This window comes from Amycolatopsis sp. NPDC051903 (assembly GCF_044452505.1).
In the GTDB taxonomy this organism is placed as follows: domain Bacteria; phylum Actinomycetota; class Actinomycetes; order Mycobacteriales; family Pseudonocardiaceae; genus Amycolatopsis.
Genome location: NZ_JBITBT010000028.1, coordinates 1 through 56,187, shown reverse-complemented (window position 1 = coordinate 56,187; position 56,187 = coordinate 1). Strand labels below are relative to the sequence as shown.

Sequence of the window (56,187 nt, the reverse complement as noted above, 5' to 3'; positions counted from 1 at the left end):
TTCCCCTCACGGTCAGGCCATGCCGCGCCCGCAAAGGCTCGGCTGGTCCCCTCGCGCCGGCCACGCCACTCTCGTAAGGCGCGGCCAGTCCCCTCGCGGCCAGCTACGGCGCAACCCCACCGCGCGAACGGTCCCCTCGGGGCAGGCCATGCCGCGCGCGGAAGGCTCGAATGGTCCCTGGGTCCAGAAGCGAGCGCTGGCGCGCGGGCGGGCGGCCCCATCCCTCCCGCGGCCGGCACCGCGCTCCGCCTCGCCACCGAGACCCCGTCCGGACCACCGCGCCACCCGTCATCCCCGTCATCCCGCCCCCGCGAGGGGACCGTTCGGCTACCCCCGGCAACGCCCCATCGGCGCGAACGGTCCCCTCACCCCCAGTCCGCCGCCCCTCGACGAGCGACAAGGGCGGCGCCGGACACCCGGGTGCGGCGGCGCAACCCCGATCAGGCGTACTCGAGCAGCTTCGCCTTCAGATCCGGGCGGTCGGTGAGGACGTCGCCCAGTGAGTACTCCAGCAGGGGCTTCAGGTCGGCGTGCGGGGCCGCCGTCCAGTCCAGGGCGCCGAGGGGTGGTTCGGGGTCGTATTCGATGCCGAATTGGACGCGGCGGGCGAGCTCGGGGCCGGCGAGGCGGTCGACGAGGTGCAGGGCCAGGTCGATGCCCGCCGAGACGCCCGCGGCGGTGATGACAGGGCCGTCCTCGACCCAGCGCTTCGCGACGGGCGTGGCGCCGAACGCGCGCAGCAGGTCGCGGAACATCCAGTGCGTGGTGGCGTTGCGGCCGGTCAAGAGGCCGGCCTCGCCGAGCAGCAGGGCGCCGGTGCAAACCGACGTCATGAGGGTGGCCGTGCGGGCGGCCGAGGCCAGGTAGTCGATGAGCGGGCGGTTCGCGAGTGCCTGCAGCGTCGGGGCGGAACCGCCCGGGACGAGGACGCCGAAGGGTTCCGGAACTTGCTCGAACGTGTGGCTCGGCGCGATCCGCAGCGGCGTGTCGGTGCCGCCGGCGTCGAGGGACTCGCCGACCACCACGACGCGGAACTCCGGCTCCATCAGCGCGTAGGCACTCAGGACCTGCAGCGGCCCGACCAGGTCGAGCACCGTCAGCCCGGGATACACGACAAAGGCGAACGTCTTTTCGGTCATGGGAACCAGCGTGCCCGTGAAACGCCGGGCCGGGGCGGCCCATGTCCGTAATCCTGCGAACCACGTCGATCGGCCTGCTGACCTGCTAACGTTCGATCATGGTGGGACCGGAACGGCAGGTCGTGATCGTCGCGTACGACGGTGCCGAACTGCTCGACATCGCGTGCGTCTCCGACGCGCTCGACGCCGCCAACCGGCTCGGCGCCCGGCCGCCGTACGGCATCCGGCTGGCCACTGTGGACGGTCATCCGTTCCGCTGCCAGTCGGGGATCACGCTCACGCCCCACGTCCGCCTCGACCAGGTCGTGGGTGATCTCCACACGGTGATCGTCTCCGGCGGCGTCGGCCACAAGACGGCCGCGGCCGACGAGCGCCTGCTCGAACACGTCCGCCGCCTCTCGCGAACCAGCGCCCGCACGGCGTCGGTGTGCACCGGCTCAACCGTGCTCGCCGCCGCCGGCCTGCTCAGCGGCCGCCGCGCGACCACGCACTGGGCGTACGCGGCGCAGCTCGCGGCCCGGTACCCGGCGGTGACCGTGGACCCGGTGCCGCTGTTCATCCGCCACGGCGACGTCTACACCTCCGCCGGCGTCACCAGCGGACTGGACCTCGCGCTGGCGTTCGTCGAAGCGGACCACGGCCCGACGCTCGCCCGCGAAGCCGCCCGCGCGCTCGTGACGTACCTGCAGCGGCCCGGCAACCAGGCGCAGGTGAGCATGTTCCTGTCCGGCCCGCCGCCGGAGCACCGGCAGGTCCGCGACCTCACGGCGTTCGTGGCCGAGCACCTCGCCGAGGACCTCGGCACGCCCGTGCTGGCCCGCCAGGCCGGCATCAGCACGCGGCAGCTGACGCGCCTGTTCGACGCTCACCTCGGCACCACGCCCGGCAAGTACGTGCGGACCGTCCGGGCCGAGCACGCCGCCCGCCTGCTCGCCGGCACCGACCTCCCGCTCGCCGCCATCGCGCGCCGCTGCGGTTTCGGCTCGACCGAAACGCTGCGGCAAGCCTTCCTCGACCACTTCGACACCCCGCCGTCGGCCTACCGCCGCGTGCACCTGCGCCAGGCCCTCGGCTGAGCGAAACGCCGGAAACGACCGGGTCCTCCCCCACCCGGTACGGGTGAGGGCGGCACGCGGAGTGCACTATGTCCGCCGTGGCCCCGCCCGACTACCCCGACTTCGCCGACGACGACGCCGACGACACCGGCCCCATCCGCCGGGTCACCGACGGCACCCCCCGCCGCCTCCGCACCGGCGACGAGCCCTCGTGGCCCGCCGCCGACGAACCCCCGCGCCGCGGGCGTGGCACGGGCGAAACCCCGCTGCCGCCGCGCCGTTCCGGCGAGACGCCACCACCGGGCTCGCGCCGCGCCGCGCCGAACCGCGAGCCCGGCGACGCACCGGCGACCGCACGCCGCAACCGCAACGGCGGTCCGGGTGACACCCCGCCACCCCGCTCCCGCCGCACGGGCGACACGCCACCACCCGCGGCCCGCCGCACCCGCACGGGAGACACCCCGCCACCCGGCTCGCGCCGCGGCAGCAGTTCCTCCCTCTCGGCCCGCCTCGACGGCGACGACCCCGGCGCCCAGCGCACCGCCGAACCCGGCGCACCCGCTGACCGCCGCGCCGCACGCCGCACCGGGGAAAACCCCGTGCCGGCGCGCACGGGCGAAACTCCCCCGCCCGCCGGACGCCGCCGCGCCGCCGACCCCCGCCGCGCCCGCGCCGAAGGCACCCGGACCGCACCTCCCGCCGGTGACCCCACCGCCGGCCCGGAAGCCGACTTCGCGACGGAAGGGCCCTCCCGCAGCGGCCGCCGCGCAGGCCCAGCCGGGCAGGCCCAGGGCGCAGGCGGTCCGGAAGCCGACCTCGGGGCGGAATCCCCGGCCCGCAGGAGCCGCCGTGCTGCCCACGCCGGGCAACCCCGCGGCGCCGCCGAGCCGGAAGATGAGTTCGCGGCCGAAGCCCGCGCCCGCAGGGGCCGCCGAACCAGCCCCGCCGGACCGGAAGACGAGTTCGCGGCCGAAGCGTCCACCCACGCCGGGCACGCCCACGGCGCCGACCCGGACCCCGGCCTCCCGGTGGAAGCCGCACCGGGCAAAGGCCTCCGCGCAGCCCTCGCCGGGACGGGCCACGGTCACGGGCACGGCCACGGACACGGCCCCGCGGCCCCCGCGTCGGCGCGGGTGCGGAAGTTGCTCATCTGGCTGCTGGCCCCGTTGGCCCTCGCGACGGTCGTCGGGATGATCGTGCTGTACCCGTGGGGCAAGCCGGCGCCGACGAGTGCGGTGCCGCAGGGCACGCCGGTGCAGGCGTCGATCACGTCGACCGCCACGGGGCCGTGCCTCGCGCAGGGCCAGGTGCAGGTGGGCTCGCAGCCCGACCCCGACCAGAAGCCGTGCCTGACCGTGAACCTGACGATGACCGACGGGCCCGCGAACGGGAAACCGCTGCAGCTCATCGTGCCGATCGAGCCGAGCACGCCGCGCTTCTCGGCCGGCGACGCCGTCGTGCTCGCCTACAACGGCGGCAACGCCACCGACCCGGCGTCGTTCCAGCTCGTCGACTTCCAGCGCGGCACGCCACTCCTGCTGCTGGCCGGGCTGTTCGCCATCGCGGTGCTCGTGCTGGGCCGCTGGCAGGGGCTCGCCGCGCTCGTCGCGCTGGTGCTGAGCTTCGTGGTGATCGCGTTGTTCGTGCTGCCCTCGATCCTGTCCGGCGAGAACCCGCTGCTGGTCGCGATCGCGGGCGCCGGCGCGATCATGTTCGTCGCCCTCTACCTGACCCACGGCCTGTCGGCGAGAACGTCGGTGGCGGTGCTGGGCACGCTCGTGAGCCTCGCGCTGATCGGAATCCTGTCGGCGATCTTCTCGATCGGCGCGTCGCTGACCGGGCTCGACGACAGCACGTCCACCCTGATCGGCTCGCTCGGCCACGGCATCGACGCGCGCGGCCTGCTGCTCGCCGGTGTGGTGATCGGCGCGCTCGGTGTGCTCGACGACGTCACGGTCACCCAGACCAGCGCCGTGTGGGAGCTGCGGCGCGCGAACCCGTCGCTGGGCTGGCGCGAGCTGTACCGCTCGGGCCTGCGCATCGGACGCGACCACGTCGGCTCGGCCGTGAACACCCTCGTGATGGCCTACGCCGGTGCCGCACTGCCGGTGCTGCTGTACTCGTCGATCTCCGGCGTCGGGCTCGGCGCGCTGCTCGGCAGCGAGGACATCGCGTCGGAGATCATCCGCACGCTCGCGGGCTCCGTCGGCATCGTCGCGGCCGTGCCGGTGACGACGATCCTCGCGGCCCTCATCGCGGCGCGCGAGCCCGTCAGCCACCTCGTGAGCACCACGAATACGCTCCCGTCACACCAGTAACACGAACGAACCCCGCTCCGAACCCGCCGCGGCGGCTGCGGTACGAAGTGCGCGACGAGGCGAGCACATCCGTACCCGAGGAGGGGCCGTGTTCTCAGCCGTGCTGGCGGGACCGCGGGTCACCGCGCACCTGGTCCGGCGGTTGTTCGCAGCCCTGCTCGAAGCGGCCGAAGCCGTGCCGCGGCTCGCGACCGCCGTCGAAGACGTGCGCAAGACGCTGCGCCAGCTCGAGCGGTTGCTCGCCTACGTCGCCGAGGAGCTGCCGGAGCTCGCGCACCAGGTCGAGCAGATCCGCGCCAGGGTCGACGGCATGGAGGACCGCGCCGCCGGAGAAGCGCGCGTCACTCCAGCGTCGCGACGAAGCGGCTGACGGCTTCCATCGGGAAGCGCTGCAGGTAGCGCCCGGCCGGGGCCGCCGACGCGAGGCGGTACAGCGGGCGCTCGGCCACGCCGCCCCCGCGGGCCTCGGCGCGCAGTTCGGCCACCAGCAGCTCGGAGAACACCAGGCCGTTGGCTTCGGTGTTGTTCAGCAGCGCGTCGGCAAGACGGCGCAGCTGCAGCGCGCCCAGCTCACGCCCGCCGGTGCCGGCGAACACGGCGAGGTCGAGCTTCACCGCGCGGCGCCGTTTGCCCGCGTTCACGAGCAGGCTCACCGTCCGCGTACCGCGCACGTCGGCGATCACGATGTCGAGCCGTTCCGCGGTGACGAGGTCGATGCGCCGCACGCCCCACGTGCGCACGATCAGCTCCGTGCCTTCGAGCCAGATGCGGCGGCGCAGCGTGTACAGCACGACGTAGACCAGCGGCAGCATGATCACCACCGCGACGATCAGCCCCACGAGCTGCCCGCCGAAGAGCCCTGAGATCCCGCCGCACGCCGCGGCGACGATCAACGCGCCGATGACCCCGGACCACGCCCGGCGGCGCCGCAGCTTGGCGTCCTCGGCGAACAGCGGCAACCGCTCCGGGGGAACCGCCGAGTCCTTCGCGCCACCCTGCTCGGTCATGCCCGGCACGCCTCCGCCCCGGTGAGCGCGGGGTTGCTCGCGCGTTCGCGGCCGATGGTCGTGGCGGGTCCGTGGCCCGGCAGGACCACGGTGTCGTCGGGCAACCCCAGAAGCTTCGTGCGCAACGATCTCTCCAGGTCGGGGCCGTCGGAACGCCCGATCGACCCGGCGAACAGCGTGTCCCCCGTGAGCAGCAGCCTGCCACCTTCGCTCGCCGTCGCGGCGAACGCCACGGACCCCGGCGTGTGCCCGGGTACGGAGAGCACTTCGAGCGCGAGCCCGGCGAGCTCCAGCGGGCCTTCGGCGAGCGGCACCGACGGGCCGTCGTACCACTCGCGGTCGGCCGGGTGCAGGTGCAGCGGCAGGTCGTGGCCCGCCGCGCCGGCGACGTGGTCGGGGTGGCCGTGGGTGGCGAGCAGCGCGACGGGCGTGAGGCGGTGCTCGGCGAGCGCGGCGGCCAGCGGTTCGCCGGAGTCCTGCCCGGGATCCACCACCACGCACTCGCCGCCCGCGGCCGGGGCGAGGAGGTAGCAGTTGGCGCGCAGCGGGCCGGCCGCGAATCCGACGACGAGCACCAAACCCTCCTCTCCCGGCTCCCGCCGAGCGGCGCCGATCACGATCGGGTCGAGACTAGCGGCCCCTGTACAGAGTCCTCACAGGCTGTGCCCATACACTGCCGCTACCTCAGACGTGTGACACCGAGCGGGAACTGGAGGGCGGGTGGCGACCAACCAGCAGCGCCGTGAAGCCGCTAAGCGCAAACTCGAGCGGCAGCTCGTGCGCAGGCAGGAGCGGGCCAAGCGACGCAAGATCGTGGGAGCTGGTGTGGTCGGCGGTGTCGTCCTCATCGTCGCGGGAGTCGTGGTCTGGGTCGTGAACAGCGGCGGCAGCGGCGACTCCACGGCCGCCGCGAGCCCGCCGCCGTCGAGTTCCGCGCCGCCGGTGCCGACGGTCGGCAACATCCCGACGCAGCGCACGGCTCTGCCGACGCGGCCGAAGGCGCTCCCGAACCCGACCACGTGCTCGTACCCGGCCGACACGCAGAGCGCGCCGCCGAAGAAGACCACGGCGCCGGACGGCAAGAACGTGCCGTCGCAGGGCAAGGTCGAGATCACGTTCAAGAGCACCGCGGGCGACATCCCGATCACGCTCGACCGGGCGCTCGCGCCGTGCACCGTGCAGGCCTTCGTGAGCCTGGCCAAGCAGGGCTTCTACACCGACACGATCTGCCACCGCCTCGGTGTCACCGACCTGCAGATGCTGCAGTGCGGCGACCCGAACGCCAAGGGCGACGTGAACAGCGACGGCACCGGCGGCCCCGGCTTCACCATCCCCGACGAGTTCATCGACGGAGCGAAGTACGGCCGCGGCATCCTCGCCATGGCCAACACCGGCCAGCCCAACTCGGGCGGCAGCCAGTTCTTCATGGTCTACGGCACCGCCGAGCTGCCCCCGCAGTACACGATCTTCGGCAGCATCTCCGACGAAGGCCTCAGGGTCCTCGACCAGATCGCGAAGACCGGCATCGGCACCGTCGGCCAGGACGGTGCGACGGGTGAGCCGAAGAAGCAGGTCAAGTTCACGGCCGTGAACGTCGCCGCCTGATCGTTGTCCTTCGCACTCGAGCTGAACGGCGCTGAACCCAGCGCCGTTCAGCTCGCTGCTGCCGCGGGCAGCTACGGCCACTTCACGGCGATGCAGGTCCGCGACGGCCGGGTCCGCGGCCTCGAGCACCACCTCACCCGCCTCGTCACGAGCACGAAGCTGCTGTTCGGCAGCGACCTCGACACCGATCTCGTGCGCGGTTACCTGCGCCGGCTCGTCGTCGGCCGGGGCGCGCTTTCCATGCGGGTGCTCGTCTTCTCGCGGTCCAGCGAGGAAGACCCCGTGATGGCGCCGGAGGTCCTCGTGCGCACCGGTCCCCCGCACGAGCACGTCGCCGACCCGATCCGGCTGAGGTTCGTCCGCTACGAACGCGACCTGCCCGAGGTGAAGCACACCGGCACGTTCGGGTTGATCCACCACTCGCGCCAAGCCGTGCTCGCGGGGTACGAGGACGCGCTGTTCCTCGACCACAGTGGACACATCAGCGAAGCGTCCATCTGGAACGTCGGGTTCCTGGCAGGCGACACGGTGGTGTGGCCCGACGCCGCCGTCCTGCCCGGCATCACCCACCTCGTGCTGCGTGATCGCCTGGCCGCCGCCGGCGTCGCGCAGGTGACCCGCAAGGTGCACCCGCGCGACCTGCCCGGCTTCGACGCCGTGTTCCTCACCAACTCCGAAACGATCGGCCGCCCGGTGGCGTCCGTCGACGACGTGGTGCTGCGCAACGATCCCGCGGCCGCGCGGCTGCTCACCGACGCGTACGAAACCGCGCACTGGGACGAAATCTGACGCGTCCCGTTCAGCGGTGCGTGAACTTCGGGGCGCGGCGGTTCAGGAAAGCGGCCACGCCCTCCGCGTAGTCCTCGCCGTGCAACGCCGCCAGGCGGATGTCGTCCACCTCCTCATCCGGAGTCTCCTGGCCGGCCACGATCTTCTCGATGATGCGGTTCATACCGCGGATCGAGGCCTGCGAACGGGAGCACAAGGTCGCCACGAAGGCCGCGGTGGCCGCGGTGAGGCCTTCGGGCGCGTGGACGTCGTTGACGAGACCCATCTCGCGGGCGCGAAGCGCGTCGACGAGTTCGCCGGACAGCAGGAAGTAGCGGGCGTTCGCGGGGCCGACCAGCGAGACGAGCAGGCGCGTCGAGTCGAAGTGGTAGACGATGCCGAGCTTCGCGGGCGTGATGCCGAAACGCGCGTCTTCCGCGGCGAAGCGGAAGTCGCACGCGACCGAGAGCTGGCAGCCGCCGCCGATGCAGTTGCCGTGGATCATGGCGACGGACGGTTTGCGCATCGAGGTCAGGGCGGCGACCGCGCCGTCGACGGCCTTGTCGTAGGTGGCCGCACCGTCGGCGGTGGAGCGCAGTTCGCCGAACTCGCTGATGTCCGCACCGGCCGAGAAATGCTTGCCTGCGCCCGTCAGCAGCAGCACCTTGAGCGCCGGATCGGCCTCGACCTCCGCCACGACGTCCGGGATCGCCGACCACATGCCGTAGGTGATGGCGTTCATCTTCTCCGGCCGGGCGAACGTCAGCCGCGCCACTTCGCCGTCGCGCGTGAACTCGAATCCGTCGGTCATGCCAGCACCCTACTGCGCGGTTCGTCACCCATCCGACCACAGCCGCGACGGAACCCGTCGGCGCGCGGTTGCCGGGGTCCGCCTGCTCTTGGCCGGATCGGTAACGGGATCGCCCTGCGCGAAACCCGCTGCTGCGACCAGCTCGCCACGCTAGCGTGGCCGCCATGGGGACGATCGAGGTCGACGGCGTGCGGTTCGGGTACGACGAAGCAGGCGAGGGACCACCGGTGATCCTTCTGCACGCCGGGCTCGCCGACCGGCGCATGTGGGACCACCAGTTCACGGCGCTCGCGCGCGAGCACCGCGTGATCCGCTACGACCGGCGCGGTCACGGCGGTTCGGCCGACCCCGAGGGCACCGTCTCGCACCACCGGGATCTGCTGGCGCTCATGAGCAAGCTCGGCGTCGGCCAGGCAGACCTCGTCGGCTCGTCGATGGGCGGCGCGTACTCCCTCGACGCCGCACTCGCCGCGCCGGAGCGCGTCCGCAGCATCGCGCTCGTCGGCGCCGGGCTGTCCGGCCACGATTGGCCCGAACCGATGGCCGCCGAGATCCGCGAAGCCATGTTCAAGGCGGTCCCGCCGGAGAAACTCGAGCGCTACCGCAGCCGCACCGCCGAGCGGATCGACCCCGCCGACGTGACGGCCATGGCGAAGGCCAACGTCGACCACCTCGTCGTCGGTCCACACCGGACCCCCGACGCCCTCGACGAAACCGTGTACGCCCGGGCGCTGGACATGTGCGAGAACCTGTACCGGCGCGAGTGGAGCGGTCCTCAGTGGACGGAGGACGTCCCGGACACCCGCCACCGCCTCGGCGAGATCACGGCGCCCACGCTCGTGCTCATCGGCCTCGAAGACGGGTCCGGGCTCCTCGAACTGGCCGACCTGTTCGCCACGGAGATCCCCGGCGCACAGCGCATCGACTACCTCGACACGGGTCACCTGCCGCCGGTGGAGCGCCCGGCCGAGGTGACCGAGGCGCTCCTGACCTGGCTCAGGAAGCCGACGTGACCCGGTAGACGTCGTAGACGCCCTCGACGCCGCGCACCACCTTCAGCACGTGGCCGAGGTGCTTCGGATCGCCCATCTCGAACGAGAACCGGCTCACCGCCACGCGGTCGCGCGAGGTCGTGACCGACGCCGACAGGATGTTGACCTTCTCGTCGGCCAGCACCTTCGTGATGTCCGAGAGCAGGCGGTGCCGGTCGAGCGCCTCGACCTGGATGGCCACGAGGAACACCGACGACGAGGAGGGCGCCCACTCGACCTCGACGAGCCGCTCGGGCTGGGTGCGCAGGTCCTCGGCGTTGGTGCAGTCCGTGCGGTGCACGCTGACGCCGCCGCCGCGCGTGACGAAGCCGAGGATCTCGTCGCCTGGAACCGGAGTGCAGCAGCGGGCGAGTTTGGTCCACACGTCGCTGGTGCCCTTGACGATCACGCCGACGTCGTTGGACCCGCGCCGCCGCGTGACGGTGGACGGGGTGGCCCGCTCGGCGAGCTCCTCCTCCGCCTCGTCGACGCCGCCGATGAGCGCGACCAGCCGCTGCACCACGTGCTTCGCGCTGGTGTGGCCCTCCCCCACGGCCGCGTACAGCGACGAGATGTCGCTGTGGCGCAGCTCCTTGGCGACCGAGCCCATGGACTCCGCCGACACGAGCCGCTGGATCGGCAGCCCGACCTTGCGGATCTCCTTGGTGATCGCTTCCTTGCCCGCGTCGATCGCCTCGTCGCGGCGTTCCTTCGCGAACCACTGCCGGATCTTCGCGCGCGCCTTCGGCGAACCGGCGAACTGCAGCCAGTCGCGGCTAGGGCCGGCGCTCTCCGCCTTCGACGTGAAGATCTCGACGACTTCGCCGTTCTCCAGCTTGCGCTCGAGCGCGACGAGCCGGCCGTTCACGCGGGCGCCGATGCAGCGGTGCCCGACCTCGGTGTGCACGGCGTAGGCGAAGTCGACCGGTGTCGAATCGGCGGGCAGCGTGATCACGTCGCCCTTCGGCGTGAAGACGAAGATCTCGCGCGCGGCCAGCTCGTAGCGCAGCGACTCGAGGAAGTCGCCCGGATCCGCGGCCTCCCGTTGCCAGTCGAGCAGCTGCCGCATCCACGCGATCTCGTCGATGTCCATCGCGTTGCCGGTGTGCGTGCCCTTGGTTTCCTTGTAGCGCCAGTGGGCCGCGATGCCGTACTCCGCGGTGCGGTGCATCTCGTAGGTGCGGATCTGCACCTCGAGCGGCTTGCCGTCCGGGCCGATCACCGTGGTGTGCAGCGACTGGTACACGCCGAAGCGCGGCTGGGCGATGTAGTCCTTGAAGCGACCGGGCACCGGCTGCCACAGCGCGTGGACGACACCCATGGCGGCGTAGCAGTCGCGCACGTCCTCCACGAGGATGCGCACGCCGACCAGGTCGTGGATGTCGTCGAGGTCGCGCCCGCGGACGATCATCTTCTGGTGGATCGAGTAGTAGTGCTTCGGCCGGCCCTCGACCTTCGCGGTGATCCGCGACGACACGAGGTTGCCGGTGAGGTCCGCGATCACCTTGCGCAGGTAGGTGTCGCGAGAGGGCGCGCGGTCGGCGACCAGGCGCACGATCTCGTCGTACTTCTTCGGCTGCAGGATCGCGAACGCGAGGTCTTCGAGCTCCCACTTCACCGTCGCCATGCCGAGGCGGTGGGCCAGCGGGGCCAGCACTTCGAGCGTTTCGCGTGCTTTGCGGGCCTGCTTCTCCGGCGGGAGGAAGCGCATGGTGCGCATGTTGTGCAGCCGGTCGGCCAGCTTGATCACGAGCACCCGCGGGTCCTTCGCCATCGCGATGACCATCTTGCGGATCGTCTCGGCCTCGGCCGACATGCCGAGCTTGACCTTGTCCAGCTTGGTGACGCCGTCGACGAGCTCGCCGACCTTGTCGCCGAAGTCGGCCTTGAGCTGGTCCAGCGAGTAGCCGGTGTCCTCGACGGTGTCGTGCAGCAGCGCCGCCACGAGCGTCGTGGTGTCCATGCCCAGCTCGGCGAGGATCGTGGCCACCGCGAGCGGGTGCGTGATGTACGGGTCGCCCGACTTGCGCCGCTGCTCGCGGTGCAGTTCCTCGGCGACGTCGTAGGCGCGCTGCAGCAGCGCCAGGTCCGCGTTCGGGTGCAGTTCCCGGTGGATGACGGCGAGGGGCTCGAGCACCTGCTTCACGGGTGCGGCGCGCTGTGCGGTGATGCGGCGCGCCAGCCGCGCCCGCACCCGCCGCGTCGCCGACGGGTTCGGCGCGGCTCCGTTCGCCTTCGGCGGCGGAACCGCCTGCGCACCCCGTGCTCCGGCGCTGTCCTTCGCGGGCCCCGGCTTCGCGGGCACCGCGGCGTCGAGCTCCTGGCTCACCCGCACCTCCTGCTCTCGTGCGGCCTTCGAACCCCCAGGGTAGCCGTTCGACCGCGTGGCCTCGTCGCCCACGTCCGATCGGCAGTCGGCGCGCCGCGGGCCACACCGGTTTCAACACCGCGTGACCAGCGCAGCTTCCCCCGGCGACGGGGCGTACCGATCAGGCCACGGCCCGCAGCCATCCCCGCCACGGGCGAGGCGAGGCCGGCGCTCAGACGACCCGCAGCGCCTCGATCCGCCGGCCCGCCAGGACGGCCCGGCCGCCGAGCGCCGCCAGCTCCAGCACCACCGACACGCTGTCCAGGACAGCCCCGGCGCTCTCCAGCAGCTTCGCGGTCGCGGCGACCGTGCCACCGGTGGCGAGGACGTCGTCGATGACCGTGACGCGGGTGCCGGGGCGCACGACGCCCGCGGGCAGCTCCACGCTCGCCGTGCCGTACTCGAGCGCGTAGTCGACGCGGCCGGCGACCGACGGCAGCTTGCCGGGCTTGCGGACGAGCACCACGCCGAGGCCGCGGGAGTACCCGACGGCCGCGGCGAGGAGGAAACCACGGGCCTCGACGCCGGCCAGCAGCTCGACCCCGGGGTCGAGCGTGCCGGCCAGTGCGTCGACGACCGCGGCGAAGCCGGCGGCGTCCGCGAAGAGCGGGCTCAGGTCGCGGAACAGCACGCCGGGCTCGGGGAAATCCGGCACCTCGGCGATGAGGCCGAGGGCTTTTTCCAGGTCCACCGGACTCAGCGCTTCCGCTTCGCCGACGACACGCCACCGCTGCGGCGCGGCTTGTTCTGCGGCCGCGCCTTCGGCGTGCGGGCCGGCACCCCGGCGGCCGCCGCCATCGCCTTCTCCTTGCGGAGCTCGGCCGCCAGCGCGTCCTCGTCGGTCGCGTCGAAGTCGTCGCCCTCGGCGTCGCGAGCGGCGGCCTTCGCACGGCGGGCCGCGACGCGCTGCGCCTGCTGCTGGTACTTCGGCTCACGCATCTTGAAGTCGACCAGCAGCGGCGTTGCGAGCGCGACCGACGACAGCACGCCGACCAGGGTGCCGGTGAGCTGCACCAGCGCCAGGTCCTGCAGCGTGCCCGAGCCGAGCAGGACGTACCCGACGATCAGCAGGCCGAGGATCGGCAGCAAGGCGATGAACGCCGTGTTGAACGACCGCATCAGCGTCTGGTTCAGCGCCAGGTTCGCCGCCTCGGCGTAAGTGCGGCGGGTCAGCCCGAGCAGGCCGCGCGTGTTCTCGCGGACCTTGTCGAACACCACCACCGTGTCGTACAGCGAGAACCCGAGGATGGTCAGCAGGCCGATCACCGTCGCCGGCGTGACCTCGAAGCCGACGAGCGAGTACACACCGGCGGTGACCACGATGTCGTGGATCAGCGACACCAGCGCGGCCGCCGCCATCCGGGTGTCGAAGTAGATCGCCAGGAAGATCACCACGGCCACGAGGAAGACCGCGAGCGCGATCAGCGCCTGCCGCGAGATCTCCCCGCCCCACGACGCGCTCACGGCGCTGTCGCTGATGGCCTGCGCACTCGGCTGGTTGTTCGCGCCGATCGGCGCCCAGTCGGTGAACAGCTGCTGCTTCACCTTCGCAACCTGGTCCGCCGGCAGTGCCTCCGAGCGGATCTGGATGGTGGCCGCGTTGCCGGTGCCGACGCGCTGGGTCTCCGACGGCTGCTCGCCCAGCGCCTTGGTGAACGACTCGGTCACCTGCGACGTGGTGATCTCGCCGCGCGCACCGTGGGCGGGCAGCTGGATCTGCGTGCCGCCCTCGAACTCGATGCCGAAGTTGAAGCCGCGGATCGCCATCGAACCGATGGACACGAGCACCAGCACGGCGAAGAAGATGTACCACCGCTTGCGCGCGCCGACGATGTCGAACGCACCGGTGCCGACGTAGAGCCGGTGGAAGACGCTTTCCTTCTTCTTCGCCTGACCGGCCGGAGCCGACGAGCCGCCTGAGCGCGGTTCCTTGGCTTCGGCATCCGTGCCGAGGTCTTCGACGCCCACGTCAGGCCTCCTTCACGTTCGTACGGCCGACCGACGGACGCGCGGACTTGCGCGACGAGGCCAGCTGCTGCACGGCACCGAGGCCGAGGTTCCGGGGATTGGACAGGAACGGGGACTTCGAGGTGGACACCATCGCCACGAGCGGGTGCGTGACCAGGTAGACCACCACGAGGTCGAGCACCGTCGACATGCCGAGGGTGAACGCGAAGCCCTGGACGTCGCCGACGGCGATCACGTACAGGATCGCTGCGGCGAGGAAGCTCACCGCGTCGGACGCCAGGATGGTCCGCCTCGCGCGGGCCCAGCCACGCGGCACCGCCGACCGGAACGTGCGCCCTTCCCGGATCTCGTCCTTGAGCCGTTCGAAGTAGATGACGAACGAGTCCGCCGTGATGCCGATGGCGATGATCAGGCCGGCGATGCCGGCGAGGTCGAGCGTGTACCCGATCCACCGGCCGAGCAGCACCAGCACCGCGTAGACCAGCAGGCCGGACAGCGCCAGCGAGAGGATCGTGAGGATCCCGAGCAGGCGGTAGTAGATCAGGCAGTAGATGAACACCACGACGAGGCCGATCGCGCCGGCCAGCAGGCCGGCCTGCAGCGACGCGGAGCCCAGCGTCGCCGACACGGTGGTCGCGTCGGACGAGTCGAACGACAGCGGCAGCGAACCGTACTTCAGCACGTTCGCCAGGTCCTTCGCCTCACCCTGCGTGAACTGCCCGGTGATCTGGGTGTTGCCGCCGAGGATGGCCGACTGGATCGTCGGCGCCGAGACGACGTTCGTGTCGAGCACGAACGCGGCCTGCGAGTTGACGTTGGCCGAGGTGAAGTCGCCCCAGGTCTTGCTGCCCGCGCCCTTGAAGGTCAGGTCGACGACCCACTGGCCGCGCTGCTGGTCGTAGCCCGAGGTCGCGTCGGCGATCTCCGTGCCCGGCAGGAACTCCGGTCCCAGCACGTACTTCGTCGCGTCCTTGTCACCGCACGCGACGAGCGGCTTGTTCGCGATGTCGTTGCCCTCGAGCGGGTCGGCCACGTTCGGCGCGCACGTCAGGGAAGCCAGGGCGGCCTGCTGAGCGGCCTGCGCCTTCGCCTGGTCCGTGGAGGCCAGGTCCGGGTTCTGCCGGATCGCCTGCGCCTGCTCGATCGGCGTCTTCGCCTTGTCGCCGGCCGCCGGGGCGCCGGACGAAGCCGGGGGCGCCGACGGCGTGGTGCTCGGCGGCTGCTGCGCCGGGGCGCCGGCCGCACCGCCACCGCCGTTCGGGGCGCTCGACGGCGCACCGGTCGCGGACGGCGGGGCCGCGGGGGCGCCCGAAGCCGGCGGCGGCGCCTGGCCGCCCGAGGGAGGTGCCTGCGTGCCCGCACCGGGCGGGGCCGCCGGGGTGTTGGGCTGCGAGGTGATGACCTTGCGGAAGCCGAGCTTCGCCGTGCGGCCCAGGCTCTTGGCCTCGTCGCCCTGCGCACCCGGAACCGTGATGACAACGTTGTTGCCGTCGAGCACGACTTCCGTGCCGGCGACGCCGATGCCGTTCACGCGCGTCTCGATGATCTGGCGCGCCTGGTTGAGCGAATCGCGCGTGGGCTGTCCGCCGTCCGGGGTCCGCGCGGTGAGCGTGACCCGGGTGCCGCCCTGCAGGTCGATGCCCAGCTTCGGCGTCGGCTTGCCGCCGCCGGTGAAGAACACCAGCGCGTACAGCACGATCACGATCAGGGCGAAGAAAGCGAGATAGCGTCCCGGGCGGAGATGCCCGGCCGATGGTGCCACGGTGCTTCGGTCTCCTCGGACTGGGTGGACCCCAACTGGTTCGGTGAGCGAGCCGGGAAGGTTCTCCCGGAACGCTGCTGGGCATGACTATGGCGGCGGACACGCACGCAGCACCGAGACAGTACTCGGTGCTGCGTGAGCCCTGCGTTCGCCCGTACCGACTTTCGTCGGCTACGGAAGCGTCACTGCCCGGGGAAGAGCGAGGTCACTTCTTCCCGTGCTCCAGCGGGGGCGCGATCTGCGCACCGGACTTCTCGCCCTCGTCCGAGATGGACTCCTGGACTGGCGCCTCGGAAGCCGACGAGGTCGACGCGACACCGCCGACGGTCTCGTCCGAGTCGGTCTCGGTCTCGGTCTCGTCGGTCTCGACAGCCGGCGCGATCTTCTCGCGGACCGCGATCCGCAGCCAGGTCGTGACGACCCCGGGGGCGATCTCGATGTCGATCGTGTCGTCACCCGACGCGTCGGCGACGGTCCCGTAGAGGCCCGAAGTGGTCATGACGCGGTCACCGGGGGCGATGCTCTTTTGCAGGTCCTGCTGGGCTGCCTGCTGCTTCTTCTGCTTGCGGGTACCGAGGACGAGCGGCACGGCCACCACGACCAGCAGCAGCAACGGCAGCAGTAAGTTGTTCATGACTCTCCATTCGACGGGCGCCGCGTGGTCGCCGCTCGCGCCCGGTTTTGACGGATGTGCTGTCTTCGAGTGTGCCAGGTGCTCGCGAAATCGCCAGCACCCACCGTCTGTTGCGCCCCCGCCGACGGTGCCCGGCGCCCCGCGTCAGCCCTGGTCGAACAACGTGGGACCGCCCTGGTCCGACCGCCCGGTCTCGGGCGGCGGCACCAGGCCGAGGTGCTCCCACGCGGCCGCGGTCGCGACCCGGCCACGCGGAGTCCGGGCGAGCATACCCGCGCGGACCAGGTACGGTTCACACACCTCTTCCACCGTGGTCGCCTCTTCACCGACGGCGACCGCGAGCGTCGAGATGCCGACCGGTCCCCCGCCGAACGAGCGGGTCAGCGCCGTCAGCACGGCGCGGTCGAGCCGGTCGAGCCCGAGTTCGTCCACGTCGTAGACCTGCAGCGCGGCGCGCGCGACGTCCCTGGTCACGGTGCCGTCGCCGCGCACCTCGGCGTAGTCACGGACCCGGCGCAGCAGCCGATTCGCGATGCGGGGTGTCCCCCGCGACCGGCGGGCGATCTCGGCGCAGCCGTCGCGGTCGATGGTGATGCCGAGGATCGTCGCGGCGCGGCGCACGACGAGCTCCAGGTCGGCGTCGGTGTAGAACTCCATCTGGCCGGTGAAGCCGAAGCGGTCGCGCAGCGGCCCGGTCAGCGACCCCGACCGCGTGGTGGCCCCGACCAGGGTGAACGGTGCGATATCGAGCGGGATGCTCGTGGCGCCCGGCCCCTTGCCGACCACCACGTCGACGCGGAAGTCCTCCATCGCGAGGTACAGCATCTCCTCGGCGGGCCGGGCGATGCGGTGGATCTCGTCGATGAACAGCACGTCGCCGGGCGCGAGGTTCGACAGCATCGCGGCGAGGTCGCCCGCGCGCTCCAGCGCCGGGCCGGACGTGATGCGGATGGCCGCGCCGAGCTCGGCGGCCACGATCATCGCGAGGCTGGTCTTGCCCAGGCCGGGCGGACCGGACAACAGCACGTGGTCGGGCGGCACCCCGCGGCGCCGCGCGCTCTCGAGCACCAGCTCGAGCTGCTCGCGCACGCGGTGCTGGCCGACGAACTCGTCGAGCCGGCGCGGCCGCAGCGTCGTCTCGACCTCGCGTTCGCCGTTCTGCGACAACGCCGACATGGTCTCGTCGGTGTCGCCGCCGGCGTCGAACTCCGTCACCTCGTTCTCCACCGGTTACCGCTTCCGCCCGAGCATCGCCAGCGCCGCGCGCAGCACCGACGCCGTGGTGTGCCCGTCGCCCTCGGCGAGCACGCGGTCCACGGCCTGCTCGGCCTGCTTCGCCGGGAAACCCAGGCCCGCCAGCGCTTCCACGACCTCGGCGCGCAGGGCGCCGGGCGCGGACACCACCGGCGCCTCACCCGTCGCACCGAGCGCGGTGACCTTGTCGCGCAGCTCGAGGCTGAGGCGCTCGGCGCCCTTGCGGCCGATGCCGGGCACCTGCGTGAGAACGGTGATGTTGCCTTCCACCAGCGCCGCACGCAGTTTGTCGGGCTCGAGCACGGCCAGTGTCGCGAGCGCGAGCCGCGGGCCGATGCCCGACACGGTCTGCAGGAGGCCGAACAGCTCGCGCGCGTCTTCGTCGGCGAAGCCGAACAACGTCAGCGAGTCCTCGCGCACGACCAGCGCGGTGTGCAAGCGCACCTGCTCACCGCGGCGCAGCGTGGCGAGCGTCGCCGGCGTGGCCTGCACGGCGAAACCCACCCCGCCGACCTCGACCACCACGTGGTCCAGGCCGACGGACAGCACTTCACCGCGTACGGAGGAGATCATCGTGGGGCTCCCGTGTCGTCCAGCTTGCTCGGGGTCCGGCCGGCCGCGCGCCGCACCGGGGTGCGGGCGCCGACGCCGGCCTGTTTCGCGGCGGCCGCGAGCCGCGCCTTGTGCGCGCGGGCGAGCTCGGCCGCGCGCGCTTCCGCCTCGGCGAGGCGGACCCGCATGGGCTCGCGCCAGAGGTGGCAGATGGCCAGCGCCAGTGCGTCGGCCGCGTCGGCGGGGTGCGGTTTCACCTCGAGGCTGAGCAGACGCATCACCATGCCGGTGACCTGCGCTTTGTCGGCACGGCCCGAGCCGGTGACGGCGGCCTTGACCTCACTCGGGGTGTGGAACACGACCGGCAGCCCGCGCCGGGCCGCGGCCAGCGCGACGACGCCACCGGCCTGCGCCGTGCCCATGGCCGTGCGGACGTTGTGCTGCGCGAACACGCGCTCGACGGCGACGGCTTCGGGTTTGTACCGGTCCAGCCAGGTCTCGACCTCGTCGGCGATGCCGAGCAGCCGCTGCGCGAGGTCGGAGTCCGCCGGGGTGCGCACGACGCCCACGGCCACCGCGCGGACGGCCCGGCCCCTGCCACCGTCGACCACGCCGAGACCGCACCTGGTCAGACCGGGGTCGACCCCGAGCACCCGCACACCTTCTCCTTCACCCGCGCGAACATCCGTTCGAGGTGCAGGCTACTGGGCGGCGGCGCGGCAGGATGGCCGCCATGCCGGAGCCGATCGAATTCATCCGCCACCTGGGTCTTCAGCCGCTGCCGGTCGAAGGCGGCCGGTTCGCGCAGAGCTGGCGCTCGGCCGAGGGGTCGGCCATCTACTACCTGCTGGTCGCGCCGGAGTTCTCGGCACCGCACCGGCTCGACCGCGTCGAGGTGTTCGTGCACCACGCGGGCGCGCCGGCGCGGATGCTGCTGCTGCACCCCGGCGGTTCGGTGACGCGGCCGGTGCTCGGCACCGACGTCGCCGCGGGTGAGCGGCCGCAGGTCGTGGTACCTGCCGGGACCTGGCAGGCGACGGTGCCGCTCAGTCCGTGGAGCCTGCTGGGCACGGTGGTCGTACCGCCCTACACCGACGACTGTGTGGAGTTCGCCGACGCGGCGACGCTCGCCGCCCGGTTTCCCGCCGCGGCCGGGGACCTGCGCGCGCTGCCCGGTTCGTGAGTGTTCAGGGCCCGTCGACGCCCGGGGTCCAGCTCTCCGGCGCACCGCTTTCGGTGAGCACCGGCTGCCACTCGGCGAAGCCCTCGGGAGCCGTGTCGTGCCAGGGGAACTGCCCGTCGGGCGTCGCGACGATCACCTGCAGCGCCGGGAAATCCCCGTCCGGGTAGACGAGGAACGCCGAGCCGAAGTACTCGGGGTAGTGGCCCTTCGCGACGCGCTCGAAGACGACGGGCGCGCCGTCGAAGAAGTCGTCGTAGCGCTTGCCGACCTCGAAGATCTCGCCGTTGGCCGCGCGGTCGACGTACGCGTCGAGCAGGATCGGGCCCACGTCGCCGGGCAGGCCGACGACCACGACCTCCGGCACGTTGTGCAGCGCCCACGCGCACGCGGTGAAGCTGTAGCCCGCGCCCTGCTCGTCGTCCGGGACGGCGATCACCGCGTTGCCGCGCTCCTTGGCCTGGGACTCGATCCAGTCGATGAGGCGCTGCTCTTCGGCGGTGAGGGCTGAGGTCGTCACGGCGGTCATTGTGCCGCACCCGCGCGGCTGAGCCCAGTACCGGCGCGGGGCAATTTCCGGGGCGCAGCAAGGAATCGGGCTACGCTCCGTTCATCGGGACGGAAACGGCCCCGGCCGGGCACGGATTCCTCCGTTGCCCGACCGGGGCCGGCCGGCGCCGGTCGCGGTGTTCGCCGCGGCGCCGGAATTCCTTGCTGCGAGCGGAAAACACCGCTCTGGACCACCGTCAGCCGATCGAAACCACGACTTCGTCGGGGAGGTGGCCCCCGTCAGTCGACCGAAGCCATGACCTCGTCGGAGACGTCGAAATTGGCGTAGACGTTCTGCACGTCGTCGCAGTCCTCGAGCGCGTCGATCAGCTTGAAGACCTTCTTCGCACCGTCCACGTCGAGCGGGACGCTGACGGTCGGCAGGAAGGTCAGTTCCGCCGACTCGTACTCGAACCCGGCTTCCTGCAGCGCCTTGCGCACCGGCACGAGGTCGCCGCCCTCGGAGACGATCTCGAAGCTCTCGTCGAGGTCGTTGACCTCCTCGGCGCCCGCGTCGAGCACGGCCATGAGCACGTCGTCCTCGGCCGCCGAGGCCTTCGGCATGATCACGACGCCCTTGCGGTTGAACATGTAGGCGACCGAACCGGGGTCGGCGAGCGAACCGCCGTTGCGCGTGAGCGCGGTCCGCACCTCCATCGCGGCGCGGTTCTTGTTGTCCGTGAGGCACTCGATCAGCACCGCGACGCCGTTGGGGCCGTAACCCTCGTACGTGATGTTCTGCCAGTCGGCGCCACCGGCCTCTTCACCGGCGCCGCGCTTGCGCGCGCGCTCGATGTTGTCCTGCGGGACCGAGTTCTTCTTCGCCTTCTGGATGGCGTCGTAGAGCGTGGGGTTGCCCTCGGGGTCACCACCACCGGTGCCGGTCCGGGCCGCCACCTCGATGTTCTTGATCAGCCGGGCGAAGAGCTTGCCCCGTTTCGCGTCGAGGTTGGCCTTCTTGTGCTTCGTCGTGGCCCACTTGGAGTGGCCGCTCATCTTTCCTCCATCTGTTCCGCGGCCGCGCGACCATTCGTCGCGCGGCCGCCGCAATCCCTGCTCAGGCTTCTCGCACGAGCTCGACGAACAACCGGTGCACCCGCTCGTCCCCGGTGATCTCGGGGTGGAACGCCGTGGCCAGCACCGCCCCCTGCCGGACGGCGACGATCCTAGCCTCGGGCTCGCCCATCTCGTGATCTTCGGGCACGGCTGCGGGCGGGACCGTAGCCAGTACCTCGACCCCCGCGCCCGCCTTCTCGACCCACGGGGCCCGGATGAACACCGCGTGCACGGGCCCGTCACCGACGCCGGCGAAGTCGAGGTCCACCTCGAACGAATCCACCTGCCGGCCGAACGCGTTGCGCCGGACGACCACGTCGAGCCCGCCGAGCTGCTGCTGGTCCGGGCGCCCGTCGAGCACCTGGCGGGCCAGCAGGATCATCCCGGCGCACGAGCCGAAGGCCGGCATCCCGCCGGCGATCCGCGCGCGCACCGGCTCAAGCAGCTCGAAGCTCTCCAGCAGCCGCGACATGGTGGTCGACTCGCCGCCGGGGAGCACCAGGCCGTCCACTTCGGACAGTTCCGCCTCGCGCCGCACCGGCACCGCGTGGGCCCCCGCGCGCTCCAGCATCGCGACGTGCTCGCGCACGGCGCCCTGCAGGGCGAGCACGCCGACCGTCGGCCGCGCTCCCGAAGCTGTCACCACCGACCTCCCGAAAGACGTTCGCTTCAGCTTAGGGGGACGCCTCGCGGGCCTTCCGGCCAGGTCAGCGGGCGGTCGACCGGCCGTCACCCGCTCGAGCGACCGCGCCGTCCGCCGTCGCCCGGCGAGGAGAAGTGGCCTTCCCGAATCGCCACCGAGTGGCCACCAGAAGGGGGATCTCGCCACCCGACCGAACACCCGGGAACGGGAACGCACTGCTGCGGCGCCCACCCGTACCTCCAGGATACCCCGCTGCCAGCCGCGCAGGTCAGGACCGCTTCGCGCGGGCGTGACGCGGTCGACAGGGGTGACCGGACGCCGGATCCGCAGGTCGAGGCCACTCGCGAAGTGGACTGCCGAATTACCCGGCCACTGGCCTGGTTCACCGGTCCACCACGGACCTACGCTCGGAAGCGCAGGAGCAAGCCCCCGAGAAAGGCCCCGAGGTGTCCGAGCAGCAGACCGCCCCCGAATCCCCCTCCGTGACCGGTACCGCCAAGGTCAAGCGCGGCATGGCCGAGATGCTCAAGGGCGGGGTGATCATGGACGTGGTCACCGCCGAGCAGGCGAAGATCGCCGAGGACGCCGGCGCGGTCGCGGTGATGGCGCTCGAGCGGGTGCCCGCCGACATCCGCGCGCAGGGCGGCGTGGCGCGCATGAGCGACCCCGACCTGATCGACGGCATCATCGAGGCCGTCTCGATCCCGGTGATGGCGAAGGCCCGCATCGGCCACTTCGTCGAGGCGCAGGTGCTGCAGGCGCTCGGCGTCGACTACATCGACGAGTCCGAGGTGCTGACCCCGGCCGACTACGCCAACCACATCGACAAGTGGGCGTTCACCGTGCCGTTCGTGTGCGGTGCGACCAACCTGGGCGAGGCGCTGCGCCGCATCACCGAGGGCGCGGCGATGATCCGCTCCAAGGGCGAGGCCGGCACCGGCGACGTCTCCAACGCCACCACCCACATGCGCAAGATCCGCGGCGAGATCCGCCGGCTGCAGTCACTGCCCGAGGACGAGCTGTTCGTCGCCGCGAAGGAGCTGCAGGCGCCGTACGAGCTGGTCAAGGAGGTCGCCGAGGCCGGCAAGCTGCCGGTGGTGCTGTTCACCGCGGGCGGTATCGCGACCCCGGCCGACGCGGCGATGATGATGCAGCTGGGCGCCGAGGGCGTGTTCGTCGGCTCGGGCATCTTCAAGTCCGGCAACCCCGCGCAGCGCGCCGAGGCCATCGTCAAGGCGACGACCTTCTACGACGACCCGGACGTGCTGGCCAAGGTGTCGCGCGGCCTGGGCGAGGCCATGGTCGGCATCAACGTCGAGGAGCTGCCGGAGCCGCACCGCCTCGCCGAGCGCGGCTGGTGAGCCCTCAGGAGTATTCGGAGATCTCCACCCCGAACGTGCCGGGTTCCAGCGCCTCGAAGAGGTGCGGCACGTCCCCGGGGTAGGAGATGTAGTCGCCGGGCAGCAGCTCGACCGGGTCGTCGGTCACGCCGACGCGGGCCCGTCCGGCGCAGATCACGATGTGCTCGACCACGCCGTTCATGTGCGGGTCCGACCGCCGCGGAGTGCCCGGCTCCGCGCGGATCACGTACATGTCCCGGCGCGCCGAAGGCGGACACGCGGACAGCAGCGTGCACGCGTAGTCGGCGTGCTCGGCGAACACCGTCGGCCCCTTGCCCGCGCGGATCACGCGGACCTGGGGCCGATCGGGCTCCACGAGCCGGGAGAACGGCACGTCGAGCGCGACGCCGAGGGCCCAGAGCGTCTCCACGCTCGGGTTGCCCGAACCGGATTCCAGCTGCGACAACGTGGACTTCGCCAGGCCGGCCCGCCGGGCGACCTCCGTGAGCGACAGACCCGCCCGCGCGCGTTCGCGGCGCAGCGACGAGGCGATGATCTCCAGCGGCGCGCCGCCGTTGTCCTGCGACATGTGTGTTCGCTCCATCAGTCTGCTCGTTCGTCTTGACGAACACCCGGTGCTGTGTTCAGCATAAGGCACTATGCGTTCGATTTGGCGAACACTCGACCGGGACCTCGCCCGGGACATCGGACTCGTCTGCCTGGCCGACGGCCTCGTCGGCGTGTCGTACGGCGCCATCGCCGTGAGCTCGGGCTTCCCGCTGTGGGCCCCGATGCTGCTGTCGCTGCTGGTCTTCGCCGGCGCGTCGCAGTTCATGCTGGTCGGCATCATCGCCGGCGGCGGCAACCCGCTGGCCGCCGTCGTGGCCGGCCTGCTGGTGAACGCGCGGCACCTGCCGTTCGGCTTCGCGGTCGGCGACGTGTTCGGCTCGCGGTGGGCGGCCCGGATCGCCGGCAGCCACGTGATGATCGACGAGTCCGTCGCGTTCGCCCTGGCCCAGCGCGACACCGACCGCCGCCGAGCCGCGTACTGGGGCTGCGGGATCGGCCTGTTCGTGTGCTGGAACGCCGGCGTCGTGCTCGGCGCGTTCGCCGGCACCGCGATCAGCGACACCGCCGCGTTCGGCCTGGACGCGGCGTTCCCGGCCGTGCTGCTGGCCCTCGTGCTGCCCGCGCTGCGTGACCGCGCGTCGCGGCTGCCGGTGCTGGTGGGGGTGGTGATCGCGCTCGTGGCGACGCCGTTCCTGCCCGCCGGGCTGCCGGTGCTGCTCGCCCTGGCCGGGGTGCTGATCGGGGTGGCGGCGAAGGAACCGAAGCACCTCGAGGGAGCGCACTGATGGACGGCGTCGAACTGCTGGTGGCCACCGTCGTCCTGGGGGCGGGCACGTTCGCGTTCCGCTTCGCGGGCCCGGTCCTGCGCAAGCGCGTGCGGCTGTCGCCGCGGGCGCAGCGGCTGATGGCGCTCGCCGCGGTCGTGCTGCTCGCCGCGCTCGTCGCGACCAGCGCGTTCACCGAGGGCCACGCGTTCGCCGGCTTCGCCCGGCCCGCCGGGGTGCTGGTCGGGGGCGTGCTGGCGTGGCGGAAGGCGCCGTTCGTCGTGGTCGTCGTGGCCGCGGCGGCGACGGCCGCGCTGCTGCGCCTCGCGGGCGTCCCCTGAGCTTCAGTCGGCCCCCGCAGTGACCAGAGCTTCGGCGGCGAGGGTGCGTGAGCAGACACCGTCGTCGGCGACGGTGACGAGGCCCGCGGCCTGCAGCAGCTGCAGGTGCTTCACGACAACGCACGGCTTCAGCCCCGTTCGGCGCGCCAGGTCGCCGGCGTCGGCGGGCGTGGCGAGCGAGGTCAGCAGCGCGCTGCGGCTGCGGCCCAGCACTCCGCGCAGGGCCGGTGAAGACGTGGTGCCGCCCGTTTCCCACAGGCCGGCGATGCCGCGGGCCGGGTAGCGCAGGACGGGCTGCCAGCCGGCGTGGGTGCGCGAAACGACCCGCGGCCAGACGAACACCGAGGGCACCAGCACGAGCCCGCGTCCGTGCGGGGCGCCCGTCGCGGGGATCCGGCGCTGGGCCACCGTGAGAGCGCCTTCGGCCCAGTGCACGGCGGGCCCGAGGTCGTGGAACAGGTCCTCGACCGCGCCGGCCGCGAGCAGCCGCGAGCGGTGCAGCACGTCGCCCTCGAGCAGGGCGCGCATGCGCGGCCACGCGGGGGCCAGCGCCACGGCCCAGTACCGCTCCATGAGGCCGGCGAGCCGGTCGAGCCCGGCTTCCGGGTCGCGGTGCAGGCGCGTGAGTGAGACCGGACGCGTCGGATCCATCGATTCGATCTCCCGGCGCACCGTGCGCGGCGAGACGTCACGCAGGTCGGCGAGCTCGTCCGCCAGCTGCGGCACCGGGGAACTCGGCGCGGGCGCGAGGAAGCGCGGCACGGACCGGCCGGCGACGAGATCGGCGAGCGGGGCCACGTCGATCCCCGCGTCGGCCAGGGCCGCCGAGGCCTGGCGCACCCACGGCAGGTGCAACGCGTGCTCCCCCGGCCGCGCCAGCACGCGCACGCTCGCGACGATTTCCCACAACGGCGAAAACGCGAGCCTCGTTCGCGCGAGTTCGTCCACCGACCACGCCAGATCCAGCACTTTCCTCCCTCAAGGAAACGGAGATCGGGGCAGTGTAGAAGGATCCGTTGTGGACATTCAGGTGGGGGTGACGCGCTGCGGGAAACCGAGTTCGTGCTGCACCGGCGACGATTCGGGGGCGGGAAGGGCGCACGCCGTGATTTGCTCGGTCGCGATCCGGCATTTCCGGATCGAGGTGGTTCACGTCGGCCGTACTGCCGAATTCGAACCCGGGTCCGGCCGGATTCGGGCGTTCCCGCACCGCGCGCAGTTTCGCCCGATGGGGCGACACCGGAAGCTCGCCGCATGATCGAGCGCCGAACTCGGGCCGGCCCGAGTCCACGATCGATTGATCACTGCGGCGGCCACGGGGCGGTGCTTCGGCCATCGGCGACCCGCGCCCGGAACGCGGAGCAAACGCGTGGTAACCCCGCCCCGCCTTGCCCTGGCCAGGGTAGCGGGTGTGTGATCGTGGACACATCGCGTACACCAGCCGTTCGCCGAGGAGTCGCCATGGCCGACAAGCAGAGCAGGAGTACCGACACCGGGGCCGCCGTCGCTGTGGACGACCCCGCCAAGGTTCGCAACGTCGTGCTCGTGGGGCCCTCCGGGTCCGGGAAGACCACTCTCACCGAAGCGCTGCTCGCCGCGTCCGGCACCGTCCCGCGCGCCGGCTCGGTCGTCGAGGGCACCACGGTGTGCGACCACGACCCCGCCGCGGTCCGCCAGCAGCGCTCCGTCGGGCTGTCCGTGGCGCCGGTGATGCACCAGGGGCACAAGATCAACCTCATCGACACTCCCGGGTACGCCGACTTCGTGGGCGAGCTGCGCGCCGGGCTGCGGGCGGCCGACGCCGCCCTGTTCGTGGTCTGCGCCGCCGAAGGTGTCGACGCCGCGACCGTGGCCGTGTGGGAGGAGTGCGCCTCCGTCGGGATGCCCCGGGCCGTGGTCGTCTCGCGGCTCGACCACCACCGCGCCGACGCGCTCGCCGAGATCGCCGCGTGCCAGGCCGCGTTCGGCGCCGGTGTGCTGCCGCTGTACCTGCCCGCTCGCGACGGGCTCGTCGGGCTCATCACCCAGCGCTACTTCGACTACTCGGCCGGCTACCCACCGCGCGTCGGCGCCCCGGACGCGGCCGACCTCGACGGGCTCACCGAGGCCCGCAACGAGCTCATCGAGGGGATCATCGCCGAGAGCGAGGACGAGACCCTGATGGAGCGCTACCTCGGCGGCGAGGAGATCTCCGAGGACACGCTCATCTCCGACCTCGAGACGGCGGTGGCGCGCGGGTCGTTCCACCCCGTGATCCCGGTGTGCGCCACGAGCGGGATCGGGCTGGCGGAGGTGCTCGACGGGATCGTCCGCGCGTTCCCGTCGCCGCTCGAGCACACCCCGCCCGGGGTCACCACGCCCGAAGGCGGTGAGCACGGCGCGCTGACGGCCGATCCGGGCGGGCCGCTCGCCGCGGAGGTCGTGCGCACGGCGGTCGACTCCTACGTCGGCCGCGTGTCGCTGGTCCGGGTGTTCTCGGGGACGCTGCGGCCGGAGCACGCGGTGCACGTGTCGGGCCACGGCCTGGCCGAGCGCGGCCACGAGGACCACGACGCCGACGAGCGCGTCGCGCACCTCTACTCCCCGCTCGGCTCCTCGCTGCGCGAGGTGCCGTACTGCGTCGCGGGCGACCTGTGCGCGCTGACGAAGATCGGTTCGGCCGAGACGGGCGACACCGTCTCCTCCCCCGACGACCCGCTGGTGATGAAACCGTGGCGGATGCCCGAACCGCTGCTGCCGGTCGCCATCGTCGCGAAGACCCGCAGCGACGAGGACACGTTGTCGCGCAACCTCTCCCGCCTCGTCGCGGGCGACCCGACGCTGCGGCTCGACCGCAACGCCGAGACGGGTCAGCTCGTGCTGTGGTGCATGGGCGAAGCGCACGCCGACGTGGTGCTCTCGCGCCTGCGCGCCGGCGGCGCGGACGTCGACACCGAACCCGTGCGGATCAGCCTGCGCTCCACGTTCGCCAAGCCCGCCCGCGGGCACGGCCGCCACGTGAAGCAGTCCGGCGGCCACGGCCAGTTCGCCGTCTGCGACATCGAAGTCGAGCCCCTGCCCCGCGGCGGCGGGTTCGAGTTCGTCGACAAGGTCGTCGGCGGCTCGGTGCCGCACCAGTTCATCCCGAGCGTGGAAAAGGGCGTCCGCGCGCAGCTGAAGCGGGGACTGCTCGACGGCCACCCGGTCGTCGACGTCCGCGTGACCCTGGTGGACGGCAAGGCGCACAGCGTCGATTCCTCCGACGCCGCGTTCCAGACCGCCGGCGCACTCGCCCTGCGCGAAGCCGCGGCCGCCAGCCGCATCACCCTGCTGGAACCCCTGGACTCCGTCGACATCACCCTGCCGGACGACCACCTCGGCACCGTCCTCGGCGACCTGTCCTCCCGCCGCGGCCGCGTCCTCGGCACCGAATCCGGCGAAGGCGGCCGCACGGTCATCCACACCGAAGTCCCCGCCGCGGAACTGCTCCGCTACGCCATCGACCTCCGCTCGCTGACCTCCGGCACCGCCACCTTCACCAGGCACCACGCCCGCTTCGAACCCCTACCGGAAGGCGCCGCCGTCCCCACGTAAAAGCCCACGCACAACCACCCCACCACGAAAACCGCACCACCAACCGCAACCCGACAACGCACCTCACCAGTGCACCCAGCCCCACCCCTGCACCACGATCCCCGCGCCCTTCACGGTTCTGGGCCGGTTGTCAAGGCACGCATTCCAGCCTTGACAACCGGCCCAGAACCGTAGAAACAATCAAAAATCGGGGTGCCCCCGCCCCTTCGTGCGCAACGTCGCGCGCCAGCGCGACGAGCCACCCGCGACCCACTAGCCGCAACGTCTCCCGCGCGACGAGCCGCCCCCGACCCTCAGAACTCAAACCCCCCAGGCTTCCCATTCCGATCAGCCAGCAACCCGGCCAGCACCGCGATCGCGATCTCCGCCGGTTTCCTCGACCCGATGTTCAACCCCACCGGCCGATGCACCCGCGCGATCTCCCCGGGCGCCACCCCGAGCCCCGTCAACGCCGCCACATGAGGCCCTTCGTGCCGAGGATTCCCCAGCACCCCCACCCACCGCGGCTCCCCCGCCAGCGCATCCCGCAGCACGACACCGAGCTCCGCCCGGTGGTGGTCCGTCACGACCACGTCCGCGGTCTTGTCGAGCCCCGGCAGCACGGTCCGGATGTCGCACGCGGTCTGCACGTCGGTCGCCCGCGCGGCGTCGGGCTCGAACAGCACGGTCCGGTAGCCCAGGTCGGCGGCGTAGCTCAGCAGGTACCGCGCCACCGGCGAGGCGAACACGGCGACCAGCGTCCGCTCGTCGGCGTCCGGGTCGGGAGCTCCATGGGCGACGGCACAGGCATCGGGTTCGACGGTCATGCGCCTCAGTCTGCCACCGTCACAGGTCGGGTTCAGCGAACTCGAAGTACTCCGGCAGCGGTGCGGTGCCGGCGAGGCGGAAGTACCGGACCTTCCGCCGCCGCCGCAACGCGAGCGTGTCGCGCACGGCGTCGTTGTGCACGCGGCGCGCTATGACCACCCGGTGCTCGGCGTCGGTGAGCTCTTCGGCGAGCGCGGCCGGCAACCCGGTCCGGCTCACGCGCGCGAGGACGAGCGTCAGCTCGTTCTCCTCCACTTCGCGCTCGGCCCGTGACGCGCCCTCGGCCCGTTCGGCGGCCACCCGCAGCCCGGTCCCGTCCCCGTCCAGCACCGCGGCCACGGCGCGGGCGACCACCGCGCGCCGCGCGAGGGCGGCGTCGAGGGCGGCCCAGCCGGCGTCCATGCGGACGTGCAGGCGGTCGAGCCGGTTGGCCGTCGCCACGAGGAAAAGCCCACCGAGCACGACGATCGCGGCCAGCACCGGGATCAGCCACCCCAGCCAGGTCACTGCGCGAGCTCCCGCTCCCCCGCGACGACCAGCCGCGGATCGGCCGCGATCGCGGTTTCGTACACGCGCAGCACCTGCGTGACGACGACCGACCAGTCGTACGCCGTGACCCGCTCCCCCGCCGCCGCGGCCAGCGACGCGCGCTGAGCCGGATCGCCGAGGAGCTCCCGCAGGCCGTCGGCGAGCGAGCCCGCGTCACCGGTCGTGGTGAGCATCCCGGCCTTGCCGTCGTCGAGCACGCGGCGGAACGAGTCGAGGCCGCTCGCCAGCACGGGCGTGCCGGCGGCCATCGCCTCGGTCAGGATCATGCCGAAGCTCTCGCCCCCGGTGTTGGGCGCGCAGTACACGTCGACGCTGCGCAGCGCCCGGGCTTTCGTCGCGTCGTCGACCTGGCCGAGCAGCTCCACGTGCGGCCACAGCTCGGGTCCCGCCATGCGGCGCAGCTGGTCCGGATCACCGCGGCCGACGACGAGCAGCCGCAGCTCCTCGAACTCCGGCAGCAGCCGCCGCGCCGCCTCCAGCAGCACGTCCATGCCCTTGCGGGGTTCGGTGAACCGGCCGACGAACCCGACCGTGCCGCCGGCGCGCGGGTAGCCCTCCAGCGGTGTCGCGCGGGCGAAGAACTCCGAGTCGACGCCGTTGGGGATCTCCACCGCGTCGCCACCCGCGTGCTCCACCTGCACGCGCCGGGCGAGCACCGACACCGCGATGCGCGCGGTGATCTTCTCCAGCAGGGGCCGCAGCACCGGCTGGAACGCCGCCAGCGTGCGCGAGCGCGTGGTGGCCGTGTGGAACGTCGCGACGATCGGGCCGTCCGCGACCTTCAACGCGAGCAGCGACAGGCTCGGCGCGGTGGGTTCGTGCAGGTGCAGCACGTCGAAGCCGTTGTCGCGGATCCAGCGCCGCACCCGCGCGTAGGACACGGGGCCGAACTGGAGCCGGGCGACCGAGCCGTTGTACGGGATGCCGAGCGCGCGGCCGGCGGGGTGCACGAAGTCCGGCAACTGCGCGTCTTCGTCGGCCGGCGCCAGCACCGAGACGCGGTGGCCACGCTCGATGAGCGCCCGCGCGAGGTCGATCACGTGCCCCTGAACCCCGCCGGGTACGTCGAAGGAGTAAGGGCACACGATCCCGATCTTCAGCCCGCCCGCCACCGGGTCAGCTCGCTTCTTCGAGACCGGCGAGCTCCGCCGCCTCGAGGTCGGCGAGCCAGAACTTCTGCAGCATGTGCCAGTCGGCCGGGTGCGCGGCGATGTCGCCGGCGAACACGTCGGCCAGCGCCTGCGTGGCCGCGGGCACCTCGGCGCGCGCGGTGACGCGGATGCGCGGGTGCACCCGCAGCTCCCAGCCGTCGCCGCTGTACCAGGACCCCACCGGCAGCAGCGCCGCGCCGGTGGTCGCCGCCAGCCGGGCCGGGCCCGCGGGCATCCGCGTCCGCTCGCCGAAGAACTTCACCTCGAGGCCGCTCGTGGTGAGGTCGCGGTCGCCGACGAGGCAGACGACTTTGTTCTCGCGCAACCGCTTCAGCAGCACGCGCATCGCCGCGCTGTCCCCGGTGAGCGGCACGATCTCGAACCCGAGCGACTCGCGGTAGGCCACGAACCGGCGGAACAGCGACTCGGGTTTGAGCCGCTCCACGACCGTCGTGAAGCCGCCGAGGTACCTCGCCAGCCACACCCCCGCGACGTCCCAGTTGCCGCTGTGCGGGAGCGCGATCACCGCACCGTTGCCCTCGGCCAGGGCGGCGTCGATGTTCTCGACCCCGGTGATCGTGAAGTTCGCGAGCAGCTTGTCCTTGTCGGTCGAGGGAAGCCGGAACGACTCGTACCAGTAGCGGGCGTACGAGCGCATGGCCCGGCGCACGAGCTCGTCGAGCTCCTGCTCGTCGGCCTGCGGCACGACCCGCGTGAGGTTCGCGCGCAGCTGCCGCACGCCACCGCCGCCGCGGCGCGTGGCAACGTCGGCGCCGAGCGCGAACACCGCCGTCCCCACCGGCCTGGGGAGCCGGCGCGCGAGCCGCCAGCCCGTCGCGTAGCCGAACTCACCGAGCCGCTGGGACAGCGCGCTCACGGCTTCGCCCCGCCTGGCTGCACGTCGCCGGCCGGCTGTTCGGCGGGTGCCGAGGTGGTCGGCTCGCTGTCCGCGGACGCGGCTCGCTCCGCATCCGTGGTCTGAGCGGGTGGCGTGGCCTGCGGTGACTGCGGTGACTGCGGTGACTGCGGTGACTGCGCTGACTGTGCGGCTGTCGCGGCCCGGGCGGCGCTCGCGACGGCGGCGGCGCGCTGCACGAGCGTGACCGCGGACAGCACCGCGAGCAGCCACAGCGTGATCTCGACCGTGTAAGGCAGGCCGAATCCGTGCAGGCCGGTGCCGACGAGCGCGATGATGAGCCGCTCGGCGCGCTCGATGAGCCCGCCGTCGGCTTCGAGGCCCGACGCCTCGGCGCGGGCCTTCACGTAGGAGATCACCTGGGCGAGCACCAGGCAGATGAGGGCGGCGGCACCGGCGCGGTTGTTGTCGTCGACGGCGAAGCACCACCAGGCGATCGCGGCGAACAGCGCGCCGTCGACGAGCCGGTCGCAGGTCGCGTCGAGGACCGCGCCGAACGGCGTGCCGTAGCCGCGGGCCCTGGCCATCGCGCCGTCGAGGAGGTCCAGCATCGCGAACCCCCACACGGTGAACGTCCCCCACAGCAGGAGCCCCTGCGGGAAGAAGGCGAGCGCGCACGCCACGGCACCCGCGGTGCCGATCACGGTCATCGCGTTCGGCGTCAGTCCGACGCGGACCAGCGTCCGGCCGATCGGGTCGGTGACGCGGGAGACTGAAGCACGGGCGAAAATGTTGAGCATCTCGTCGTCTGGTGCACCTGACTAGGGGGTGGGTGGGCCACGAAAGCCTATCGACCCCGGCGCGCGGGCCCCACGTCCCCGCCCCGCGACCCGCCGGGCGATCAGCCGGATTTCGGCAGTTCGACGACCGGGGCCACGAATTCGCCCGCCTCGGCGGCCTCCGCCGCGGCCGCGCAGCGCGGCGACAGGCGGGCCAGCACCGCCTTGCTGATCTCCCCCAGCTGCCGCACCTGGTGCGGCGTCAGCGGGTCGAACAGGCTTTCGCGCACGGCTTCGACGTGCCCGGGCGCGGCTTCCTGCAGCGCCGCGAAGCCGGCGTCGGTGAGCACGGCCCACGCGCCGCGTTTGTCGGTGGGGCACGACTCGCGCCGCACCCAGCCCTTCGCCTCCAGGCGCGCCACCGCGTGCGAGAGACGGCTGCGCGACGACCGGCGGGCGTCGGCGAGCTCGCTCATGCGCAGCCGGCGGTCTTCGGCCTCCGACAGCGAGACGAGGACCTCGTAGTACGTGTGCGGCATGCCCGATTCGTGCTGCAGCTGACCCTCGAGGTGCGCCTGCAGCATCGCGGCCGCCTGGGAGAAATCACGCCAGACTTGCTGCTCTTCGTCGGTGAGCCATCGAGGTTCGGACATACCACCATGCTACCCCTGATTGAGGGCTCAATTACCGCGTCCGTACACTCCCGCGTCGCCCGTTCTTCACCAGGCGTCCGCCAGGAGTTTCCGCGTTTCGCCGAGCAGCTGCGGCAGCACCTTCGTCTGGCCGATCACCGGCATGAAGTTCGCGTCGCCGCCCCAGCGCGGCACCAGGTGCTGGTGCAGGTGCGCCGCGATGCCCGCGCCGGCGATCACGCCCTGGTTCATCCCGATGTTGAACCCGTGGGCCGCCGAGACCTCCCGCACCACGCGCATGGCGTGCTGCGTGAACTCGGCCAGCTCGCGCGTCTCGTCGACGGTGAGGTCGGTGTAGTCGGCCACGTGGCGGTAGGGCACCACCATGAGGTGCCCCGGGTTGTACGGGTACAGGTTCAGCACCGCGTACACCGTTTCGCCGCGCGCCAGGATCAGCGCCGTCTCGTCGTCGAGGCTGGGGATCCGGCAGAAGGGACAGCCGTCCGGCTCGTCGCCATCCGGCTTCTCCTGCCCCTTGATGTAGGCCATCCGGTGCGGGGTCCACAGCCGCTGCAGCGCGTCCGGGACCCCCACGCCGTCCTGCTCGACGATCTCGGGACCGTCCAGGTCGCTCACCGCAGGATCTTCTCCACGGCCTCGACGCTCGGCGAGTCGTTCTCGCGGCGGGCGATCCACTCGGCGATGGCTTCGACGGCCGCGTCCACGGACACGCCGTTGATCTGGCCGCCGTCGCGGAACCGGAACGACACCGCGCCCGCCTCCGCGTCCTTCGCGCCGGCCAGGAGCAGGAACGGCACCTTCTGCGTGGTGTGCGTGCGGATCTTCTTCTGCATCCGGTCGTCGCTCGCGTCGACCTCGACGCGGATCCCCTTGTCGCGCAACGCCTTCTCCACCCCGTGGAGGTACTCGACCTGGTCGCCGGTGATCGGGATGCCCACGACCTGCACCGGCGAGAGCCACGCCGGGAACGCGCCCGCGTAGTGCTCGGTGAGCACGCCGAAGAACCGTTCGATCGAACCGAACAGCGCGCGGTGGATCATCACCGGGCGCTGGCGCGAGCCGTCCGGTGCGGTGTACTCGAGGCCGAAGCGCTTGTTCTGGTTGAAGTCCAGCTGGATCGTGGACATCTGCCAGGTGCGGCCGATGGCGTCCTTGGCCTGCACGGAGATCTTCGGGCCGTAGAACGCGGCGCCGCCCGGGTCGGGCACGAGCTCGAGGCCGGAGTCCATCGCCGCCTGCCGCAGCGTTTCCGTGGCCTCCTCCCACTCCCACTCCTCGCCGATGAACTTGTCGGAGTCACCGCGGGTGGACAGCTCGAGGTAGAAGTCGGAGAGGCCGTAGTCGGCCAGCAGGTCGAGCACGAACTTGAGCAGCGACCGCAGCTCGCCCGGCATCTGCTCCTTGGTGCAGTAGATGTGCGAGTCGTCCATCGTGAGGCCGCGCACGCGGGTGAGGCCGTGGACCACACCCGACTTCTCGTAGCGGTACACCGTGCCGAATTCGAACAGCCGCAGCGGCAGCTCCCGGTACGACCGCCCGCGCGAGCGGTAGATCAGGTTGTGCATCGGGCAGTTCATGGCCTTGAGGTAGTAGTCCTCGTCCTCGAACTTGACCGGCGGGAACATCGTGTCGGCGTAGTAGGGCAGGTGGCCCGAGGTGTGGAACAGCTCGCCCTTGGAGATGTGCGGCGTGTTCACGAACTCGTAGCCGGCCTCCTCGTGGCGGCGGCGCGAGTAATTCTCGAGCTCGCGGCGGATGATGCCGCCCTTCGGGTGGAACACCGGCAGGCCGGAGCCGATCTCCTCGGGGAAGGAGAACAGGTCCAGCTCGGCACCGAGCCGGCGGTGGTCGCGCCGCTCGGCCTCGGCGATGCGCTCCAGGTACGCGTCCTGCGCCTCGGCCGATTCCCACGCCGTGCCGTAGATCCGCTGCAGCTGCGGGTTCTTCTCGCTGCCGCGCCAGTAGGCGGCGGCCACGCGGGTCAGCTTGAACGCGGGGATGAACTTCGTGGTGGGCACGTGCGGGCCGCGGCAGAGGTCGCTCCACACGCGCTCCTTCGTGCGCGGGTCGAGGTTGTCGTAGATGGTGAGCTCACCACCGCCGACCTCCATCACCTCGGAGGTGTCCACTTCGGACTTGAGGTCGACGAGCTCGAGCTTGAACGGCTCGTCCGCCAGCTCCTCCTTGGCCTCCTCGACGGAGTCGAAGACGCGGCGGGAGAACTGCTGCGCGCCCTTCACGATCTGCTTCATGCGCTTCTCGAGCGCCTGCAGGTCCTCGGGCGTGAACGGCTTGTCGACCGCGAAGTCGTAGTAGAAACCGTCCTTCACCGGCGGGCCGATGCCCAGCTTCGCCTCGGGGAACTCCTGCTGCACAGCTTGGGCGAGCACGTGCGCGGCCGAGTGGCGGATCACGCTGCGGCCGTCCTCGGTGCTCGCCGCGACGGGCTCCACCTCGGTGTCGGCCTCGGGCGCCCACGCCAGGTCGCGCAGCTTGCCCTCGGCGTCGCGCACGACGACGACCGTGTCCGGACCCTTGGTCGGCAACCCGGCTTCGCGGACCGCGGCGCCCGCCGTAGTGCCCGCCGCGACCACCACGCGCTCGGCGGGGACGGCGGCGGCTGACGGCGGATGCGACACGATCGGCTCCTTCTGGGGCAAGTGACGAGGATGACTCCCGTCGATGCTAGTCGGCGGCCCGTGGGCGCCTGACGCCTGGCGGCGCTAACGCCGCGCACCCCGCCCCGGTGGCACCGGGCGGCCCGGATCGGCTCCCCCGTGACGGTGCCGGGCCACCGTCACGAGGTCCCGCACCCGCCGCGCCCACCGCGCAGTGCCGGTCGCGGACGCGAAGCGGCCGCCGGCCCCCACGGGGTCGGCGGCCGCCGGACGGGCCGTTCGCGGCGCGGCTCAGTAGGCGCCCTGGCCGGCGACGACGGCGCGGAAGGTCTTCCACAGGATGACCAGGTCCAGCGCCAGCGACCAGTCCTCCACGTACCGCAGGTCGAGGCGGATGCTCTCGGCCCACGTCAGGTCGCTGCGGCCGCTGACCTGCCACAGGCCCGTCAGTCCCGGCTTCACGAGCAGGCGGCGGCGCGCGTCGGGTGCGTACTGCCGCGTCTCCTCCGGCAGCGGCGGGCGCGGGCCGACGAGGGACATGCGGCCCGACAGCACGTTGAACAGCTGCGGCAGCTCGTCGAGCGAGTAGCGGCGGAGCAACCCGCCGACGCGGGTCACGCGCGGATCGCGCTTCATCTTGAACAGCGGGCCCGCCCCCTCGTTGTCGCCCTCGAGGTTCCGGCGGATCTTGTCGGCGTCGGGGACCATCGTGCGGAACTTGAGCATCGTGAAGCTCTCGCCGTCCTTGCCGACGCGGCGCTGCCGGTAGATCACCGGCCCGCGGTCCCCGAGCTTGACCGCGAGCGCGATCGTCAGCAGCACCGGGGAGAACAGTGTGAGCAGGAACGCCGCGCCGCAGCGGTCGAGGGCCTCCTTCACGAGCCGGCGGCCGCCGGTGAACCGCGGCGCCGTGACCCGCAGCAGCGGCATGCCCAGCACCCCCGAGACGTTGAGCCGCGGGCCCGCGATGTCCATCAGCACCGGTGCCACGACCAGGTCCGCCGTCGTGCCCTCCAGGTCCCACGCGAGCCGCTGCAAGCGCTTCGGGTTCCAGTACTGGTCGCCGGTGACCGCGACGACGCGGTACCCGCCGCGGCGCACGTGCCGCGACAGCTCCTCGAGCCTGCCGACGACCGGAACCCCGTCGATCTCACCGCTGTCGCGGTCCGCGCCGTGCCCGGTGAGCGTGCACACCGCCTCGACGCGCCAGCCCACGTGCGCTTCGGACTTGGTGCGCGCGATCAGATCCGCGACCGTCTCGGGACTGCCGGCCGCCATCACCGGCAGCAGGCACAGCCCCCGGCGGCGCTGCCGGTGCAGCACCTGGCGCAGGAGATAGCGCTGCGGGAACGCGAAGAGCGCGATCACGGGGACGACGATGAACACCCACGGCTGCACGTCCAGGGCGCGGAAGAGCAGGCCGCCCAGGGCCACGAGCACGGCGGCCACGACGAGGCCGCGCCCGAGCGTCCGGTACTCCTCAGGCCCCTCGCCGAGCACGCGCGGGCTCCACGCGCGGCAGACGGGCAGTGCGCACAACACGGCCAGCGCCGTGCCGATCGCGTGCATGTCCTGCGGCGCCACGCGGTCGATCACGAAGGCGCTCACGCCGATCACCACGAACGCGGCGACGATGTCGCTCGCGACGACCCAGGCGCGGTACCGCCTCTCCCACGACGCCGGGTGCGACTTCGCCGACGCCGATTCGACGCCCGCCGGCTCCGCGCCCCGCGCCGCGGGGATCGCCTGGAGGTCGATGTGCGGCGGCGGTTCGCTGACCGTGGACGAAGGCCGCACCGACTCTTCCATCAGACCTCCCAGGAGCATGGTTCGAAGGCCTCCGCCGGCACGCTGCGTGAACGACCGCCATCACCGAGGGTGATCGCAATCGCACCCGATTCAGCCACCAAAGGAGCGACACACGCCAAGGTATCGGCCGCTCTCAGGGCATCGTTACAAGGATTTCGAGCCACATCCTGCAGGTCTTTCACGCAAATGAATGGCTTGATGATAACGGGATGATGACGATGAGTAATGCGAAGCAACCCACCGATCACTACGGAATGTAGTCAAGTTTCCACCACGGCCGAAGGCCGGAGCCGGGCCGTTCCGACGGCAGACTGTTCCACTGTGGACACTCCCGCCCGGATACGTCCACAGTGGAGCCGCCGGGACGCCACTCGGGCGGACACCGGATCAGACCAGGTTCGCGGTGACATTCTGCGTCTCGATGTCACCGCGTCGCGTTTTCGTCACACCACGAACCCCACCCGGGCCCGCGTCGATCATCCTCGCTTCACACCCCTCGGAGTACAGGCGCGCCGCGCCTCCGCCGGTCACGCCGCGCTCCCGGCGGCAGACGGTGCCGTTCGCCCGTCTCGCCGCACCGGTGGCCGAGTCGTGACCAACGCCGCAACCCTGCAGATTCACCGGAACGGCCGCGTCCCGAACGGAAACCTTCGAACTTCGAGACTGGCGTTCCAGCGCTCCAGAGGCGGCTTCGCGGCGCCGGCCGGCGGCGCGGCCGAGGTGTTGGCGCGGCGCCGATGCGGCCGTTCGGGTGGTCTGCACCGACCCCTCGTCGGAAAAGTGCCCAGGATCACACTCAAGTCACCGACACCGTCTCGGATGCGACAGAAGTGGCGACGCACGACCGGAACGTGTCGACGTTCCTCTGGCAATCTGCAGGTTGCATCCGGAGCCCCGGCTTCCGGCTGTAGCCGAGCCGTGATGAGCGGCGCGAAGATCACCTTCGGAGGGCAGCCGCCGGGCGAGGTGCTGACCTGGGAAAATTCTTTCCCGGAAAACACTCGAGGCCCCGGATCACGGATCCGGGGCCTCGTGGTGGTGGGCGATACTGGGATCGAACCAGTGACCTCTTCGGTGTGAACGAAGCGCTCTCCCGCTGAGCTAATCGCCCGCTCGCGGTGTGAACAGAACTCTACCGCACGACTTTCGAGGGCCTGCAAACGGGTGGTAACCCCCAACCACGCTCCGTCTACCAGCGGATACGGAACGAACAACCCCGAGCTAGCCGGGGTTGTTCCGCGGTGGGGGCGCTCGCGCCCCGCCCCGACATCCGTGCGACGGTGCTATCGCGCGGCGGTCGAACCGCGCAGTATGTACGTGTGGTTGCCCAGCGGGCGCCCGCGGAAGGCTGCGCGGCGCGGGCGACGACGGACGGCCGGAACCGATGACCACGGACGGGTGATCTCCACCGAACCCGCGACGGAATCGGGTCCCCGGCGCGTCTCATCGTCGTCCTCGGTCGTCCGGGCCGGGAAGGGAGACGAAGGGTAGGACGATGCGCAACGATCACGTGACGCTCCGCTCGACAGCGGTTTTCGACCTGCTGGCGCCGCGGACCCCGGCGGTTCCGGTCAAGGTGGAGCTGCGCTACGACACTCGCGACCCCTACGCGGTCGTGGCCGCTTTCCGCACCGGCCGCGCGGGCTGGGTCGAGTGGGTCTACGCCCGCGACCTCCTCGCCGACGGCCTCCTGGCCGACGCCGGCGACGGGGACGTGCGCATCCGCCCGTCGGTCGAAGACCCCGAGTCCGTGCTCATCGAGCTGAACTCGCCGTCCGGGCACGCCATGTTCGAAGCCTCCGCCCAGGAGCTCGCCGACTTCCTCGACCGCACCTACGATGTGGTCCTCCCCGGCAACGAGCACCTGTGGGTCGACGTCGACGACGCCCTCACGCACCTCATCCCGAACGATCTCGCCTGATCACAGCCCCGCAACCGGCGGATGACCCCCCGGTGACGGGGCGGTTTTCGGCGTCCGATATGGTTCTTCCACACCACGGCGACGGGGTGCGGGTCACGAGCCCGGACGCTCCCAAGTCGCGGACAGTGCGGACGTAGCGCAGCTGGTAGCGCATCACCTTGCCAAGGTGAGGGTCGCGGGTTCGAATCCCGTCGTCCGCTCGGTAGGCTCTCGAGCCTGTACGGTGGAGTGGCCGAGAGGCGAGGCAACGGCCTGCAAAGCCGTGTACACGGGTTCGAATCCCGTCTCCACCTCGCGCGATTAGCTCAGCGGGAGAGCGCTTCCCTGACACGGAAGAGGTCACTGGTTCAATCCCAGTATCGCGCACCACCGGTTCTCGGCAGTGTTTGGAAGCCCTGCTCCTCTTCGGAGGGGTGGGGCTTCAGTCGTCTGAGGGCGGCGGTTCCGGAACCGGTATCGATCCCGCCGGCGGGACCGCAAGTGCGGCGCCCGCTCCCCTGGATACAACGCAGCCAGCCCTCTTCCAGCGCGTCGAGGACCTGGTTCGCCAGCGCCGGGGTCACCGTGCAGGCGGACGCCCGGCAGCTCGTAGTGTCCAATCTGGACACTACGTTGAACCCGAAACGAACGGTTGCCGGACCGAGCAGCGACACGCCGGGACGATTCTCCGGCGCCGTCGTGACCAGCCAGTGGTCCTCACTCCAACGCTGGTCGATCAGGTGGGGTGGAGGGCCAGTCCAGCACGGTCAGCTCGGGCCAGTGCTGCCGCCATCGCGTCGTCTTGGTCTCGTACACCGATTGTGGGGCAAGCACGGGGTTCGGGCGGACAACGAGGTTGAACACGTCTGACAGGCCGTGCGGCGCATACACCCGCCACGAACCGTCCGCCTCTGACCGCACGCCCAAGCAGCAAGTCGTCGCCGCGAAACTGTCGATCGCCGCCTCGGTGGAGTCGTACGGCGGACAGGCCACCCCGAACTTGTCCTCGTACCAGAGGTGAACCCGCGCCTCATTCCGGATCTCGACCTCCGCCGGCAGGTCGGCGAACACCTCCCGCCCAGCCCTGATCACCGCGTCCTCGGCCTCCCAGGACAGATCACCGGCGTCGAAGTAGAAGACGTCGTAGTCCTTGATGCCGCTGGCCGGTGGCCTGCCCGTCACCACGTTCCACACGGTCTGGAACAAGCACCCGGCGGTCGCGTACCACTCCGGAAGATTCAACGCCGCAGCCCGCGTCAGCACCTCCGTCAACACCTCGTTGCGGGACAACACCGCACGCAGGGACTCGAGTTGCTGATCAAGGGGCAGCCGACTGATCACCAGCCTGCTTACCACAGCTGCCACACCGGCCACCACGCGCTCCCCCGACGGCACCGAGGACGAGGCGTTCTCCCAGAACAACATCGCCCGCAGACCGCGTACCGTGGGGGGCTGGCGTCGTCCCGGCGTAGGGCAGGTCCTCCGCTGACGATCATCGTCGTGCGTTGAGGTCCGGGCTGGAGAGTGACAGATGAGTCGATCCACACTCACCACTGATGATCTGGTCGCGGGCTGGCGTCGGGCAGGCGTTAAGGAGGGCATGGACGTGATGGTGCACTCGTCGCTGTCCAGCCTCGGCCCCGTCGACGGCGGTGCCGCGACCGTGGTGAACAGCCTGCTCCGCGCCGTCGGTGCCACAGGCACCGTCGTCGTGCCCACCTTCACCCCGAACGTCGCCGATCGCGATCCGGAGCACGTCGGCGTCCCGGATGAAGGAGTCCGGGAACGACGGGACGCAGTACCGACGTTCCACTGTTTCATGCCGTCCAGCACGGGCGCGGTCGCGGAGGCACTCCGCACACTGCCTGGCGCCGTGCGAAGCTCACACCCGCAGGTGTCGCTGGCCGCGATGGGCGCGCGAGCCGGACAGATCGTGGCAGGGCAATCACTCGGCTTCGCTCTTGGCCGGGAATCACCGTTGGGGCGCCTTTACGATCTCCGCGGAACCATCTTGCTCATCGGCGTGGGACACGATCGCAACAGTTTCCTCCACCACGCCGAAACGCTCACTCCGCGTCCCCGCTTGAAGCTGCGGCGGTTCCCGGTGACCACCCGTCGGCAGCGCATCTGGTGTGAAACCGTCGACGTCGCCGACGACGAGGACACCTTCTTCCCCGTCGTGGGCCGAGACTTCGAACAGCGCTTCGGCAGCGGTGAAGTCACCGTGGGCCGCGCGGCGTGCCGGCTTTTTCACGTCCGCCCGTTCGTGGACTTCGCCGTCCAGCGACTCACCGAGATCCTCGCACCGGAGCGGGAACTCGAGGTCGATCGGAAACGGGTGGCCGCTGACCGGACGGAACCGTAGCTGCTGTCGCGTCCCGTGTAACGCGTGGGAAGCACTGAGTGGGCCCGGAGCCGATCGGTGTGAAGCGGGGACTCACCCCACGATCACGGTCCGTGCGCCCTGTTCGTCAATTGCCCGCTCACGCGTTCTTCGCCCCTGTTCCGCCGGGCCGGGGAACGGTTTTGCGAACCGCGACCGCATCCCCACGACCGGGACCGTGCTGCATCTCGCGCGGGCGCACCACGGGTGCAAGTTGGCAACCAGCGCGGCAAAAGGGGACGCCGGTTGCCGACTCGACCACAGCACTCCCGATCGCCGGAGATCCGCTGAAGGAGGACTCGTCATGCCGGATGTCGAGTTCGTCAACCTCTTCGCCGTCGCTGCGATCGCGCTCGGCGCGCCGCTGTTGCTCGCGTTGCTCCCCGCCGTGCGGATCCCCGCTGTGGTGCTGGAGATCGTCGCCGGCATCGTCGTGGGCCCGTCGGTGCTGGGCTGGGTGGACCCTGACCTGCCCGTGCAGATCGTCGCGCTGTTGGGGCTGGCGTTCCTGCTGTTCCTGGCCGGGCTGGAGATCGACGTGCACCGGTTGCACGGCCGGACGCTGCGGGTGGCGCTGCTCGGCTACTCCGCCACCATCGGCCTCGGGGTTTTGGCCGGCCTCGGTTTCGGCGCCGCCGGGTGGGTGACCAGCCCGCTGCTGGTCGCCGTCACGCTGTCGGCCACCTCGCTCGGGCTGGTTGTGCCGATACTCAAGGACGCCGGGCAGGCCGGCGGAGCGCTCGGGCAGGCCGTCATCGCCGCGTGCTCGGTGGCTGACTTCGCGGCCGTGGTGCTGCTTTCGGTGCTGTTTTCCTCCGCCGGTGCCAGCGGGGGTGCCCGGGCGGTGCTGGTGGTCATGTTCGTGGTGCTGGTCGCCGTCACCGGGCTTGTCGTTTCCGTCGTCGGCCGGTCCCGCCGGCTGGGGTCGGCGCTGACGCGGCTGCAGGACAGCACCGCCGAGATCCGCGTACGGGCGGCGGTCGTCCTGCTGATCGCGTTCTGCGCGTTGGCCGAAGCGTTCGGGCTGGAAAGCATCCTCGGTGCGTTCCTGGCCGGCGCGGTCGTCGGCCTGCTCGATCGAGACAGCTCGTCGCACCCTCGCTTCCGGGCCAAACTCGAAGCCATCGGGTACGGGTTCCTGATCCCGGTCTTCTTCGTCGCCAGCGGCCTGCGGCTGGATCTACCTGCGCTGCTGGCCGACCCCGCCGCGCTGGCCAGAGTGCCCTTGTTCCTCGCCGCCCTGCTGGTCGTGCGCGGCGTTCCCGCGCTGCTGTACCGGAAGGCGTTCGGGGCCCGCCGCACCGCGGCCGCCGCGTTGCTCCAGGCGACCTCTCTGCCGTTCGTCGTCACCGCGACCCAGATCGGGGTGACGACGGGACTTCTGACGCAGGTCACCGCCGCCGCGCTGATCTGCGCCGGTCTGCTGTCGGTCTTGCTGTTCCCCGCCGGCGCCCTCGGTCTGCTGCGGAAAACCTGAAGCCCGGGGCCGCGCGAGGAGCGGCGGGCCGCGGCCACCGCGCGAACCGAAGCAGGCTCAGGATTTCCGCAGCGGCCGGAACGCGGCCCGCACTTCCGTCGCGAACAGGTCGGGTTCCTCCCAGGCGGCGAAATGGCCACCGGCGTCGACCTCGTTGAAATACGCGAGGCCGGGGTAGACCGTCTCGGCCCAGCTGCGCGGAGCAGCCCAGAGCTCGCCGGGGAACGTCGTGAAGCCGACCGGAACCGAGACCGCAGGAGGCGCCTGGCCCTGGGCCCGGCCGAATTCCCAGTACCACCGGGCGCTCGAAGCGCCGGTGCCCGTCAGCCAGTACAGGGTGATGTTGTCGACGATGTTGTCTCGAGTGAGATTGCCCGCGGGCCTGCCGTCGACGAACGCCCGGGAGATCTTGTCGTAGCTGTCCGTGTCGTGGTCGAGCATCCAGGCCGCCAGCCCGACGGGCGAATCCAGCAGGGAGTAGCCGATCGTCTGCGGCCGGGTGGACTGCTCGAGGAAGTAGGCGAAGCCGTCCGTCATGAACGTGTCGAGCGCGTCGTGCGCTGCGCGTTCCTGCTCGGATTCACCCGGCAGGCGGTCCTTGAGCCCGATCGCCGCGGCGAGCAAGGTGGTGTGGATGCCGAGCAGACCCTCTGGTGCTCGGCGGCCCATCGCGTCCGTGACCGTGGCGCCCACGTCGCCTCCCTGGGCGACGTAACGCGGGTAGCCGAGGCGATCCATCAGGACCGCCCACGCGCGGGCGATCCGGCCCGACTCCCAGCCGAGCTCGGTCGGCTCGCCGGAGAAGCCGTAGCCGGGCAGCGACGGCAGGACGAGGTCGAACGCGTCGTCGGCCTGCCCACCGTGCGCGGTCGGGTCGGTAAGCGGACCGACGACCTCGAGCAGCTCGACGACCGACCCCGGCCAGCCGTGCGTCATGATCAGTGGCAGGGCGTTCCCGTGTTGCGACCGCACGTGGACGAAGTGGATCTCGACGCCGTCGATGTCGGTCGTGTACTGCGGCAGGGCGTTCAGCTTCGCCTCGAACGCGCGCCAGTCGTAATCGGCCGTCCAGTAGCGGGCCAGCTCGCGGACGGTCGCCAGCTGCACACCCTGGGAACGATCGGTGACCAGCTCTCGGCTGGGCCAGCGCGTGGCCGTGATCCGGCGACGCAGGTCGGCGATCGCTTCTTCCGGCGTGTCGAGGCGGAAGGGACGGATTTCGGTGCCGTTGGACATGTTCTCCTCCTATCGGGCCGGGTAGCCCGGCGTCGCCTCCTCTGCGGGGACGCCGGGCTCCACGATTCGGGCGAGCACACGCCCGCGTCAGCCGGTCGTGCGCGGAGTTCCCTGGCGTGGCGCCCCGGCCGGCTTGCCCCTGGTCGCGCGTTCAACGAGGACCGGCGGACAGGCGTGGATCCGCGCATCGGCGAAGCGGGACCGCTCGCGCACGACCTGTTCCCGCACCAGCGACGAATCGAGCCCGGCGCAGCCACGCGAAAGCCGGTTCTCGAGATACGTGAACTGCGTGTCCAGTTTCTCTGACGCGATGGCGTCCATCGTGTGTGTGCCTGCACCCTGCCTATCGACCTATACGTCCTTAATGCCCGTTATGCGAGGAGCTTCATTGCACGTCAGCAAGTTGAACAAAAGATGAACGAACGGGTTGCGTTGCACGGTGGAACACCGACCCCTTGTTCACACCAATCATTCATCCGAATTCGACATCCACCTGATCATGACTCCTTGACTACAACGCTTTTATTTGCGCTCGTGTTGCAACTAATACCGTTTTCACGATCAGCAGTCAATATTGACCGGTTAATGGAGTTTATTAGGTGAGTGAATCATTCGGCTACTCGGCACGACATCCGACGAAATCTTCAAGGAACCCGGATCTGCCGATGCAGTGACCGGTGCCGAGCCCGTGTTCGCCGAGCGCCGGCCGATGTCGTGCGTGCCGATCACGTGCCGGTCGACCTGGTCGCCGAACAAATTCTAAGATCCATTTGGAGCAGCTGGGACACAAAGGCTGCCCCGTAAATTATCACTGCTGAAGGCTTGACAGCCGGGCGTCGTCCACCACTAGCCTGGATACTGCGTACCAAAATAGATGTTCTTGTGGAGCCGGCTCCGATTCTCAGAAATTCGCGTTGGGGCGTATCAAGAACGTCTTCGCGGGGATTTTCGGGTTGGCGGGGGTTGGGTCGCATGAGACAGGGGTCGGCACCGGGAACGCTCTGGCGACGCCGGCGCTGCTCGACGGCGCACGGCACCTTTGGCAGCACGGCGCAGCGCACTGCGCCTGCGATCGGTTCCGAGCGCGCTCGCCGACACCCGGCCGCGCCCGCGTCTCGACTTGCGGCAATTCCTTCCGCGGTCTCGGCGCCGACTCCCCGCCGCGGGCACCGTTCCGCCTCTTTCAAGCGAGCACGGGTCTGCCGCCGGTGTCGGTCGATGCGTACCTGCATCCGGCGATCACACGGCTGTGCTCATGACGTGAGGTCCACAGCCGGAGGCTGCATCCATCCTTCCTGCGGGGGATCGCGCCGGCTTACGGCCGGCTGTGTTCCTGCCCTGGTTCCGGCAGCAGCAGCCCAGGAAATCGCGAATTTCGTTCATGAGTCAGGTGCCCTTGTCGCGCCGACCGCTCCAAGTTCTGATCCACGAGGTTCATCAAATGGGAAACTTCCACGGCGTCCTGACCGCTGAGTCGCCTGACAATCCGACCGTGCTCGCCGAACGCGAGCGACTCTTCGCCGAAGTGCTCACTGAGATCGTGGGCACCGACCACGTGCCGGTCGACGGCCACTTCTTCGACGACCTCGGCGCCGACTCCATGGTGATGGCTCGCTTCTGCGCGCGGGTACGCAAACGGCCCGACCTGCCCTCGGTGTCGATGCCGGACGTCTACAAACACCCGACGATTCGGAGTCTTGCCGGGGCCCTCGCCGCCACAACCGCGCCCGCCCCGCAGCCGACGACCGCGCTCGCCGAACACGAACGACAGTTCACCGAAATCCTCACCGATATCATCGGCACCGACCACGTACCGGCCGACAGCCACTTCTTCGACGACCTCGGCGCCGACTCCATGGTCATGGCCCGCTTCTGCGCACGGGTACGCAAACACCCCGACCTGCCCTCGGTAGCGATGCCCGACGTCTACAAACACCCGACCATTCGAAGCCTCACAGCGGCCGTCACCACCACGCCCGCCCCGCAGCCGACAACCACGCTCGCCGAACACGAACGACAGTTCACCGAAATCCTCACCGATATCATCGGCACCGACCACGTACCGGTCGACAGCCACTTCTTCGACGACCTCGGCGCCGACTCCATGGTCATGGCCCGCTTCTGCGCACGAGTACGCAAACACCCCGACCTCCCGTCGGTAGCGATGCCCGACGTCTACAAACACCCGACCATTCGAAGCCTCACAGCAGCCCTCACCACCACCGAAACCGACCGCAACCCCACGTCTTCCTCGCAGCCGGCGACTCCGGCGGCTCTCATCGAGCCGCCGAAGCAAAGACGCTTCGGTCGATCTGTCCTCTGCGGGGCGTTGCAGCTCCTGTTCCTCCTCGGCTACCCGGCCCTCACTGCGGCCGTCTGGGTGGCGGGCTTCAACTGGGTCTCGACGAGCCCGAACCTGGTCGGCGTCTACGTGCGTTCGGTCGCTTTCGGCAGCGCGATTTTCCTCGGCCTGTGCGCCGTTCCGATCCTCGTCAAGTGGGTGCTCATCGGCCGGTGGAAGCCTCAGGAGATCCGCGTCTGGAGCTTGGCGTACGTCCGCTTCTGGCTCGTCAAAACCTTGATCCAGCGGAACCCGATGATGTTGTTCGTCGGTTCACCGCTCTACGCGCTGTACCTGCGGGCACTGGGTGCGAAGATCGGGCGCGGCGCCGTCATCTTCTCCAGGAACCTGCCCGTGTGCACCGACCTGCTCAGCATCGGCGACGGCGCCGTGATCCGGAAGGACTCATTCTTCAACGGCTACCAGGCCCACGACGGGGTCATCCGGACGGGTGCGGTGACCATCGGCAACGACGCGATCGTCGGCGAGGCGACGGTGCTCGACATCGGGACCTCGCTGGGTGACGGGGCTCAGCTCGGGCACTCGTCCGCTCTGCACGCGGGTCAGGCAATTCCGGCCGGGGAACGCTGGGTCGGCTCGCCTGCCCAGCGGGGTGAGAAGACGAACCAGATGGCGGTCACAGCGCGCGACGTCGGCAAAGCACGACGGGTGGTCTTCTCGACCGTGCAGCTGGGAAACCTGCTGCTGCTGGGTCTGCCGCTGACGTTCGGCCTCGCGGACTTCGCGCTCCCACGGCTCCCGGAGTTCGGCCCGCTCCTCGACTCGGCACCGGTGTCCCTCACGACCTGGACGTTCTTCCGTGACGCGCTGGTCGTCTCCGCCGTGGTCTTCTTCGGCGCGTTGCTCGTCGGCCTCGTGCTCGTGGGAACCGTTCCGCGCGTGCTGAACCTCTTCATCAAGCCGGACGAGGTCTATCCGCTGTACGGCTTCCACTACTGGGTCCATCGCGCGATCACCCGCACGACCAACATCAGGTTCTACACGACTCTCTTCGGCGGAACCTCCTACATCATCTACTACCTGCGTTGGCTGGGCTACAGCCTTCGCGGGGTGCGCCAGACCGGTTCGAACTTCGGCGAAATGGTCAAGCACGACACCCCGTTCCTCAGCGCGGCCGGCAGCGGAACGATGGTCGCCGACGGGCTGTCCATCATCAACGCCGATTTCTCCAGCACCTCGTTCCGCCTTTCCCGTGCGTCGATCGGGCCGGACAACTTCCTGGGAAACATGATCGCCTACCCGCCGCAGAGCAAGGCAGGCGACAACTGCCTCCTCGCGACGAAGGTCATGGTTCCCCTCGACGGAAAGGTGCGGGAAGGCGTGGGCCTGCTCGGCGCGCCCAGCTTCGAGATCCCGCGATCGGTCATGCGCGACAAGCAGCTCGACGTGAGCAGCGAAGACGAGCTGCGCCGCGGGCTCAGGGCCAAGACCATCCACAACACCGTCAGCATGACGCTGTTCCTGCTGGTGCGCTGGACTTTCTTCTGGTCCGTCACCGTGGTCTACCTGGCTGCCATCAACCTCTTGAACCCCTTGGGCGCGCTCGCACTCGCGATCGCACTGGCCACCGCAGTGGTCATCGTCTTCACGGTCGTCTACAACGTCCTGGTCGACCGGCTGTTCCGGCCGCTGCAGGCCTTGGTGCCGCAGGGGTGCTCGATCTACAACCGCGCCTTCTGGCGGCACGAACGCTTCTGGAAAGTCAGTTCCCTCACCTACGTCCTCGCCTTCAACGGCACCCCGCTCAAGAACGTGATCTGGCGGCTGCTGGGTATGCGGGTCGGCCGCCGGGTCTTCGACGACGGCCTGCGCGTGCCCGAGCGGACGTTCACCACGATCGGTGACGACTGCACCCTCAACGCGGACACCATCGTCCAGTGCCACTCACAGGAGGACGGCGGGTTCAAGTCGGACCGCATCGCGATCGGTGCCGGCTGCACCCTCGGCGTCGGCGCGTTCGTCCACTATGGAGTAACGACGGGCGACGGCGCGGTACTCGCCACCAGTTCCTTCCTCATGAAGGGCGAGGAAGTGCCACCGAACGCGCGGTGGGGCGGAAACCCCGCCACGGAGATGCGCGAGCACCCGGGCGATCTGCCGGTCCGACAGATCAGCATCGATGACAACCGCACAGTACTCGTGCGCGGCGGCTGAGCCACCCCGAACTGCTCACGTCCCCCTCTGGTCGGAACTGAAAGGAGATCGAGATGTCGTCCTCATCACCCTTGCTGTTGGACGTGGATCTGCAGCTCGGCAGGGTGCCGATGGTGCGGGCCGGCGACGGGCCGAGCTGGACGGCCGGGCACCGCGATGCCTTGCGTGCCGTCGTCGCCGAGCACGGTGCGGTCCTGGTCCGCGGTCTCGGGCTGCGCGATGCGGCCGAGGTCGTCGAAGTGTTCCGTGGGCTCGCCACCGCAGGCCTGATGACCGAGCGGGAGGGGTTCGCAGAGCGGCAAACCTACGCCGAGGGCGTGTACTCCTCGTCGAAGTGGCCACCGAACCAGCCGATGTGCATGCACCACGAACTGAGCTACCGGCTCGAATTTCCCGGCGTGATGCTGTTCGCGTGCCTGTCCGCGCCCGCCAAGGGCGGGGCAACCGGTGTGGCGGACTCGACGGCGGTGCTCGACGCGCTGCCCGGTGACCTCGTCGAGCGACTCGAGCGGGAGGGCTGGACGCTCGTCCGCAACTACAACGAGGAGATCGGCGCATCGCTCGCGCAGGCGTTCGGCACCGAGGACCATGGCGCGATCGAGAGCTACTGCCGCACCAACGCCATCGAGTTCGAGTGGCAACCCGATGGCGGGCTGCACACCCGGCAACGGCGCAGCGCAGTGGTGCGGCACCCGGTCACCGGTCGGCGCTGCTGGTTCAACCAGATCGCCTTCCTCAACGAGTGGACGCTCGACCCCGAGGTGCGCGAGTTCCTGGTCGACACCTACGGCGCCGAGGGTCTGCCGTTCACCACCCGCTTCGGCGGCGGCGAGCCGATCGGCGAGGACGTCGTGCAGCTGCTGAACGAGGTGTACGAAGCCAAAACCGTGCGGGAGCCCTGGCAGGCGGGCGATCTGCTGCTCGTCGACAACATCGGCAGCGCACACAGCAGGGAACCCTTCACCGGACCGCGCGAAGTCCTGGTCGGGATGGCTGACCCGGTTCGCCTCGCCGACTGCTCGCCCACGGTCGAGGTCGACGCCGGATGACCACCGACTCGCGCCGGCCACGGCTCCTGTTCGGCGGATCCACCGGCACGGTTGTCCGGGGCGCGACGAGCCGGCTCACCCGCACTGGCGCCTGCGGCGAACGCCCCGGACCCGGGCGAGCGTCGCTGCATCGGCACCGTCTACCAGACCAACGGACGTGCTCGACTCCGCTGACCTGAGCCTGCGCCTTGAGTTGGTGTCGGCTTCGGCGCGGGACAAGGGCTGGGACTCGCCGGCCGCCCGGCGAAAGGACCAGAAAGGAATCTTCCGAGATGATCATGCGGTTACCGGACCTCGTCGCCGAGTCCGCCGAACGCGCCCCCGATGCGCCCGCCCTGACCGCGCGAACGACCACGATCTCCTACGCGGATCTGTCCGAGCGGACGGAGCGAGCGGCCGCCGGCCTGCGCGATCTCGGGCTCGACGCCGGTGAGCGCGTCGCGGTCTTCCTGGACAAGAGGATCGAGACCGTCGTGGCGCTGTTCGCCTGCTCGCGGGCCGGTGGCGTGTTCATCCCGGTGAACCCCGTGCTGCGGGCCAGGCAGGTCAGGCACATTCTCGACGACTGCGCCGTGCGGGTGCTGGTGACGTCCAAGGATCGGCTGCGGGCCCTGCGCGCCGAGCTCGCCTCCTGCAAGTCACTCTCCCACGTCCTCGTGCTGGGCGACTCGCCCGGTGAGGACAAAGAAGCCCCCTACCGCATGCATTCCTGGTCAGAGGTCGCCGAGCGCGCAACCCAGGCGGTGTGTCCGCCAAGCGGTGGCGTCGACACGGACGTGGCCGCGATCCTCTACACGTCGGGGAGCACCGGAGCCCCGAAGGGCGTCGTGCTGTCGCACCGCAACCTGGTCGTCGGCGCGGAGAGTGTCAGCACTTACCTGAACAACACGGAGCAAGACCGGATCCTGGCGGTTCTCCCGTTGAGCTTCGACGCCGGACTGAGCCAATTGACGACGGGCTTTTACGCCGGTGCCAACGTGGTGCTCGCCGACTACCTGCTGCCGGGAGACGTCGTCCGGCTCTGCGCGGAGCACCGCATCAGCGGGTTGGTCGGGGTACCACCTTTGTGGATCCAGCTCGCGGCCCAGACGTGGCCATCCGAGGCCGTAACGGGGATGCGTTACTTCGCGAACACCGGAGGGCGCCTCCCGCGCGTCACCCTGGAGCGATTACGAGCGATCTTCCCGGCTGCGGCGCCGTACCTGATGTACGGCCTCACAGAGGCGTTCCGCTCCACCTACCTCGATCCTCGGGAGGTCGACCGGCGGCCGGATTCGATCGGCCAGGCCATTCCGAACGCCGAGATCCTCGTAGTCCGGGAGGACGGCGGCCTGTGTGGTCCGGGCGAGCCGGGGGAACTGGTGCACCGAGGCCCGCTCGTCACCTTGGGTTATTGGAATGACGCGCAGCGGACGGCCGAGCGGTTCCGGCCGCCGCCGAACCGTCCGGTCGAGCTGTGCACGCCCGAGCTGGCGGTCTGGTCCGGCGACGTCGTCGTCCGCGACGAGGAGGGCTTCCTGTACTTCGTCGGACGGCGAGACGACATGATCAAGACATCGGGGTATCGGGTCAGCCCCCAAGAGATCGAGGAAGTGGCCTACGAGACCGGACTGGTGCACGATGCCGTAGCGCTCGGCGTCGAGGACGAGGCGCTCGGCCACCGGGTCGTCCTCGTCGTGACCCCCCGCGATCCCGCCGGCTTCGATCCGGAAGCGGTGACCGCGCGCTTGCGACAGGAACTGCCCGGCTACATGGTGCCCGCCGAAGTGGTGGTCCGCAGCGCCTTGCCCCAGTCGCCGAACGGCAAGTTCGACCGAGCGGTCCTTCGCCACGAGCTCGCCGCTTCCCGCCCTCAGGAGCCCGCATGACCGCAGCCGCCTACGCGAGCCCCACGAGCAGCCCGTTCACAAGCGCCGACGGCGTGCTCCACCTCGACGGCGCCCCGGTCAGGTTGTTCGCCGACCGCGCCGGTGCCACGCACCAGACCGCGGGCCTGTACGACCACCCCTGAGGAGAATCCACATGCCTCGCTCGCCACAGATCTCACAAGCGATTTTCGAGGACGTCAAGGCCGTCGTGGTGGTCACGCTGGACATCGAGGACCAGTCCGACGACCTCGGCCCGGAGACGGGCCTCTACGGCAGTCTTCCCGAGCTCGATTCGCTCTCCGTCGTCAAGCTCATCGTCGCCTTGAAGAAGCGGTTCGGAATCGAGATCGAAATCGACGAAATCGTCGGCGACATCTTCGACACACTCGGGCGGCTCGCGGCCTTCGTAGAGTCCAAAGTGGACTGAACGCCGGCAAGTGCTCGAGACGCGCCGCGGCATGACGGCGGCCGACCCGGTCCCGCGCCCGGCGCGTGTCACTGGAGCGGACGAGGCCGCGGCGTTGCCTTGCCTACCGCTCCCCCGTGGGCCGCCGGGTGTACCGGCGTCAAAAGCTCGACGCCGGAAGTCCGAGCGCCACCGCACGGCGCAGCGGCAGGCGTTCCAGCCGGCCCCATCGCAGCCCCAACCGGGCTGACTAGCACTGCCCGATGATATGAAACCTTTCAAGTATCGACCTAACCAGGGTTCCCCGGGAATGTCAACGTCGGACAATTCCGAGGTCGCGGGAGGTTTGCGGGTGGCCCGTTATTCCGCTGCCCATGACGCGACAAGGGGCGCCAACGGAAGCGACGGGCGTTCAGTCCAAGGGAGCCGGGAAACACGAAGCGGAGTCGGAGTCTGAGGCGAAATCGAAGGGACCGACTTCGACTACTTGGCACCGCATAGCGATAGTCCCTGCTGTCGCATAACGGATAAGTAGGACAATAATCCCACTTACACAGTCCCTCTCCACGACTCCCGACAGCGCCGCGAGTTCTGATTCCCCAATTCCCCTGTGCCCGCGATCGCGCGGCGAAGAATCCCGTGCCTCCCCTCCACATCCTGAACCGATTCCGCCAGCCGAAGGCGATGTTTGGCGCTTGACAACGGTCGCACGGAACCCGGAAACTAGAGTGACTGGAGTTGAAACGTTTTAATTCTCGAGTCCTCAACGGAGAGGCCAGTGACTGCGTACGGCACCACCGCAGGGGTACCGCACCGGCCGGAGGCGCGCCGGCCCGCTGTCGCGGACGCCTGGTCGCAAGCCGCGCCGGGTGACGGCATCGAGTCCGCTGAACCCGGCCTTCCACCCCCATCTGCGTGTCGTCGATGGACGATCAACGTCCGCACCTCGGTGCGCCTGCGTGGCCCGGCGCGGCCGACGACACGCTGCCGGCGCCGGATCCGCTCGCGTCGGCACTAGAGGCGTTCACGACAGGCGACGGTGTAGTGGCGTTTGCCGTCGCCGCGCTCGTCCTCCGGCTGCTCCTGAACTCTTCACCAAAAAGCAAGAACCGTTCCCCACCTGTCCCGGGAGGACCGATGGAAGACAGCAACCCCGGCTTCGACCGCAGAGATTTCCTCAAGATCAGCGGCGGCGTCGGCATGGCGCTGGCCCTCTCAGGCTGGACCGGCGCCGCCTCCGCCGACGCTTCCCCGACCAGTGCCGCCGACACGTTCATCAAGGCGCAGCACGCGTTCCTGGACAGCCCGGAAGGTAAGTACCGGCCGGGTACGCGGTGGTGGCTGGCCGAAGGCCTGCACACCGACGCGACCATCAAGGCCGACATGAAAACCCTCCACGACATGGGCATCGGCTCAGTCGAGATCGTCTGCATGCCCGAGCCCAACGTGGACAGCAACCTCAGCGACACGGTCTTCGTCACCAACACCACCGGCAAAACCCCCCAGCAGATCTACAGCTGGGGATCCGACGAGTGGAAAAACGACACCAAACTCATCATCCAGGAAGCCAACAAATACGGCATGGGCTTCTCCATGACCAGCGGCACACACTGGGCCAACGCGAACCTGCCCATCGAAAACCTGAAGTTCGACGACGACGGCGCCGGCAAAGCACTCGGCTACGCCATCCACACCACCACCGGCGGCACGACGTTCAGCGGCACCCTGAGGCGCTCGGTGATGACGGTGGCCGGAACAGTCCGGCAGGACCTGATCTCCGTGGTCGCTGTGCAACGGGCCGAGAGCAACACCGGCTCGGTCACCGCCGACGGCAGCATCTCCGGCACGATGAGCTACACCGACGACGCGGTCGTGCTGACCGGCAACGTCACCCTCGACGGCGCCCCGGTCACGCAGACGACGATGAAAGACCCCACCGGCAAAGCGAATTACTCCCTGACCTGGACCCCGCCGGCGGGCACCGGGACCTGGGACATCTACGCGTTCTGGATGCAGGCCACCGGCCAAGCCCCGACCCCCTCAGCCACCACGAACGTCACCATCAACTACATCGACCCGGCCGGCATGCAAGACTTCATCGACTACTACAAGAACCACATCTTCAGCGACCCCGAACTGAAAAACGCCATCATCGCCAACGGCCGCGGCGAAATGTACATGGACTCCCTGGAAATCTCCACCACCAACTCCAACGGCGGCGAATTCTGGGGCACCACCCTCATGAGGGAATTCCAGAAGCGCCGCGGCTACAGCCTCGAACCGCACCTGCCCTACGTTCTCAGGAAGGACGGCAGGGCCGGCCTGTCCTCATTCCTGGTGATCGGCGCCGATCAGGTGACGGTGACCAAGGTCCGCAACGATTTCTTCCAGACGATCACCGAGATGTACACCGACAACGTTCTCGAGCCGCTGCGGAAGTACCTGCGCGACGAAATGAACATGAAGCTGCGGGCGGAGATATCCTACGGCGTGAACTACGAGATCACCACGCCGGCCCAAGCGGTGGACTACGTGGAGACCGAGTCACTCGAGTACGGCAACCAGCTGGACGCGCACCGGTCGTTGGCGGGCGCTGCGCACACGCACGGTCTGCGGTACTCCAGCGAGACCGGGGCGATCAGCGGGAACAACTACACCTGGCCGCAGGATCGGTTCATGCAGATCATGAACACCCAGTTCGCCTCGGGCATCAGCCACACCGTGTTCCACGGCTACTCGAGCATCTCGGGCGCCGACTCCCACGACCCGTCGAACCCCTGGGACGGCACCTACTGGCCAGGCCACGAAGGCATGTACGCCCGGTTCTCGGAACGATGGGGCCCGCGTCAGCCGGAGTCCACGCAGTACACCGACTACATGCCGATGATCGCCCGCACCCAGGCCGTGCTGCAACAGGGCAAGCCGCAAATGGACCTGGCAGTTTTACGCACCGACTACGCCTACAACAACGGCGCGCCCGCCATCGACAACATGCGGCACGGCAAGGCCGCGTACTTCAAGGATCTGGAGCTCCAGGACAACGGCTACACCTACGACTACTTCGCGCCGGAAATCCTCGAGGGCCGGAGCGTCAAATACAGCAAGACCGACGGCCTGATCCCCGAAAACGTGGGATACCAGGCCGTCGTCATCTACCAGGATTCCATCCGGCTGAAGAGTGCCCAGGCCATCTACGCTCTTGCCCGGCAAGGTCTGCCCGTTGTTGTCGTCAACGGTTTGACCGAGACGGTGAGCGCGACCCGGAACTACCTGAACACCAAGGCCGCAGTTCACACCCTCGGCAACGAAGGCACCGACGCCGACCTGGCGAAAGTGATGGCACGCCTGAAAAAGCTCTCGAACGTGAAAGAGATCGACGCGGACGTTCCGCAGAGCGCGACCACCCCCGACCCGGCGGCCGCGGACTACGAGAAGACCTACTACTACGGCAAGACCGGGGTCTACGGCGCCCTGAAGCGACTCGGGGTGCGCCCGCGGGCCGAATACGTCCAACCGAACGAGACCGTGCTGACCACCATGCGCAGGACCGAGAACACGGTGTACCTGTTCGCATACAACTACCTGGAAAAGCGCGGCGACTACAACAACAACCCGATCGACTCCGCGACCGTCACGACGACCATCAGCGTCGCCGCGGTCGGCAAGCCCTACCGCATCAACACCTGGTCAAGCGGCATCGAACCGCTTGCCCTCTACCAGACCTCCGGCGGCCGGACCTCGTTCGACGTGACCCTCGCCCCCGGAGAAACCACGGTCATCGCAATCGACCTCAACACCAAGACCGCCGCCCCCCTGCGAAGCACCACCGCACCCCAAAGCGT

The 56,187-nt window shown here is 70.3% G+C and carries 50 protein-coding genes, 4 tRNA genes and 1 pseudogene; 24 read left to right on the top strand and 31 right to left on the bottom strand.

The annotated features are described in order from the left end of the window. Nucleotides 1–440 precede the first annotated feature (440 nt). Complete coding sequence (locus tag ACIA77_RS37960) at nucleotides 441–1,139, bottom strand: DJ-1/PfpI family protein (RefSeq protein ID WP_395890934.1); 699 nt, start codon at nucleotides 1,137–1,139, stop codon at nucleotides 441–443. A gap of 98 nt (nucleotides 1,140–1,237) precedes the next feature. Here ACIA77_RS37960 and ACIA77_RS37955 point away from each other — a divergent pair, with 98 nt between their 5' ends. The 3 genes from ACIA77_RS37955 to ACIA77_RS37945 all read left to right on the top strand — a co-directional run bounded on the left by ACIA77_RS37955 (nucleotide 1,238) and on the right by ACIA77_RS37945 (nucleotide 4,882). Further along, nucleotides 1,238–2,215: a GlxA family transcriptional regulator gene (locus tag ACIA77_RS37955; RefSeq protein WP_395890933.1), complete on the top strand. Its 978-nt coding sequence runs from the start codon at nucleotides 1,238–1,240 to the stop codon at nucleotides 2,213–2,215. Between the two features lie 68 nt (nucleotides 2,216–2,283). Next, complete coding sequence (locus ACIA77_RS37950; protein WP_395890932.1) at nucleotides 2,284–4,512, top strand: YibE/F family protein; 2,229 nt, start codon at nucleotides 2,284–2,286, stop codon at nucleotides 4,510–4,512. An 88-nt stretch (nucleotides 4,513–4,600) separates the two neighbouring features. Continuing rightward, entirely contained in the window at nucleotides 4,601–4,882 is a 282-nt protein-coding gene (locus ACIA77_RS37945; protein WP_395890931.1) for a hypothetical protein, read from the top strand. Here the strand turns inward: ACIA77_RS37945 and ACIA77_RS37940 are convergent. Together ACIA77_RS37940 and ACIA77_RS37935 are read right to left on the bottom strand one after the other, a co-directional pair. Next, entirely contained in the window at nucleotides 4,854–5,519 is a 666-nt protein-coding gene (locus ACIA77_RS37940; protein ID WP_395890930.1) for a hypothetical protein, read from the bottom strand. The two genes, ACIA77_RS37945 and ACIA77_RS37940, sit on opposite strands and share 29 nt — an antisense overlap. After that, nucleotides 5,516–6,094: an MBL fold metallo-hydrolase gene (locus tag ACIA77_RS37935; RefSeq protein WP_395890929.1), complete on the bottom strand. Its 579-nt coding sequence runs from the start codon at nucleotides 6,092–6,094 to the stop codon at nucleotides 5,516–5,518. The genes ACIA77_RS37940 and ACIA77_RS37935 overlap by 4 nt, the downstream gene beginning before the upstream one ends. 145 nt (nucleotides 6,095–6,239) lie before the next feature. Between ACIA77_RS37935 and ACIA77_RS37930 the strand changes: the two genes are divergently transcribed. Together ACIA77_RS37930 and ACIA77_RS37925 are read left to right on the top strand one after the other, a co-directional pair. Next, the gene (locus ACIA77_RS37930) at nucleotides 6,240–7,124 is read left to right on the top strand and encodes a peptidylprolyl isomerase (protein ID WP_395890928.1); all 885 of its coding nucleotides are present in this window, start codon (nucleotides 6,240–6,242) and stop codon (nucleotides 7,122–7,124) included. Nucleotides 7,125–7,127: 3 nt separating this feature from the next. Further along, nucleotides 7,128–7,913, top strand: coding sequence for an aminotransferase class IV (locus ACIA77_RS37925; protein ID WP_395890927.1), 786 nt, complete (start codon nucleotides 7,128–7,130; stop codon nucleotides 7,911–7,913). Between the two features lie 10 nt (nucleotides 7,914–7,923). Here ACIA77_RS37925 and ACIA77_RS37920 read toward each other — a convergent pair whose 3' ends face one another. Continuing rightward, entirely contained in the window at nucleotides 7,924–8,703 is a 780-nt protein-coding gene (locus ACIA77_RS37920) for an enoyl-CoA hydratase/isomerase family protein (RefSeq protein WP_395890926.1), read from the bottom strand. A gap of 164 nt (nucleotides 8,704–8,867) precedes the next feature. Here ACIA77_RS37920 and ACIA77_RS37915 point away from each other — a divergent pair, with 164 nt between their 5' ends. Then, on the top strand, nucleotides 8,868–9,716 hold the full coding sequence (locus ACIA77_RS37915) for an alpha/beta fold hydrolase (protein WP_395890925.1): 849 nt from the start codon (nucleotides 8,868–8,870) through the stop codon (nucleotides 9,714–9,716). Here the strand turns inward: ACIA77_RS37915 and ACIA77_RS37910 are convergent. The 8 genes from ACIA77_RS37910 to ruvC form a co-directional block, all read right to left on the bottom strand. Further along, nucleotides 9,700–12,063 carry a RelA/SpoT family protein gene (locus tag ACIA77_RS37910; protein ID WP_395890924.1) on the bottom strand — a complete coding sequence of 788 codons (2,364 nt, stop codon included), beginning with the start codon at nucleotides 12,061–12,063 and terminating at the stop codon, nucleotides 9,700–9,702. The two genes, ACIA77_RS37915 and ACIA77_RS37910, sit on opposite strands and share 17 nt — an antisense overlap. A gap of 211 nt (nucleotides 12,064–12,274) precedes the next feature. Further along, nucleotides 12,275–12,793, bottom strand: coding sequence for an adenine phosphoribosyltransferase (locus tag ACIA77_RS37905; protein WP_395890923.1), 519 nt, complete (start codon nucleotides 12,791–12,793; stop codon nucleotides 12,275–12,277). A 5-nt stretch (nucleotides 12,794–12,798) separates the two neighbouring features. Continuing rightward, the gene (gene secF, locus ACIA77_RS37900) at nucleotides 12,799–14,070 is read right to left on the bottom strand and encodes a protein translocase subunit SecF (RefSeq protein WP_395890922.1); all 1,272 of its coding nucleotides are present in this window, start codon (nucleotides 14,068–14,070) and stop codon (nucleotides 12,799–12,801) included. Nucleotide 14,071: 1 nt separating this feature from the next. Continuing rightward, nucleotides 14,072–15,832 (bottom strand): protein translocase subunit SecD, encoded by a 1,761-nt coding sequence (gene secD, locus ACIA77_RS37895; RefSeq protein WP_395890921.1) that lies wholly within the window; start codon nucleotides 15,830–15,832, stop codon nucleotides 14,072–14,074. 205 nt (nucleotides 15,833–16,037) lie between these two features. Continuing rightward, nucleotides 16,038–16,466 (bottom strand): preprotein translocase subunit YajC, encoded by a 429-nt coding sequence (gene yajC / locus ACIA77_RS37890; RefSeq protein ID WP_395890920.1) that lies wholly within the window; start codon nucleotides 16,464–16,466, stop codon nucleotides 16,038–16,040. Nucleotides 16,467–16,610: 144 nt separating this feature from the next. Then, a complete protein-coding gene (gene ruvB, locus ACIA77_RS37885; protein WP_395890988.1) occupies nucleotides 16,611–17,642 on the bottom strand; it encodes a Holliday junction branch migration DNA helicase RuvB in 1,032 nt (343 codons plus the stop codon). Nucleotides 17,643–17,696: 54 nt separating this feature from the next. After that, complete coding sequence (ruvA, locus tag ACIA77_RS37880) at nucleotides 17,697–18,293, bottom strand: Holliday junction branch migration protein RuvA (RefSeq protein ID WP_395890919.1); 597 nt, start codon at nucleotides 18,291–18,293, stop codon at nucleotides 17,697–17,699. Further along, nucleotides 18,290–18,931, bottom strand: coding sequence for a crossover junction endodeoxyribonuclease RuvC (gene ruvC / locus ACIA77_RS37875; protein ID WP_395890918.1), 642 nt, complete (start codon nucleotides 18,929–18,931; stop codon nucleotides 18,290–18,292). The genes ruvA and ruvC overlap by 4 nt, the downstream gene beginning before the upstream one ends. A 74-nt stretch (nucleotides 18,932–19,005) precedes the next feature. Here ruvC and ACIA77_RS37870 point away from each other — a divergent pair, with 74 nt between their 5' ends. Further along, a complete protein-coding gene (locus tag ACIA77_RS37870; RefSeq protein ID WP_395890917.1) occupies nucleotides 19,006–19,455 on the top strand; it encodes a cupin domain-containing protein in 450 nt (149 codons plus the stop codon). Nucleotides 19,456–19,459: 4 nt separating this feature from the next. Here ACIA77_RS37870 and ACIA77_RS37865 read toward each other — a convergent pair whose 3' ends face one another. From ACIA77_RS37865 to pdxT, 3 genes are all read right to left on the bottom strand, one after another. Continuing rightward, nucleotides 19,460–19,981 carry a DUF4262 domain-containing protein gene (locus ACIA77_RS37865; RefSeq protein ID WP_395890916.1) on the bottom strand — a complete coding sequence of 174 codons (522 nt, stop codon included), beginning with the start codon at nucleotides 19,979–19,981 and terminating at the stop codon, nucleotides 19,460–19,462. Nucleotides 19,982–20,241: 260 nt separating this feature from the next. Further along, the gene (locus ACIA77_RS37860; protein WP_395890915.1) at nucleotides 20,242–20,997 is read right to left on the bottom strand and encodes a YebC/PmpR family DNA-binding transcriptional regulator; all 756 of its coding nucleotides are present in this window, start codon (nucleotides 20,995–20,997) and stop codon (nucleotides 20,242–20,244) included. A 61-nt stretch (nucleotides 20,998–21,058) separates the two neighbouring features. Next, the gene (gene pdxT / locus ACIA77_RS37855; protein ID WP_395890913.1) at nucleotides 21,059–21,703 is read right to left on the bottom strand and encodes a pyridoxal 5'-phosphate synthase glutaminase subunit PdxT; all 645 of its coding nucleotides are present in this window, start codon (nucleotides 21,701–21,703) and stop codon (nucleotides 21,059–21,061) included. A gap of 443 nt (nucleotides 21,704–22,146) precedes the next feature. Between pdxT and pdxS the strand changes: the two genes are divergently transcribed. Then, complete coding sequence (pdxS, locus tag ACIA77_RS37850) at nucleotides 22,147–23,061, top strand: pyridoxal 5'-phosphate synthase lyase subunit PdxS (RefSeq protein ID WP_395890912.1); 915 nt, start codon at nucleotides 22,147–22,149, stop codon at nucleotides 23,059–23,061. Nucleotides 23,062–23,065: 4 nt separating this feature from the next. On the opposite strand, the gene ACIA77_RS37845 is transcribed toward pdxS, so the two are convergent. Then, nucleotides 23,066–23,629 carry a helix-turn-helix domain-containing protein gene (locus ACIA77_RS37845; protein WP_395890987.1) on the bottom strand — a complete coding sequence of 188 codons (564 nt, stop codon included), beginning with the start codon at nucleotides 23,627–23,629 and terminating at the stop codon, nucleotides 23,066–23,068. Nucleotides 23,630–23,699: 70 nt separating this feature from the next. Here ACIA77_RS37845 and ACIA77_RS37840 point away from each other — a divergent pair, with 70 nt between their 5' ends. Both ACIA77_RS37840 and ACIA77_RS37835 read left to right on the top strand, forming a co-directional pair. Beyond that, nucleotides 23,700–24,395 carry an AzlC family ABC transporter permease gene (locus tag ACIA77_RS37840; protein ID WP_395890911.1) on the top strand — a complete coding sequence of 232 codons (696 nt, stop codon included), beginning with the start codon at nucleotides 23,700–23,702 and terminating at the stop codon, nucleotides 24,393–24,395. Next, on the top strand, nucleotides 24,395–24,715 hold the full coding sequence (locus tag ACIA77_RS37835) for an AzlD domain-containing protein (RefSeq protein ID WP_395890910.1): 321 nt from the start codon (nucleotides 24,395–24,397) through the stop codon (nucleotides 24,713–24,715). Before ACIA77_RS37840 ends, ACIA77_RS37835 begins: the two co-directional genes overlap by 1 nt. Nucleotides 24,716–24,718: 3 nt before the next feature. Here ACIA77_RS37835 and ACIA77_RS37830 read toward each other — a convergent pair whose 3' ends face one another. Further along, nucleotides 24,719–25,684 carry a DUF5937 family protein gene (locus ACIA77_RS37830; protein WP_395890909.1) on the bottom strand — a complete coding sequence of 322 codons (966 nt, stop codon included), beginning with the start codon at nucleotides 25,682–25,684 and terminating at the stop codon, nucleotides 24,719–24,721. A gap of 49 nt (nucleotides 25,685–25,733) precedes the next feature. Between ACIA77_RS37830 and ACIA77_RS37825 the strand changes: the two genes are divergently transcribed. Both ACIA77_RS37825 and ACIA77_RS37820 read left to right on the top strand, forming a co-directional pair. Next, complete coding sequence (locus ACIA77_RS37825; protein WP_395890908.1) at nucleotides 25,734–25,973, top strand: hypothetical protein; 240 nt, start codon at nucleotides 25,734–25,736, stop codon at nucleotides 25,971–25,973. Between the two features lie 203 nt (nucleotides 25,974–26,176). After that, entirely contained in the window at nucleotides 26,177–28,288 is a 2,112-nt protein-coding gene (locus tag ACIA77_RS37820; protein WP_395890907.1) for an elongation factor G-like protein EF-G2, read from the top strand. Nucleotides 28,289–28,581: 293 nt separating this feature from the next. On the opposite strand, the gene ACIA77_RS37815 is transcribed toward ACIA77_RS37820, so the two are convergent. The 11 genes and pseudogenes from ACIA77_RS37815 to ACIA77_RS37765 form a co-directional block, all read right to left on the bottom strand. Beyond that, nucleotides 28,582–29,094: an XdhC family protein gene (locus tag ACIA77_RS37815; protein ID WP_395890906.1), complete on the bottom strand. Its 513-nt coding sequence runs from the start codon at nucleotides 29,092–29,094 to the stop codon at nucleotides 28,582–28,584. Between the two features lie 19 nt (nucleotides 29,095–29,113). Beyond that, on the bottom strand, nucleotides 29,114–29,602 hold the full coding sequence (locus ACIA77_RS37810; protein ID WP_395890905.1) for an NUDIX hydrolase: 489 nt from the start codon (nucleotides 29,600–29,602) through the stop codon (nucleotides 29,114–29,116). Then, nucleotides 29,599–30,744, bottom strand: a complete 1,146-nt coding sequence (locus ACIA77_RS37805) for a glycosyltransferase family 4 protein (protein ID WP_395890986.1) — start codon at nucleotides 30,742–30,744, stop codon at nucleotides 29,599–29,601. Before ACIA77_RS37805 ends, ACIA77_RS37810 begins: the two co-directional genes overlap by 4 nt. A 16-nt stretch (nucleotides 30,745–30,760) precedes the next feature. Further along, nucleotides 30,761–31,672: a phosphatidylinositol mannoside acyltransferase gene (locus ACIA77_RS37800; protein ID WP_395890904.1), complete on the bottom strand. Its 912-nt coding sequence runs from the start codon at nucleotides 31,670–31,672 to the stop codon at nucleotides 30,761–30,763. Between the two features lie 167 nt (nucleotides 31,673–31,839). Then, nucleotides 31,840–32,451: pseudogene (gene pgsA / locus ACIA77_RS37795) on the bottom strand (phosphatidylinositol phosphate synthase); the annotation flags it as partial. 101 nt (nucleotides 32,452–32,552) lie between these two features. Then, nucleotides 32,553–33,083 (bottom strand): MarR family winged helix-turn-helix transcriptional regulator, encoded by a 531-nt coding sequence (locus ACIA77_RS37790; RefSeq protein ID WP_395890903.1) that lies wholly within the window; start codon nucleotides 33,081–33,083, stop codon nucleotides 32,553–32,555. 66 nt (nucleotides 33,084–33,149) lie between these two features. Continuing rightward, on the bottom strand, nucleotides 33,150–33,698 hold the full coding sequence (locus ACIA77_RS37785; RefSeq protein WP_395890902.1) for an HIT family protein: 549 nt from the start codon (nucleotides 33,696–33,698) through the stop codon (nucleotides 33,150–33,152). After that, nucleotides 33,695–35,722: a threonine--tRNA ligase gene (gene thrS, locus ACIA77_RS37780; RefSeq protein WP_395890901.1), complete on the bottom strand. Its 2,028-nt coding sequence runs from the start codon at nucleotides 35,720–35,722 to the stop codon at nucleotides 33,695–33,697. Before thrS ends, ACIA77_RS37785 begins: the two co-directional genes overlap by 4 nt. A 270-nt stretch (nucleotides 35,723–35,992) precedes the next feature. Then, entirely contained in the window at nucleotides 35,993–37,510 is a 1,518-nt protein-coding gene (locus ACIA77_RS37775) for a sugar transferase (RefSeq protein WP_395890900.1), read from the bottom strand. 387 nt (nucleotides 37,511–37,897) lie between these two features. After that, nucleotides 37,898–38,272, bottom strand: coding sequence for a hypothetical protein (locus tag ACIA77_RS37770; RefSeq protein ID WP_395890899.1), 375 nt, complete (start codon nucleotides 38,270–38,272; stop codon nucleotides 37,898–37,900). Between the two features lie 274 nt (nucleotides 38,273–38,546). After that, nucleotides 38,547–38,621, bottom strand: a tRNA-Val gene (locus tag ACIA77_RS37765). Nucleotides 38,622–39,005: 384 nt separating this feature from the next. On the opposite strand from ACIA77_RS37765, the gene ACIA77_RS37760 reads away from it, so the two are divergent. The 4 genes from ACIA77_RS37760 to ACIA77_RS37745 all read left to right on the top strand — a co-directional run bounded on the left by ACIA77_RS37760 (nucleotide 39,006) and on the right by ACIA77_RS37745 (nucleotide 39,800). Further along, nucleotides 39,006–39,431, top strand: coding sequence for an SsgA family sporulation/cell division regulator (locus ACIA77_RS37760; RefSeq protein WP_005159130.1), 426 nt, complete (start codon nucleotides 39,006–39,008; stop codon nucleotides 39,429–39,431). A 127-nt stretch (nucleotides 39,432–39,558) separates the two neighbouring features. Then, nucleotides 39,559–39,631, top strand: a tRNA-Gly gene (locus ACIA77_RS37755). 22 nt (nucleotides 39,632–39,653) lie between these two features. Next, nucleotides 39,654–39,724 (top strand) — tRNA-Cys (locus tag ACIA77_RS37750). A 1-nt stretch (nucleotide 39,725) separates the two neighbouring features. Continuing rightward, nucleotides 39,726–39,800, top strand: a tRNA-Val gene (locus ACIA77_RS37745). A 327-nt stretch (nucleotides 39,801–40,127) separates the two neighbouring features. On the opposite strand, the gene ACIA77_RS37740 is transcribed toward ACIA77_RS37745, so the two are convergent. After that, the gene (locus tag ACIA77_RS37740; RefSeq protein WP_395890898.1) at nucleotides 40,128–40,835 is read right to left on the bottom strand and encodes a nucleotidyltransferase family protein; all 708 of its coding nucleotides are present in this window, start codon (nucleotides 40,833–40,835) and stop codon (nucleotides 40,128–40,130) included. Nucleotides 40,836–41,010: 175 nt separating this feature from the next. Between ACIA77_RS37740 and ACIA77_RS37735 the strand changes: the two genes are divergently transcribed. Together ACIA77_RS37735 and ACIA77_RS37730 are read left to right on the top strand one after the other, a co-directional pair. Next, nucleotides 41,011–41,775 carry an aminoglycoside N(3)-acetyltransferase gene (locus ACIA77_RS37735; protein ID WP_395890897.1) on the top strand — a complete coding sequence of 255 codons (765 nt, stop codon included), beginning with the start codon at nucleotides 41,011–41,013 and terminating at the stop codon, nucleotides 41,773–41,775. Nucleotides 41,776–42,097: 322 nt separating this feature from the next. After that, complete coding sequence (locus ACIA77_RS37730) at nucleotides 42,098–43,270, top strand: cation:proton antiporter (protein WP_395890896.1); 1,173 nt, start codon at nucleotides 42,098–42,100, stop codon at nucleotides 43,268–43,270. Between the two features lie 57 nt (nucleotides 43,271–43,327). Here the strand turns inward: ACIA77_RS37730 and ACIA77_RS37725 are convergent, their stop codons facing one another. Continuing rightward, nucleotides 43,328–44,506, bottom strand: a complete 1,179-nt coding sequence (locus tag ACIA77_RS37725) for an epoxide hydrolase family protein (protein WP_395890895.1) — start codon at nucleotides 44,504–44,506, stop codon at nucleotides 43,328–43,330. Nucleotides 44,507–44,593: 87 nt separating this feature from the next. After that, nucleotides 44,594–44,827, bottom strand: a complete 234-nt coding sequence (locus ACIA77_RS37720) for a three-helix bundle dimerization domain-containing protein (protein ID WP_395890894.1) — start codon at nucleotides 44,825–44,827, stop codon at nucleotides 44,594–44,596. A gap of 1,120 nt (nucleotides 44,828–45,947) precedes the next feature. Between ACIA77_RS37720 and ACIA77_RS37715 the strand changes: the two genes are divergently transcribed. The 6 genes from ACIA77_RS37715 to ACIA77_RS37690 form a co-directional block, all read left to right on the top strand. Continuing rightward, nucleotides 45,948–49,022, top strand: a complete 3,075-nt coding sequence (locus tag ACIA77_RS37715; protein ID WP_395890893.1) for a Pls/PosA family non-ribosomal peptide synthetase — start codon at nucleotides 45,948–45,950, stop codon at nucleotides 49,020–49,022. Nucleotides 49,023–49,075: 53 nt separating this feature from the next. Beyond that, the gene (locus ACIA77_RS37710) at nucleotides 49,076–50,071 is read left to right on the top strand and encodes a TauD/TfdA family dioxygenase (RefSeq protein ID WP_395890892.1); all 996 of its coding nucleotides are present in this window, start codon (nucleotides 49,076–49,078) and stop codon (nucleotides 50,069–50,071) included. Between the two features lie 278 nt (nucleotides 50,072–50,349). Then, entirely contained in the window at nucleotides 50,350–51,939 is a 1,590-nt protein-coding gene (locus ACIA77_RS37705) for an acyl-CoA ligase (AMP-forming), exosortase A system-associated (RefSeq protein WP_395890891.1), read from the top strand. Beyond that, a complete protein-coding gene (locus ACIA77_RS37700; protein ID WP_395890890.1) occupies nucleotides 51,936–52,082 on the top strand; it encodes a hypothetical protein in 147 nt (48 codons plus the stop codon). Before ACIA77_RS37705 ends, ACIA77_RS37700 begins: the two co-directional genes overlap by 4 nt. A gap of 11 nt (nucleotides 52,083–52,093) precedes the next feature. After that, nucleotides 52,094–52,366: an acyl carrier protein gene (locus ACIA77_RS37695; RefSeq protein WP_395890889.1), complete on the top strand. Its 273-nt coding sequence runs from the start codon at nucleotides 52,094–52,096 to the stop codon at nucleotides 52,364–52,366. Between the two features lie 903 nt (nucleotides 52,367–53,269). After that, a partial coding sequence (locus ACIA77_RS37690) for a glycosyl hydrolase (RefSeq protein WP_395890985.1) occupies nucleotides 53,270–56,187 on the top strand: 2,918 nt, incomplete at its 3' end.

Coding starts and splice junctions, on each gene's coding strand:
- ACIA77_RS37760 (WP_005159130.1), top strand. CDS start 39,006: ATGCGCAACGATCACGTGACGCTCCGCTCGACAGCGGTTTTCGACCTG.
- ACIA77_RS37940 (WP_395890930.1), bottom strand. CDS start 5,519: ATGACCGAGCAGGGTGGCGCGAAGGACTCGGCGGTTCCCCCGGAGCGG.
- ACIA77_RS37775 (WP_395890900.1), bottom strand. CDS start 37,510: ATGGAAGAGTCGGTGCGGCCTTCGTCCACGGTCAGCGAACCGCCGCCG.
- ACIA77_RS37815 (WP_395890906.1), bottom strand. CDS start 29,094: ATGACCGTCGAACCCGATGCCTGTGCCGTCGCCCATGGAGCTCCCGAC.
- ruvB (WP_395890988.1), bottom strand. CDS start 17,642: ATGTCGGCGTTGTCGCAGAACGGCGAACGCGAGGTCGAGACGACGCTG.
- ACIA77_RS37870 (WP_395890917.1), top strand. CDS start 19,006: ATGCCGGAGCCGATCGAATTCATCCGCCACCTGGGTCTTCAGCCGCTG.
- ACIA77_RS37840 (WP_395890911.1), top strand. CDS start 23,700: ATGCGTTCGATTTGGCGAACACTCGACCGGGACCTCGCCCGGGACATC.
- ACIA77_RS37700 (WP_395890890.1), top strand. CDS start 51,936: ATGACCGCAGCCGCCTACGCGAGCCCCACGAGCAGCCCGTTCACAAGC.
- ACIA77_RS37920 (WP_395890926.1), bottom strand. CDS start 8,703: ATGACCGACGGATTCGAGTTCACGCGCGACGGCGAAGTGGCGCGGCTG.
- ACIA77_RS37735 (WP_395890897.1), top strand. CDS start 41,011: ATGGACGTGATGGTGCACTCGTCGCTGTCCAGCCTCGGCCCCGTCGAC.
- ACIA77_RS37715 (WP_395890893.1), top strand. CDS start 45,948: ATGGGAAACTTCCACGGCGTCCTGACCGCTGAGTCGCCTGACAATCCG.
- ruvA (WP_395890919.1), bottom strand. CDS start 18,293: ATGATCTCCTCCGTACGCGGTGAAGTGCTGTCCGTCGGCCTGGACCAC.
- ACIA77_RS37705 (WP_395890891.1), top strand. CDS start 50,350: ATGCGGTTACCGGACCTCGTCGCCGAGTCCGCCGAACGCGCCCCCGAT.
- ACIA77_RS37955 (WP_395890933.1), top strand. CDS start 1,238: ATGGTGGGACCGGAACGGCAGGTCGTGATCGTCGCGTACGACGGTGCC.
- ACIA77_RS37730 (WP_395890896.1), top strand. CDS start 42,098: ATGCCGGATGTCGAGTTCGTCAACCTCTTCGCCGTCGCTGCGATCGCG.
- ACIA77_RS37865 (WP_395890916.1), bottom strand. CDS start 19,981: ATGACCGCCGTGACGACCTCAGCCCTCACCGCCGAAGAGCAGCGCCTC.
- ACIA77_RS37710 (WP_395890892.1), top strand. CDS start 49,076: ATGTCGTCCTCATCACCCTTGCTGTTGGACGTGGATCTGCAGCTCGGC.
- ACIA77_RS37835 (WP_395890910.1), top strand. CDS start 24,395: ATGGACGGCGTCGAACTGCTGGTGGCCACCGTCGTCCTGGGGGCGGGC.
- ACIA77_RS37950 (WP_395890932.1), top strand. CDS start 2,284: ATGTCCGCCGTGGCCCCGCCCGACTACCCCGACTTCGCCGACGACGAC.
- ACIA77_RS37740 (WP_395890898.1), bottom strand. CDS start 40,835: ATGTTGTTCTGGGAGAACGCCTCGTCCTCGGTGCCGTCGGGGGAGCGC.
- ACIA77_RS37915 (WP_395890925.1), top strand. CDS start 8,868: ATGGGGACGATCGAGGTCGACGGCGTGCGGTTCGGGTACGACGAAGCA.
- ACIA77_RS37845 (WP_395890987.1), bottom strand. CDS start 23,629: ATGTCGCAGGACAACGGCGGCGCGCCGCTGGAGATCATCGCCTCGTCG.
- ACIA77_RS37820 (WP_395890907.1), top strand. CDS start 26,177: ATGGCCGACAAGCAGAGCAGGAGTACCGACACCGGGGCCGCCGTCGCT.
- ACIA77_RS37695 (WP_395890889.1), top strand. CDS start 52,094: ATGCCTCGCTCGCCACAGATCTCACAAGCGATTTTCGAGGACGTCAAG.
- ACIA77_RS37725 (WP_395890895.1), bottom strand. CDS start 44,506: ATGTCCAACGGCACCGAAATCCGTCCCTTCCGCCTCGACACGCCGGAA.
- ACIA77_RS37960 (WP_395890934.1), bottom strand. CDS start 1,139: ATGACCGAAAAGACGTTCGCCTTTGTCGTGTATCCCGGGCTGACGGTG.
- ACIA77_RS37720 (WP_395890894.1), bottom strand. CDS start 44,827: ATGGACGCCATCGCGTCAGAGAAACTGGACACGCAGTTCACGTATCTC.
- yajC (WP_395890920.1), bottom strand. CDS start 16,466: ATGAACAACTTACTGCTGCCGTTGCTGCTGCTGGTCGTGGTGGCCGTG.
- ACIA77_RS37860 (WP_395890915.1), bottom strand. CDS start 20,997: ATGAGCGGCCACTCCAAGTGGGCCACGACGAAGCACAAGAAGGCCAAC.
- ACIA77_RS37790 (WP_395890903.1), bottom strand. CDS start 33,083: ATGTCCGAACCTCGATGGCTCACCGACGAAGAGCAGCAAGTCTGGCGT.